The 57,671-nt window shown below is 65.9% G+C and carries 43 protein-coding genes (1 of these 43 running past the window's edge); 30 read left to right on the forward strand and 13 right to left on the reverse strand.

Features of this window, described 5'->3' with window-relative positions; translation table 11 throughout:
* Positions 1 to 243: 243 nt before the first annotated feature.
* From VGC77_RS15490 to VGC77_RS15505, 4 genes are all read right to left on the reverse strand, one after another.
* A complete protein-coding gene (locus tag VGC77_RS15490; RefSeq protein WP_331172457.1) occupies positions 244 to 1,023 on the reverse strand; it encodes an enoyl-CoA hydratase-related protein in 780 nt (259 codons plus the stop codon).
* Between the two features lie 251 nt (positions 1,024 to 1,274).
* Positions 1,275 to 2,855, reverse strand: a complete 1,581-nt coding sequence (locus tag VGC77_RS15495) for a fatty acid--CoA ligase (protein ID WP_331172458.1) — start codon at positions 2,853 to 2,855, stop codon at positions 1,275 to 1,277.
* A gap of 236 nt (positions 2,856 to 3,091) precedes the next feature.
* Positions 3,092 to 5,839, reverse strand: coding sequence for an ATP-binding protein (locus VGC77_RS15500; RefSeq protein WP_331172459.1), 2,748 nt, complete (start codon positions 5,837 to 5,839; stop codon positions 3,092 to 3,094).
* 320 nt (positions 5,840 to 6,159) lie between these two features.
* Positions 6,160 to 6,420: a hypothetical protein gene (locus VGC77_RS15505; protein ID WP_331172460.1), complete on the reverse strand. Its 261-nt coding sequence runs from the start codon at positions 6,418 to 6,420 to the stop codon at positions 6,160 to 6,162.
* A 269-nt stretch (positions 6,421 to 6,689) separates the two neighbouring features.
* Between VGC77_RS15505 and VGC77_RS15510 the strand changes: the two genes are divergently transcribed.
* The 3 genes from VGC77_RS15510 (at position 6,690) to VGC77_RS15520 (ending at position 11,719) form a co-directional block, all read left to right on the forward strand.
* Positions 6,690 to 6,893, forward strand: a complete 204-nt coding sequence (locus VGC77_RS15510; protein WP_331172461.1) for a hypothetical protein — start codon at positions 6,690 to 6,692, stop codon at positions 6,891 to 6,893.
* A gap of 256 nt (positions 6,894 to 7,149) precedes the next feature.
* Positions 7,150 to 9,936, forward strand: a complete 2,787-nt coding sequence (ppc, locus tag VGC77_RS15515; RefSeq protein ID WP_414709679.1) for a phosphoenolpyruvate carboxylase — start codon at positions 7,150 to 7,152, stop codon at positions 9,934 to 9,936.
* Between the two features lie 547 nt (positions 9,937 to 10,483).
* On the forward strand, positions 10,484 to 11,719 hold the full coding sequence (locus VGC77_RS15520; protein WP_331172462.1) for an OmpA family protein: 1,236 nt from the start codon (positions 10,484 to 10,486) through the stop codon (positions 11,717 to 11,719).
* Between the two features lie 374 nt (positions 11,720 to 12,093).
* Here VGC77_RS15520 and VGC77_RS15525 read toward each other — a convergent pair whose 3' ends face one another.
* Both VGC77_RS15525 and VGC77_RS15530 read right to left on the reverse strand, forming a co-directional pair.
* Positions 12,094 to 13,233 (reverse strand): thiolase C-terminal domain-containing protein, encoded by a 1,140-nt coding sequence (locus VGC77_RS15525; protein WP_331172463.1) that lies wholly within the window; start codon positions 13,231 to 13,233, stop codon positions 12,094 to 12,096.
* 4 nt (positions 13,234 to 13,237) lie between these two features.
* Positions 13,238 to 13,651, reverse strand: coding sequence for a Zn-ribbon domain-containing OB-fold protein (locus tag VGC77_RS15530; RefSeq protein WP_331172464.1), 414 nt, complete (start codon positions 13,649 to 13,651; stop codon positions 13,238 to 13,240).
* A gap of 395 nt (positions 13,652 to 14,046) precedes the next feature.
* Between VGC77_RS15530 and VGC77_RS15535 the strand changes: the two genes are divergently transcribed.
* Genes VGC77_RS15535 through alkB form a run of 3 tightly spaced genes read left to right on the forward strand, consistent with a single transcriptional unit; the run spans position 14,047 to position 16,728 of the window.
* The gene (locus VGC77_RS15535) at positions 14,047 to 15,396 is read left to right on the forward strand and encodes an amidase (protein WP_331172465.1); all 1,350 of its coding nucleotides are present in this window, start codon (positions 14,047 to 14,049) and stop codon (positions 15,394 to 15,396) included.
* A complete protein-coding gene (locus VGC77_RS15540; RefSeq protein WP_331172466.1) occupies positions 15,389 to 16,075 on the forward strand; it encodes a DUF2848 domain-containing protein in 687 nt (228 codons plus the stop codon). The genes VGC77_RS15535 and VGC77_RS15540 overlap by 8 nt, the downstream gene beginning before the upstream one ends.
* 2 nt (positions 16,076 to 16,077) lie before the next feature.
* Positions 16,078 to 16,728, forward strand: a complete 651-nt coding sequence (gene alkB, locus VGC77_RS15545; RefSeq protein WP_331172467.1) for a DNA oxidative demethylase AlkB — start codon at positions 16,078 to 16,080, stop codon at positions 16,726 to 16,728.
* Between the two features lie 103 nt (positions 16,729 to 16,831).
* Here the strand turns inward: alkB and VGC77_RS15550 are convergent, their stop codons facing one another.
* From VGC77_RS15550 to VGC77_RS15560, 3 genes are all read right to left on the reverse strand, one after another.
* Positions 16,832 to 17,050, reverse strand: coding sequence for a hypothetical protein (locus tag VGC77_RS15550; RefSeq protein WP_331172468.1), 219 nt, complete (start codon positions 17,048 to 17,050; stop codon positions 16,832 to 16,834).
* 63 nt (positions 17,051 to 17,113) lie between these two features.
* Positions 17,114 to 17,449: a hypothetical protein gene (locus VGC77_RS15555; RefSeq protein ID WP_331172469.1), complete on the reverse strand. Its 336-nt coding sequence runs from the start codon at positions 17,447 to 17,449 to the stop codon at positions 17,114 to 17,116.
* A gap of 541 nt (positions 17,450 to 17,990) precedes the next feature.
* Positions 17,991 to 18,389 carry a 5-carboxymethyl-2-hydroxymuconate isomerase gene (locus VGC77_RS15560; RefSeq protein ID WP_331172470.1) on the reverse strand — a complete coding sequence of 133 codons (399 nt, stop codon included), beginning with the start codon at positions 18,387 to 18,389 and terminating at the stop codon, positions 17,991 to 17,993.
* Positions 18,390 to 18,593: 204 nt separating this feature from the next.
* Here VGC77_RS15560 and VGC77_RS15565 point away from each other — a divergent pair, with 204 nt between their 5' ends.
* The 16 genes from VGC77_RS15565 (at position 18,594) to VGC77_RS15640 (ending at position 42,935) form a co-directional block, all read left to right on the forward strand.
* Entirely contained in the window at positions 18,594 to 19,739 is a 1,146-nt protein-coding gene (locus VGC77_RS15565) for an ABC transporter substrate-binding protein (protein ID WP_331172471.1), read from the forward strand.
* A 367-nt stretch (positions 19,740 to 20,106) separates the two neighbouring features.
* The gene (locus tag VGC77_RS15570) at positions 20,107 to 20,982 is read left to right on the forward strand and encodes a branched-chain amino acid ABC transporter permease (protein ID WP_331172472.1); all 876 of its coding nucleotides are present in this window, start codon (positions 20,107 to 20,109) and stop codon (positions 20,980 to 20,982) included.
* Positions 20,979 to 22,760 carry a branched-chain amino acid ABC transporter ATP-binding protein/permease gene (locus VGC77_RS15575; RefSeq protein WP_331172473.1) on the forward strand — a complete coding sequence of 594 codons (1,782 nt, stop codon included), beginning with the start codon at positions 20,979 to 20,981 and terminating at the stop codon, positions 22,758 to 22,760. The genes VGC77_RS15570 and VGC77_RS15575 overlap by 4 nt, the downstream gene beginning before the upstream one ends.
* Positions 22,760 to 23,488, forward strand: coding sequence for an ABC transporter ATP-binding protein (locus VGC77_RS15580; RefSeq protein WP_331172474.1), 729 nt, complete (start codon positions 22,760 to 22,762; stop codon positions 23,486 to 23,488). The genes VGC77_RS15575 and VGC77_RS15580 overlap by 1 nt, the downstream gene beginning before the upstream one ends.
* Positions 23,489 to 23,505: 17 nt before the next feature.
* On the forward strand, positions 23,506 to 24,591 hold the full coding sequence (locus tag VGC77_RS15585; protein WP_331172475.1) for a malate/lactate/ureidoglycolate dehydrogenase: 1,086 nt from the start codon (positions 23,506 to 23,508) through the stop codon (positions 24,589 to 24,591).
* 175 nt (positions 24,592 to 24,766) lie between these two features.
* Positions 24,767 to 25,543, forward strand: a complete 777-nt coding sequence (locus VGC77_RS15590) for an HpcH/HpaI aldolase family protein (protein WP_331172476.1) — start codon at positions 24,767 to 24,769, stop codon at positions 25,541 to 25,543.
* Between the two features lie 138 nt (positions 25,544 to 25,681).
* Positions 25,682 to 28,951: a transglutaminase family protein gene (locus VGC77_RS15595; protein ID WP_331172505.1), complete on the forward strand. Its 3,270-nt coding sequence runs from the start codon at positions 25,682 to 25,684 to the stop codon at positions 28,949 to 28,951.
* 145 nt (positions 28,952 to 29,096) lie between these two features.
* Complete coding sequence (locus tag VGC77_RS15600; protein WP_331172477.1) at positions 29,097 to 31,598, forward strand: circularly permuted type 2 ATP-grasp protein; 2,502 nt, start codon at positions 29,097 to 29,099, stop codon at positions 31,596 to 31,598.
* Positions 31,595 to 32,473 (forward strand): transglutaminase family protein, encoded by an 879-nt coding sequence (locus tag VGC77_RS15605; RefSeq protein ID WP_331172478.1) that lies wholly within the window; start codon positions 31,595 to 31,597, stop codon positions 32,471 to 32,473. Before VGC77_RS15600 ends, VGC77_RS15605 begins: the two co-directional genes overlap by 4 nt.
* Positions 32,470 to 33,666, forward strand: coding sequence for an NAD(P)/FAD-dependent oxidoreductase (locus VGC77_RS15610; RefSeq protein ID WP_331172479.1), 1,197 nt, complete (start codon positions 32,470 to 32,472; stop codon positions 33,664 to 33,666). The genes VGC77_RS15605 and VGC77_RS15610 overlap by 4 nt, the downstream gene beginning before the upstream one ends.
* Positions 33,667 to 34,063: 397 nt before the next feature.
* Complete coding sequence (locus VGC77_RS15615) at positions 34,064 to 34,522, forward strand: cache domain-containing protein (RefSeq protein WP_414709680.1); 459 nt, start codon at positions 34,064 to 34,066, stop codon at positions 34,520 to 34,522.
* A 49-nt stretch (positions 34,523 to 34,571) separates the two neighbouring features.
* Entirely contained in the window at positions 34,572 to 36,278 is a 1,707-nt protein-coding gene (locus VGC77_RS15620; RefSeq protein ID WP_331172480.1) for a methyl-accepting chemotaxis protein, read from the forward strand.
* 68 nt (positions 36,279 to 36,346) lie between these two features.
* Positions 36,347 to 37,729, forward strand: a complete 1,383-nt coding sequence (locus VGC77_RS15625; RefSeq protein ID WP_331172481.1) for an ethanolamine ammonia-lyase subunit EutB — start codon at positions 36,347 to 36,349, stop codon at positions 37,727 to 37,729.
* 262 nt (positions 37,730 to 37,991) lie between these two features.
* On the forward strand, positions 37,992 to 39,578 hold the full coding sequence (locus tag VGC77_RS15630) for a B12-binding domain-containing radical SAM protein (protein ID WP_331172482.1): 1,587 nt from the start codon (positions 37,992 to 37,994) through the stop codon (positions 39,576 to 39,578).
* A 10-nt stretch (positions 39,579 to 39,588) separates the two neighbouring features.
* Positions 39,589 to 40,377: an ethanolamine ammonia-lyase subunit EutC gene (gene eutC, locus VGC77_RS15635; protein ID WP_331172483.1), complete on the forward strand. Its 789-nt coding sequence runs from the start codon at positions 39,589 to 39,591 to the stop codon at positions 40,375 to 40,377.
* A 182-nt stretch (positions 40,378 to 40,559) separates the two neighbouring features.
* A complete protein-coding gene (locus tag VGC77_RS15640; protein ID WP_331172484.1) occupies positions 40,560 to 42,935 on the forward strand; it encodes an efflux RND transporter permease subunit in 2,376 nt (791 codons plus the stop codon).
* 119 nt (positions 42,936 to 43,054) lie between these two features.
* Here the strand turns inward: VGC77_RS15640 and VGC77_RS15645 are convergent, their stop codons facing one another.
* Complete coding sequence (locus VGC77_RS15645) at positions 43,055 to 43,558, reverse strand: hypothetical protein (RefSeq protein WP_331172485.1); 504 nt, start codon at positions 43,556 to 43,558, stop codon at positions 43,055 to 43,057.
* A 546-nt stretch (positions 43,559 to 44,104) separates the two neighbouring features.
* Here VGC77_RS15645 and VGC77_RS15650 point away from each other — a divergent pair.
* From VGC77_RS15650 to VGC77_RS15675, 6 genes are all read left to right on the forward strand, one after another.
* The gene (locus VGC77_RS15650; protein ID WP_331172486.1) at positions 44,105 to 44,338 is read left to right on the forward strand and encodes a hypothetical protein; all 234 of its coding nucleotides are present in this window, start codon (positions 44,105 to 44,107) and stop codon (positions 44,336 to 44,338) included.
* 193 nt (positions 44,339 to 44,531) lie between these two features.
* Positions 44,532 to 45,410 carry a squalene synthase HpnC gene (gene hpnC, locus VGC77_RS15655; RefSeq protein ID WP_331172487.1) on the forward strand — a complete coding sequence of 293 codons (879 nt, stop codon included), beginning with the start codon at positions 44,532 to 44,534 and terminating at the stop codon, positions 45,408 to 45,410.
* Positions 45,407 to 46,246 carry a presqualene diphosphate synthase HpnD gene (gene hpnD, locus VGC77_RS15660; protein ID WP_331172488.1) on the forward strand — a complete coding sequence of 280 codons (840 nt, stop codon included), beginning with the start codon at positions 45,407 to 45,409 and terminating at the stop codon, positions 46,244 to 46,246. Before hpnC ends, hpnD begins: the two co-directional genes overlap by 4 nt.
* An 11-nt stretch (positions 46,247 to 46,257) precedes the next feature.
* Positions 46,258 to 47,511, forward strand: a complete 1,254-nt coding sequence (gene hpnE, locus VGC77_RS15665; RefSeq protein ID WP_331172507.1) for a hydroxysqualene dehydroxylase HpnE — start codon at positions 46,258 to 46,260, stop codon at positions 47,509 to 47,511.
* Positions 47,512 to 47,599: 88 nt separating this feature from the next.
* Entirely contained in the window at positions 47,600 to 49,537 is a 1,938-nt protein-coding gene (gene shc, locus VGC77_RS15670) for a squalene--hopene cyclase (RefSeq protein WP_331172489.1), read from the forward strand.
* Positions 49,534 to 50,268, forward strand: coding sequence for a phosphorylase (locus VGC77_RS15675; RefSeq protein WP_331172490.1), 735 nt, complete (start codon positions 49,534 to 49,536; stop codon positions 50,266 to 50,268). The genes shc and VGC77_RS15675 overlap by 4 nt, the downstream gene beginning before the upstream one ends.
* Here VGC77_RS15675 and hpnH read toward each other — a convergent pair.
* Together hpnH and ispH are read right to left on the reverse strand one after the other, a co-directional pair.
* The gene (gene hpnH / locus VGC77_RS15680) at positions 50,209 to 51,357 is read right to left on the reverse strand and encodes an adenosyl-hopene transferase HpnH (RefSeq protein WP_331172491.1); all 1,149 of its coding nucleotides are present in this window, start codon (positions 51,355 to 51,357) and stop codon (positions 50,209 to 50,211) included. The two genes, VGC77_RS15675 and hpnH, sit on opposite strands and share 60 nt — an antisense overlap.
* A 43-nt stretch (positions 51,358 to 51,400) precedes the next feature.
* Positions 51,401 to 52,345: a 4-hydroxy-3-methylbut-2-enyl diphosphate reductase gene (gene ispH / locus VGC77_RS15685; RefSeq protein WP_331172492.1), complete on the reverse strand. Its 945-nt coding sequence runs from the start codon at positions 52,343 to 52,345 to the stop codon at positions 51,401 to 51,403.
* A gap of 281 nt (positions 52,346 to 52,626) precedes the next feature.
* Between ispH and VGC77_RS15690 the strand changes: the two genes are divergently transcribed.
* Together VGC77_RS15690 and hpnO are read left to right on the forward strand one after the other, a co-directional pair.
* On the forward strand, positions 52,627 to 55,224 hold the full coding sequence (locus tag VGC77_RS15690; protein ID WP_331172493.1) for an MMPL family transporter: 2,598 nt from the start codon (positions 52,627 to 52,629) through the stop codon (positions 55,222 to 55,224).
* Positions 55,225 to 55,621: 397 nt separating this feature from the next.
* On the forward strand, positions 55,622 to 57,013 hold the full coding sequence (gene hpnO, locus VGC77_RS15695; RefSeq protein ID WP_331172494.1) for an aminobacteriohopanetriol synthase HpnO: 1,392 nt from the start codon (positions 55,622 to 55,624) through the stop codon (positions 57,011 to 57,013).
* A 3-nt stretch (positions 57,014 to 57,016) separates the two neighbouring features.
* On the opposite strand, the gene VGC77_RS15700 is transcribed toward hpnO, so the two are convergent.
* Positions 57,017 to 57,671 carry the 3' portion of an anti-sigma factor gene (locus tag VGC77_RS15700; protein ID WP_331172495.1) on the reverse strand. 101 nt of this gene lie beyond the right edge of the window, so the window shows 655 of its 756 coding nt (coding positions 102-756); its start codon lies off the right edge, out of view; the stop codon is at positions 57,017 to 57,019.

A 57,671-nucleotide genomic window follows, 5' to 3' on the forward strand; every position in this document is an offset into this window, starting at 1 on the left:
CGAGCCGAGGACGGCGCGCAGCGCCGGCTTCGATGCGAAGCAATCCAGGGGCTTCACGCGTGGCCCTGGATTGCTTCGTCGCAAGAGCTCCTCGCAATGACGGGTTGAATGCCTGATTTCATTGATCGCTTTTTGAGTCAGACTCTCAGGATGACGTTAATCTTGGAGCTTGTATCGGTTAGCTTGTAGCTTGCAGCTTGTATGTTGTAGCTTGCCATGGATGGACCGCGGGTGCGCGGCCGTCTACTTCCCCATCCAGCGCGGGGGGCGTTTTTCGGCGAACGCTTTCGGCCCCTCGATATAATCCTGCGACGCCACCATCGCCCGCACCGCGGAATAATCCCGCTGGTCGGCGATTGCCTCCTGCAGCGACACCGTCGAACCGCGCTGGATCGCCTGCTTGGAGGCGCGGATCGACATCGGCGAATTCTTGCAGATCGTCTCGGCCCAGCGCTCCGCCGCGGCGAGCGCTTCGCCGGCGGCCACCACCTCGTTGACGAAGCCGAGTTCGAAGCCCTCGCGGGCGCTGACGTTGCGCCCGGTGAGGATCATGCCCATCGCCCGCTTCAGCCCGATCTGCCGCGGCAGCCGGTGCAATCCGCCGGCCAGCGCGGCCAGCCCGACGCGCGGCTCCGGCAGCGCGAACACCGCGTTCTCCGCGGCGATGATCAGGTCGCAGGCCAGCGCCGCCTCGAAGCCGCCGCCCATCGCCACGCCGTTGACCGCGGCGATGATCGGCTTGTCGCAGTCGAACCGCGCGGTGAGCCCGGCAAAGCCGCTGGAATCCCAGCCGCGGCGGCCGCCGGCGGCCTGCCACTTCAGATCGTTGCCGGCACAGAACGCCTTGTCGCCGGCGCCGGTGACGATCGCTACCCATTGCTCGGGATCGGCGGCGAATTCGTTGAACACCTGGTGCAGTTCGAAATGCGCGTCGCTATGCAGCGCGTTCATCACCTCGGGCCGCGACAGGGTCACAATGGTGATGCGCCCGCGGCGCGTCACCGTGGAGAACTGCAATGTCATTTCGTCCCCTAGAATCGGTTTTGAGCCCCAGAAAATTCCGGCGAGAACATGGCGGGACTGCAACCTAAAGTCACCATGAAATTGCGCGTAGCAGGCCCGCTCCACAACCCGTTCGCGGCCATGTGACAAGGCCCGCCGCGGCGCGTCGTCTGTCACAATGCGTCGTGCGGAATTGCCGCTCGTGAGGTCTCGACAGGGCGGGCGCCACCGTGGGCGCGCGGCGCCGGCGCGACGGCCTGCGCGGTCCTCGCTCAATTGACCTCGCGGTCCTTGCCGGCCCAATAGGGCGCGCGCAGCTCGCGGCGCAGGATCTTGCCGGCGCCGTTGCGCGGCAGCGCGGCGAGAAAATCCACCGTGCGCGGCAGTTTGAACTTGGCGATGCGCTGATGCGCGAAGCCGATGAGGTCGTGCGCGCTCACCTGCCTGCCGGGCTTCAGCACCACCATCGCCTTGACCGCTTCGCCCCAGATCTCGTCGGGCACGCCGATCACCGCGACCTCGGCGATGTCGGGATGTTCGCCGAGCGCGGCCTCGACCTCGGCGGGATAGATGTTCTCGCCGCCGGAGATGATCATGTCCTTGATGCGGTCGTGGATATAAAGATAGCCGTCCTCGTCGAGATAGCCGGCGTCGCCGGTGCGCAACCAGTTGTCGGCGTCGATGGTCTTCGCGGTGGCTTCCGGCAGCTTCCAGTAGCCGACCATGTTGCAGCCGGAGCGGGTGGCGATCTCGCCGATCGCGCGCGGCGGCAGCGCGTTCCCGTCGGGGTCGAGGATTGCCAGTTCGACGCCGGGCAGCGCCCGGCCGGCGGCGCGCAGCCGCTCCGATCCCTCGACGTGATCCTCCGGCGGCAGCGCCACGATGGTGCCGGTGGTTTCCGTCATGCCGTACATCTGCACGAAGCCGCATTTGAACAGCGCGAGGCACTCCCGCAACAGCGCCGCATGGATCGGCGAGGCGCCGTACAGCATGTAGCGCAGCCTGGAGAAATCGATCTCGCGGGCGCGCGGCTGCCGCACCACGAACTGCATCGCCGCCGGCACCAGGAATACCCGGGTGATGCCGAACGCCTCGAAGAAATCCAGAAATCGGTGCGGCTCGAAGTCGCGCGCGATCACGCCCTTGACGCCGTGATACACCCCCATCACGCCCCAGCCGGAGCCGCCGATATGAAACACCGGCATCGCCACCAGCGAGACGTCGTCGGCGCTCCATTGATTCCATTGCGGCTGCTCGGCGTCCTTGCCGGCGCGCACCAGCGCCAGGAAATTGCCGTGGCTCAGCATCGCGCCCTTGGGGTGGCCGGTGGTGCCGGAGGTGTAGAGCTGGATCGCGACGTCGCGCGGCGCGGGCGCGATGGCCGCGGCGTGGTCGGGTTGCGCGTCGCGCCAAGCCGCGTAGTCCGGCCAGCCGGCGGCGCCGCCCTCGGTGGCGATCAAGCTCTTGACGCCGGGCAGTTGCGCGGCGAGGCCGCGGATCTGCGCGATGAATTCCGGCCCGACGAACAGCGCCACGGCCTCGCAGTCGTTGACGATGTAGGCGATCTCCGGCGGCGCCAGCCGCCAGTTCACCGGCGCCATCACCACATCGGCCTTCATCGCGCCGAGCAGCAGTTCGAAATAGACGTCGCTGTTCTTGCCGAGATAGCTGATCCGCTGGCCGGGCGCGATGCCTTCGGCCGCCAGCGCATGGGCGACGCGGTTGCTGTGGCGGTCGAGCGCGGCAAAGCTGGTGCGGCGGCCCTCGAATTCGAATGCGATGGCGTCGCCACGCGCCGTGGCCTGGGCGCGCACCACGTCGGCCAGCGTCGCCGGCCCCGCGAAGTCGGACATTTCAGCTCCCTGAGGTAATCTTGTTATCGATTAGTCGTGAACGAGATTAGTGGCGTGGTTCGCCGGCAAATACAAGGGTACGGCGCGGCAGGCGAATTTGCATTCTCGGTCGGCGAGATTTCCGTGGAGCGGACGGACGTGTCCGCCTCCACCGCGCTGGCCGGGGTAAACTTGGTTGCTTAGCGCAGCTTGCAATCCGGCTCACCGCGAGCGATGCTGCGGCTGCGCGGCATCGGTCAGGACATCTGCCGCGTCTTGCCGGCGTCGTTGGCGACGTCGCAATTCAGCGCGGCGCGGATCAACCGCGCCAGTTCGGATTTCCGGTACGGCTTCGGCAACAGCAACACCCCGGGGTCGAGCCGGCCGTGATGCACGATGGCGTTCTCGGTATAGCCCGAGGTGTACAGCACCTTGGTGCCGGGACGCAGCGCCTGCACCGCGTCGGCAAGCTGCCGGCCGTTGAGGCCCGGCATGATGACGTCGGTGAACAACAGGTCGAAGGTCGCGCCGGCCTCGATCTGCGCCAGCGTGTCGGCGCCGGTCGCCGCCATCAGCGTCTTGTAGCCGAGGCTGCGCAGCTGGGTGACCACGAAATTGCGCACCATGGCGTCGTCCTCCACCACCAGCACGGTCTCGCTGCCGCCCTTGATCGGCGGGGCAGGGGCGAGTTCTTCGGCGTCGGCGCTGGCGCGCGGCAGATACAGCTTGATGGTGGTGCCGTAGCCTTCCTCGCTGTAGATCTTGATATGGCCGTTGGACTGCTTGACGAAGCCGTACACCATGCTGAGCCCGAGCCCGGTGCCCTTGCCGACGTCCTTGGTGGTGAAGAACGGCTCGAATACCTTGTCGCGGATCGCGGCGGGAATGCCGGTGCCGCTGTCGCTGACCGCGACCATCACATAGGGGCCGGGCGTCACCTCGGGGTTGGCGCGCGCGTAGGTCTCGTCGAGCACCACATTGCCGGTTTCCAGCGTCAGCTTGCCGCCATGCGGCATCGCATCGCGGGCATTGACCGCGAGGTTGAGCAGCGCGGTCGACAATTGCGAGGGATCGATATGCGCCGGCTCGGCGTCGTTGCCGAGCATCGATTCGATCTCGATATGCTCGCCGAGCGTCGGCCGCAGCAATTGCGCGGTGTTGAGCACCAAGGTGTTGACGTCGACGTTGCGCGGCTGCAGCGGCTGCCTGCGGGCGAACGCCAGCAGATGCTTGGTGAGTTCGGCGCCGCGGCCGGCGGCCTCGTCGATCATCTTGGCGATCTGCAGCAGGTTCGGCCGGTCGCTCAGGCTCTCGATCAGGATTTCCGCGGTGCCGGTGATCACCGTCAGCGTGTTGTTGAAGTCGTGGGCGACGCCGCCGGTCAATTGGCCGATGGCGTCGAGCTTCTGCGACTGCCGCAACTGGCGTTCGATCTCCTTGGCGGCGGTGACGTCGCGATACACTACCACCGCCCCGGCGAGCTTGCCGCCGGCGTCGCGGATCGGATGCGCGCTGCCCGTCACATGCACGGTCTTGCCGGTGTCGCGCCGGCGATACACCAGCTCATAACCGTCGACCTGTTCGCCGCGCAGGCAGCGCGCCGACGGCCATTGCTCCTTCGGCAGCAACGTTGTGCCGTCAGGTTGATAGATGTCGTAGCTCTCGCGCCATTGGGTGCTGTCGATCTCGATCGGGCCGAGCAACTCCTGGTTGGCGCGATTGGCATAGACCACGTTGCCGTCGGCATCGATCAGCAGCACCGCCTCGGCCATCGCCGCCATGATGCTTTCGAAAATGTCCTTGTCGCGCTGGATCGCGGCGTTCTTGACGCCGACCTCCTGCGCCATGTCGGTGAATGCCCGCGCCAGCACGCCGATCTCGCCGCTGGCATTGAGCGGCACCAGCAGCGGCTTGCCCTGGGCAAAGCCGGCGACCGCCGCGGTCATCTGGGTCAATTGCCGGGTCAGGGTGCGCGCCAGCACGAACGCCAGCACCATCGCGCCGAGCACCGCGATGGTGCCGCCGAGCAGGCTGGAGTCGCGTAGCGCCTGCAGCGCCGCGGCGACGATCTTGCTCGCCGGAGTCATCTCGACCACCGAGACCAGCGGCCCCCCGCCGAGCCGCATCGAGGCCCGCGCCAAGCCGTAGCGCTTGCCGTCGCGGTCATCGATCAGTTCCGGCTGCTGCCCGCCGGCCGCCTGCATCGCCTCCGGAAAATCGTTCTGGATGCGAAATGGCGTGCCGAATTCGAAACCGAATTCGCGGCGCGGATCCGGATGCACCAGGTAATCGCCGTGCTCGTTCACCACATAAATCGTGGTGTCCGCATTGGGGCGGGCCTTGATCGCGGCGAACGACGGCCGCAGATCGATGTTGACGATCAGCAGTCCGAACAATTGGCCGTCCGGCGCAAAAATCGGCGTGGACACGCGAACGACCGGCTGCGGCGGCAATTCAATCGCGCCGTTTTCCTGGTTGAGTTCGATCGGAGACACGATGATGCTGCGGTCCGGCGCGGCGATGGCCTGCTTGAAATAGCCGCGGTCGGCCTTTTGCTGCAGGTCGGCGTCGGCGACGATACGGACCTCGCCGTCAGCCGGGCGACGGTCGACCCGGATTACCTCGCGACCGCCATCGGCGATGCCGATGATGCGGAACTGGGCGTAGTGCGGCTTGGCCTCCAGTTCGGCGGCGAACCGCCGCGCGATGCGGGCGCGCCATTGCGCGAGCGTCATGCCATTGACCGGCCGGCTGTTCGGATCGCGGCTGAGCGCGATGATCTCCTCGAGCCCGATGACGTGGCGGAAGCCGGTGACATCGGCGCTAACGTCGTTGACGGTGTCAGCGAGTTCCACCGCGACCGAGCGGGCTTCGGCGTCGAGCCGTACCAGCGCCCGCGGCACCGCGACGCTGGCGATGTTGCGAAAGCTGAGATAGCCGACGGTGCCGGCCGTCGCGATGACCAGCGCGACGATGGCGATCGTCAGGCGGGTCGAAAGGCTCAATCCCTGCTTCAATCGGATCCCCGCCCTGCTGTCTCTTTCACTCGGCACGCGGACGCGGACTTGTGGTAATACCAGCAGCGGCGAACAGCCGCCGATCGCAAGCCGCCCGTGGCGTCGTTCCAAGTTCCCCAGCGATGGAACCGGCGCGCGAATCGACTTTACAGCGGGCCGGCGCGGAATGGGACAGGAATCGCGGCGCCCGGCGCCGACGATACGGGAAACTACCAGATCGGCCGACGGCCGCCGCCGCGGATCTTGGCCTGGCGCCGGCGCCGCCGCGGCGCCATGCAGCAACGATCGGTGGCCGGTGTCGACGGGGCTCAGGCGCGGGCCAGCACCTTCAGCGGATAGCCGATGAGCTTGGCCGCCGCATAGGCCAGCAGGATGCCGAGCAGCAGCGCCACGCCGCGGCTGCCGTAGAACCAGAGCGCCAGCTCGTCGTCGGGGAATGCGCGTTCGGCGAGCGCCAGGCACCAGTTGATGGCGACCAGCGCCACCACCATCACGATGAACAACTGGACGCGCTGCACCGCCAGCTCGATCCGGGCCATCCGGGCGTCAAGATGCTTGTCGACGATCATCGATACGTCCTTCGTTGATAGCGCCGGGATGTTGTTCGTCGGCTGGCTCCTTCGTGACAACCTACGTCCTGGTCGCGGCGTTCGATTTGACCCAAGACAAATACGCCGTGCCGGGCGACGAAAGGGGATGGCCGGGGCCACCCGGCGAATTCGTTCACCATATTGCTCAACGAAATCTTCAAATCCCTCTGGCCCGATGCAGTCGATAAGGACGTTGAGAGGAAGCCATGCATCCGCGCAGGTTCGCACGGGTCCGGCCGGCCGGTCGAATGGCGACCACGGCCAAGCTGATCGTCAGCCCGAAACTGCCGGCGATCGATTGCCGCGTGGTGGATTATTCCGCCGGCGGCGCCTGCGTCGAGATCTGCGGGCCGTTCAAGCTGCCCGGCCGGTTCGAGATATTCTATGCCGGCTCGAAGAAGCGCTGCCGGCTGGTGTGGAGCGCCGGCCGCCGGGTCGGGTTGGCGTTCTGACAACGTCGCCCGCCGGCGCTTAGCGTCGCCTCGGGTCGGTGGTGATTTTCGGCGCCACGGCCGCCGAGGCGCTGCGGCCGGGATTGCTCGCGGCCGGGCCGATCCGGGCGGCGGCCTGATTGGGCGACCAAGCGAGGCTTTCGATCTGCGGCCCAGGATCCGCCCGTTTGCTGCGCGGCGCCGCCGTTTTCTTGACCTTGCCTTGTTGCGAAAAACTTGCGAGGTGAGAGGGCCGGCAACATCCTGGAGCATTTCCATGTCGTCCAAGATCATGCCCATCGACCAGACCGCGCCGCGGGCTCCGCTCGCCGACGACACCGCGATCGACGAGGATGCCAGGCTGCGCGACGACATCCGGCTGCTCGGTCGCATCCTCGGCGACACAGTGCGCGACCAGGAGGGGGCGGCGGTGTTCGACGTGGTCGAGCGCATCCGGCAGACCTCGATCCGCTTTCACCGCGACAATGACAAGCCGGCGCGCCGCGAGCTGGAAGCCATCCTCAACGGGCTGTCGACGCCCGACACCGTGCGTATCGTCCGCGCCTTCAGCTACTTCTCGCATCTGGCCAACATCGCCGAGGACCAGAACAACATCCGGCAGTTGCGCGCGCAGAGCGGCAGTCCGCGGGCCGGCACCGTGGTCGGCACGTTGGCGCATGCCCATGCGGTCGGCATCAGCGCGCAGCAGCTCCGGCAGTTCTTCGCCCAGGCGCTGGTCAGCCCGGTATTGACCGCGCACCCGACCGAAGTCCGCCGCAAGAGCACGATGGACCGCGAGATGGAGGTCGCCGCCTTGCTCGACCGCCGCGAGCGGCTGCAGATGACCGCGGAAGAGATCGCGCAGCATGAGGAACAGTTGCGCCGCACCGTGCTGACGCTGTGGCAGACCAACATGCTGCGCCGGACCAAGCTCACCGTGCTCGACGAGGTCACCAACGGGCTGTCGTTCTACGGCTACAGCTTCCTGCGCGAGGTGCCGCGGCTGCACGGCGTGCTGGAGGATCGGCTCAATGACGACGACGGCAGCACCGAGGAACTGGCCTCGTTCCTGCGGATGGGAAGCTGGATCGGCGGCGACCGCGACGGCAACCCGTTCGTCACCGCCGAGGTGATGCGCGGCGCGTTGCGGCTGCAGAGCACCCAGGCGCTGCGCTTCTATCTCGAAGAGCTGCATGCGCTCGGCTCCGAACTGTCGATCGCGGCGCATCTGGCCGACGTTTCCGACGACCTGCGGATACTGGCCGAGCGCTCGCCGGACACCTCGCCGCATCGCAGCGGCGAGCCCTATCGGCTGGCGGTGTCCGGGATCTATGCGCGGCTCGCCGCCACCGCGCATCGATTGAAGTTCGACGACATCCGCACCCCGGTCGGCGCCGCAGATCCCTATAGCGATCCGCGGCAGTTCAAGGCCGACCTCGACGTGCTGCATCGCTCGCTGATCGCCAACCAGGCCGGCGTGATCGCGCGCGGCCGGCTGCGGCAATTGCGCCGCGCGGTGGATTGCTTCGGCTTCCACCTCGCCAGCCTCGACATGCGGCAGAATTCCGCGGTGCACGAGCGCACCATGACCGAGCTGATCGACGCCGCGCTGCCCGGCAAATCCTACATGGCGATGAACGAGGCGGCGCGCATCGCGCTGCTCGCCGGCGAGTTGCGCTCGCGGCGGCCGCTGGCCTCGCCATTCGTGAAGTACGGCGAGGAGACCGTCGGCGAACTGGCGGTGTTCCGCGCCGCCGCCGAAGCCCACGCCAATTTCGGCCCCAGCGCGATTTCCCAATGCATCATCTCGATGTGCAAGGGCGTCTCCGACATGTTGGAGGTGGTGCTGCTGTTGAAGGAAGTGGGGCTGGTCGATCACGCCGGGCGCAGCGCCATCAACGTGGTGCCGCTGTTCGAGACCATCGAGGATCTGCAGGCCGCCGCCAGCATCATGGATCAGCTGCTCGGGCTGCACGACTACCGCCGGCTGGTCGACAGCCGCGGCGGTGTCCAGGAAGTGATGCTCGGCTATTCCGACAGCAACAAGGACGGCGGCTTCGTCACCTCGGGCTGGGAGCTGTACAAGGCCGAGATCGAGCTGGTGAAGGTGTTCGAACATCACGGCGTGCGGCTGCGGCTGTTTCACGGCCGCGGCGGCTCGGTTGGCCGCGGCGGCGGCCCGAGCTACGACGCCATCCTGGCGCAGCCCGGCGGCGCGGTGAACGGCCAGATCCGCATCACCGAGCAGGGCGAGATCATCACCAGCAAATATTCCAACGCCGAGGTCGGCCGCAATAATCTGGAGATTCTCGCCGCGGCCACCTTGGAAGCCAGCCTGCTGATGCCGCGGCAGAGCGCGCCGCGCGCCGAATATCTCGACGCCATGGAGCAATTGTCGTCGTTCGCCTTCAAGGCCTATCGCGGCCTGGTTTACGAGACCGAAGGCTTCGAGGATTACTTCTGGTCCTCGACGGTGATCACCGAGATCGCCACGCTGAACATCGGCAGCCGCCCGGCGTCGCGCAAGAAGACCCACAAGATCGAGGATCTGCGCGCGATTCCCTGGGTGTTCTCATGGGCGCAATGCCGGCTGATGCTGCCGGGCTGGTACGGCTTCGGCAGCGCGGTCAAGGCCTTCGTCAAGGCGCATCCGCAGCACGGCATGAGCTTTCTGCAGGAGCTGTATCGCCAGTGGCCGTTCTTCCGCACGCTGTTGTCCAACATGGACATGGTGCTGGCGAAGAGTTCGATCGCGATCGCCTCGCGCTACGCCGAACTGGTGCCGGACGAACAGCTGCGCGACACCATCTTCGGCCGGATCCACGCCGAGTGGCACGACTCGATCCAGGCGCTGCTTGAGATCATGCAGCAGGACCGGCTGCTGCAGGGCAATCCGCGGCTGGAGCGCTCGATCCGCAACCGCTTTCCCTATCTCGACCCGCTCAACCACGTGCAGGTCGAGCTGTTGAAAGAACACCGCAGCCACGCCGTCGACGAGCAGGTGCTGCGCGGCATCCAGCTCACCATCAACGGCATCTCCGCCGGGCTGCGCAACAGCGGCTGAGCCGCGCTGGCGTCGGTTGATTTGTTAGGAGCGATGCGGCATCGCACCCTCGCCCGCTTGCGGGGAGAGGGTGGCGAGACAAGCGAAAGCTTGTCGCGCCGGGTGAGGGGGCGCCGCGTGATGCCGAGGCGCCCCCTCACCCGATCCGGCTACGCTAACGCTGCGCCGGATCGACCTCTCCCCGCAAGCGGGGAGAGGTGAGAGCCTGAACGAACAGTAGTTAGCGTCGCTGCGCAAACTTCTCTCAGCGCTGATCCGGTCTTACCTCACCCCGTTACAGTTAGCTAGCGTACTCCCGTAGGGCTTGCCGTGTTCTTCGGCGCGCTGCACATTTTTGGTGCAGCTGATATGTGGCGATCAAACTTTAGTCAGGATGGCTGCCGCCGGTCCAACGACGCTATGGATCAATTCCGAGGCCAAAGCCCGATCCCGATCGCCTGCAGCGCTTGCCCTGCAACTGTCGCTGCGAAGGGTTTGGATGTCGGGCCAGCCTCGCCATGCATCGTCGTTTGCAACCATCGATCTTTGTCGAGAAGGAACGCTGCTGATGATATTTCTGCTCACGCATTACTGGATGTGGCTGGCAGCCGCCCTTGTCGCCGGCGCGCTCACTCCGCTGTTGGCGAATCGGTTTGGCTGGGCCGCGGATTTGCCGGACTACTGGATCAAGCGGGTCGGCGTCGTGCTGGCGATTCCGCTGCTGCTGATCGCCGCGCAACTGATCAGCGGCAAGGCGGAAATCCTGCTTGAAGCCGGCTTTGCCGCGGTGGTCGCCTATATCATCGGCGGCCTGGCCGGCGCCACGGTGCAGTTGCTGCCGGGGCGCTACGAAGGCTGGTGGGTCGGGCTGTTCGCGACCGGCCTGATCTGGGCGGTGTTTGCGATCGTGGCCTTGCCAGGCCTCGACAAGGATTTGCGCGAGCGCGTCGCCGCGGCGGTGGAGACCGCGGGCGGCGATCCGCTCAACGTCGACCTCGCCGGCCGCGACGTGCTGCTGCCGGGCGATATCGACGCCGCCCAGCGCGGCGACCTTATCAAGCAGCTCCGCGCGGTGCCCGGCGTGCGGTTGGTGTCCGACGTCGACGATCTCTCAGGCCCGGCGCTGGCGGCCAAGACCGTCGCCAAATTGAACGCGGAGGCCAAGGCTGCGGAAGCCGCGGCGCAACAGGCCGCCGCCAAGGCCGCGGCTGAAGTCGCCGCCAAAGAAGCCGCCGCCAAGGAAGCGGCCGCGCATCAGGCGATGACCAAGGCGGCGCAGCGCGAAGCCGCCGCCAAGGAAGCCGCGGCCAAGGAGGCTGCTGCCAAGGAAGCGGCCGCCAAGGCCGAGGCCGAGGCGGCTGCCGCGAAGGCGGCGGAGCCCCCGGCGCATCAGCACCTCGCCAATGCCGACAGCGCAGCGACGCCGGCGAAACAGCCCGACGCCGCGGTCGGCGCCAAGACCGCCGCGTTGCTCGACGCCAAGGCCTGCCAGGAGAAAGTCGCAGCGGTGGCCGCCGAAGACAAGATCAGCTTCGAGCCGAAGAGCGCCGAATTGAGCAAGGCGTCGCTGCCGGCGCTGGCCAAGCTCGGCTCGGCGATCACGCTGTGCCAGCCGGTGCAGATCGAGGTCGCCGGTCCGTTCGAGGGCGGCGGCAAGAAGGCTTTGAGGCTGTCGCAGAAGCGCGCTGAAGCCGTGGTCGCGGGCCTGAGCAAGCTCGGCATCGGCGCCGCGAAGCTGACCGCGGTCGGCGCCGCCAAGCCGGCCGACGGCAAGAGCCGCTCGCTCGAGTTGGTGGTGAAGTAACGACGACGCCCGTCGGCGTTTGCGGACGGGCTTCGTTGTCATGTTCAAGGCGCGCGCCGAAACCGGCGCGCGCTTTCTCGTTTGCAAGGCATAGTTCAGAGTGGCGCGGCATCTTTCCCTCTCCCCGCAGGCGGCAGGGCAATCGCAGATGATGTCGGAGAGCGTTCAGAGTGTAGCTCTGGTCGTGAAGTAGCCTCTGCATGTCAACGGGTCGTGCTCGATCGCTGCCATGCGTTGCTAAGCTGACATCATTATATGCGATCGCCCTGCCGCTTGCGGGGAGGGGTTAAGTCAGTGCTCGCGACGGGCGTCCGGTCGATTTTTCCGGTTTCGTTGCTACTTCAGCGACACGTCGTACCGTATCAGCGCCGCACTCACGTCTCGTTGGTGAAGATCACCGTGCCGGAGGCCGCGAACATGCCGCCGACCCCGTGGCACACCGAGATCTTCGCCTCCGCCACCTGCGCCGGCGCGGTGCCGCGCATCTGCCGCACGCTCTCCTGCAGCGCGTACATGCCGTACATCCCGGAATGCATGTAGCTCAAGCCGCCGCCATTGGTGTTCAGCGGCAGCCGGCCGCCGGGGCGGGTGTGGCCCTCGGCGACGAACGGTCCGGTGTCTTCGTGCGGCATGAAGCCGAGATCGCCGAGCCCGTACAGCGGCAGATGCGCGAAGGCGTCGTAGATCATCAGGTGATCGACGTCGCTGTGGGTGATGCCGGCCTCGCGGAACGCCAGCGGCCCGGCGGTGCGGAACGCACGCGAACTGTCGAAGCTCTGCATCTGGCTAACCATCGGCGTCTCGACGCTCTCGCCGGTGCCGAGCACATAGACCGGCTTGTGCGGAAAATCGCGGGCTCGCTCCGCCGAAGTCAGGATCAGCGCGCCGCCGCCGTCGGTGACCAGGCAGCATTGCAACAGCCGCAGCGGATAGGCGATCATCCTGGAATTGAGCACGTCGTCGACGGTGATCGGCGCCTGCATCGTGGCGCGCGGATTGAGTGCCGCCCATTCGCGCTGCGCCACCGCGACCATTGCCAATTGCTCGTCGGTGATGCCGTGGGTCTTCATGTAGCGCAAAACCGGAATCGGAAACATGCTGGGCGGCCCGACCACGCCGAACGGCGCTTCGAACTGGCCGTTGAGGCTGTCCGGGGCAGTGAAGCGCGGCAATTTGCCGATCATCGACTTGCCGCTTTCAGCGTGGGTGATCAGCACGGTCGTGCACAGCCCGGCCTCGATCGCGGCCGCGGCGTGGCGGACATGCAGCATGAACGAACAGCCGCCGACCGAGGTGCCGTCGACCCAAGTCGGGGTGATGCCGAGATAATGCGCGATCTGCTGCGGCGTCTCCACCGCGGTGGCGATGCCGTCGATGTCGGATAGTTTCAATCCGCAATCCGCCAGCGCGTTGAGCGCGGCGTCGGCGTGCAACTGGATCTGCGACATCTCGGGGATGACGCCGAGCCTTGTGGTTTCCGCGGCGCCGACCACGGCGACTGCATTCTGGCGCATGTCGCTACCCCTTCGCCGGACGGAACTGGGGCAGCGTGATGGCGTCGTCGAGCGGCTCGAAGGCGAGTTCGAGCGTCATGTCGAGTTCGAGCGCCTCAGGGGTTTGCGGGCAATCGAGGATGTTGCTCATCATCCGCGGCCCTTCGGCGAGTTCAACCACGGCGATGGCGTAAGGCGCGGTGAAGCCGGGCGCTGCGGGGCGATGATTGATGACGTAACTATACAGCGTGGCGCGGCCCGACGCCTTGAACACGGTGACGTAGCGGCAGGCGCAGCGCGGACAGAACGGGCGCGGCGGGAAATATACATGCGCGCAGGCGTCGCAGCGTTGCAATCGCAATTCGCCGACCCGGGTGCCATCCCAGAAGTGCTGGGTTTCCGGCGTTGGTTTCGGCCGCGCGCGCGAAGGCTCTGCCATGGTTGTGCTCGCTCCCTTGATCGTCGGCGGGTTTGCTCCCGTCGTTGCCATCTTGATGCGACATCGATTGGTCAGCGTCAACGCCCTGCGCCGCATCGCGGGTTCCCACTGAGCGGGGGCGCCGCACGGCCGGTTGATATTCCGCCCCTGCGGGCATTGCGAAGACGACTTGGTCCTGGGCCGCGGCGTTCGACGCGGTCGATAAGCGCGGGCGTAATCGATCGATTAGAAATTTCGTTGCACGGCATGCACGCCTTCCGAAGTTGGCGCGCATAGCAGCGTCGCGCAGACAATTCGTGCAATTGCGCGCGGCTTGATCTGGAAATCGTCGCTCGCATCGGCGATACCAGCGAAAGCACACGTTCGATCGCGCTCTTTCATCAGCGGATAGGCCCATGTCCAAGCTTCCGACCCTCGCCGCGCTCGCGGCCGATCTCGACGCCGGCCGTAGCAGCGCCCGCAAGCTGGTCGACCAATGTCTTGCCGCGATTGCCGACCCGCAGGGCGAGGGCGCAAGAGCCTTCATTCATGTGGACGCTGAGGCGGCGATCGCCGCGGCGGAGGCGATGGACGGCTTGCGCAAAGCCAACGCCGCGCCGTCGCGCTTTGCCGGCATCCCGGTCTCGATCAAGGACCTGTTCGACATCAAGGGCGAGGTCACCCGCGCCGGGTCCCGCGCGCTCGACGACAATCCGCCGGCGGAGGCCGACGCGCCGGCGGTCGCCCGGCTGCGCCGCGCCGGCTTCGTGGTGATCGGCCGCAGCAACATGACCGAATTCGCCTATTCGGGAATCGGCATCAACCCGCATTACGGCACGCCGAAGAGCATTTGGCAGCGCGAGGTCGGTCACGTGCCGGGGGGCTCGTCGTCCGGCGCCGCGGTCTCGGTCGCCGACGGCATGGCGCATGGCGCGCTCGGCACCGACACCGGCGGCTCGTGCCGGATTCCGGCGGCGTTCAACGGCCTGGTCGGCTTCAAGCCGACGCAAGCCCGGGTGCCGCGCGACGGCGCGGTGCCGCTGTCGCCGACGCTGGACAGCATCGGCCCGTTGGCGCGCAGCGTTCAGTGCTGCGCCACGCTCGACGCCGTGCTGGCGGATCAGCCGGTGACCGAACTGCAGCCGCGGCCGCTGCGCGGCATGCGGCTGGCGGTGCCGACCACGGTGGCGCTCGACGAACTCGACGACGCGGTGGCGCAGGCGTTCGAGCGCGCGCTCGCAACCTTGTCGCGCGCCGGCGCCCTGATCGAGCGGATCGCGGTGCCGGAATTTCTCGACGTCGCGCCGATGAGTGCCAAGGGCGGCTTCTCCGCCGCCGAAAGCTATGCCTGGCACCGCTTTCTGATCGTCGCCCATGGCGACGTCTATGATCCGCGGGTGCGCGACCGCATCGTGCGCGGCGAGACGCAGAGCGCCGCCGATTATGTCGACCTGATCAACGCGCGCAAATCGCTGGTGGCGCGCGCCCGGCTGCGGCTGTCGCCGTTTGACGCGATCGTGCTGCCGACCACCGCCAATACGCCGCCGAAGATCGCCGATCTCGCCGACGACAAGGCGTTCACCAAGGCCAATCTGCTGGCGCTGCGCAACTGCACGCTGATCAACATGATCGACGGCTGTGCGATCTCGCTGCCGTGCCATCGCGACGGCGAGGTGCCGGTCGGGCTGATGCTGGCGGCCCCGGGCGGCGCCGATCGGCGGATCTTTGAACTCGCGGCAGGAATGGAAAGCATGATTCGTGATTGACATCGCATTCACTTTGACGACCAAGGACGGCGCGACAGCGCTGACATTGCCGATCCGGCAGACGGTGATCGCCGGATGGACCGGGCGCGATCCGGTGGCCCGCGACAAGCACATCGCCGAACTGGAAGCGATCGGCATCGCGCGGCCGGCCTCGACGCCGATCTATTACCGGGTGTCGGCGCGGCGGCTGACCACCGCGGACCGCATCGAATGCAGCGGCCGGCATTCCAGCGGGGAGGTGGAGTTCGTGCTGATCGGCGCGCAGGGCCGCACCCTGCTCGGGGTCGGCTCCGACCACACCGACCGCAAGGTCGAGACCTACAACATCACCGTCTCGAAGCAGATGTGCGACAAGCCGCTGGCGCCGCAATTGTGGGATTTCGCCGAGGTGGCGGATCACTGGGACGCCATCATCCTGCGTTCCTTCGCCACCATCGACGGCAAGCGCGTGCTGTATCAGGAGGGCACGGTCGACGCCATGCTGCCGGCGGCCGAACTGATTTCGCGGGGTTTCGGCGATGGCGGCCTGCCGGACGGCTGCGCGATGTTCGGCGGCACCTTCGCCGCCAAGGGCGGCATCCGGCCCGCGGCGCGGTTCGACTATGAGATCGAGGATCCGGTACTCAAGCGCGTGATCCGCCACGGCTACGACGTGGCGGTGCTGCCCGTGGTCGGCTGACGGTGAAGGGCGATCTGTTCGAGGCGCAGGAGCCGCCGCCGGCGCGGCAGCCGATCGGCGAGGGCGCGGTGCTGCTGCGCGGCTTTGCGCTCGGCGAGGAGAGCGAACTGATCGCGGCGTTGCGCGCGATCCTGGCCGCGGCGCCGTTCCGCCACATGATCACGCCGGGCGGCCACACCATGTCGGTGGCGATGAGCAATTGCGGCGCGGTCGGCTGGGTCACCGATCGCAAGGGCTATCGCTATGACGCGGTCGACCCCGCCAGCGGCAATCGGTGGCCGGCGATGCCGGCGCTATTTGCGGGCTTGGCGCGCCGCGCCGCCGGCGAGGCCGGGTTCGCGGATTTTCAACCCGACGCCTGTCTGATCAACCGCTACGTCCCCGGTGCCAAGATGTCGCTGCATCGGGACAAGGACGAAGCCGATTTCACCGCGCCGATCGTCTCGGTGTCGTTTGGATTGCCGGCGGTGTTCATGTTCGGCGGCATGAGCCGCAGCGACAAGCCGCAGCGCTTTGCGCTTCAGCATGGCGACGTGGTGGCCTGGGGCGGCGCGTCGCGGCTGGTCTTTCACGGCGTCGCGGCGCTGAAGGACGGCGAGCATCCGCTGCTCGGCCGTCAGCGCATCAATCTCACCTTCCGCAAGGCGCGATAGCGTTGTCGAGGGAAGTGGGGCCTCGCTCGCGGAAAGAAGCGCGTCAAAATAGCAATCGCGCGCTCCGGTTCTGATCTCTCAGAACCGGCATAGCTGCAGCCGGCTATTCGCGCGGCGAGAGCTGCAATTCCAAGAGCGCCATGCGTTCCAGCGCCTTGGCGTTGCGTTCGCCCTCCTTGGCGGTGCGCAGAATGCTTTCGGCGATCGATTGCACATGCGCCGAGCTCACCGGATGCGGCAGCGCCGCGACCGCGCCGTCCAGAGCCGATTGCATCAGCCGGATGGTGTCCGGCGGAAACGACGCGTGAGAGAAATCCTTCATCGCCTTCTCCTTCGGTGGTTGCAAAATGGCGCGGTGTTTGTGGGGCTGCGAACGGCGCAGGGTCTATCCGCGCGAGGCTTCCCAGCGACCGCTGCACGGCATTCCGGCCGCGGCGCTGTTCCATTTGCCGGAGCCGGCGCTGCCATTGAGTTGGCCGTTGGCATAGGCGCCGCGGATCGACACCCTGACATTGCCCTCGCGGCCGATGCTGCCGGTGATGTCCGGCGAGCCGGTGACGCGGCCGTCGGTGACCACCACCGGATAGCTCAGTTTCGGCTCGCAGCTGCCGGCCTTGGTCACCACGGTGACGTGCCAGACGCCGTCGAACGGGCTTTGCGCCACGGCGAGATCGGTGCTGAGCAGCATCGTTGCGCAAAGAACCGCGCGGGTGAGCAACATGGTTTTCCTTCCGCCAATCGGGCTGCGTCAACGACGCGTTGTATCCAAAGCAAGCCCCAACGCTCCGGCACACCGGAGCGACGAGACGCGGTAAGCGTGGAAGATTCAGCTGCGCCGAAACAGACAGGCGGGCGAATCTCGGCGATCCCGGGCGGGTCGCAATTGAAGCGGGCGACATTGCCCGTCCGACCTCCGATCCAACCCGCCATCGCTCCGCACCCGCGCTTGTGCCAGTGGGAACGATTTGAGCTATCCGGGACTGCCGGTCGTAACGAAAGCGAGTTCACTGCGCGGTGTCGTCTGGCAACCCGCAAAGTGGCGACAAGTTCCGGATAGCGTCTTCGATCCACAAAAACGTCACGAACCAGGCAATTCGCCAAGCCCGCGGCAAGCTCTACGCCACCGGCTTGGCTCGGGCGGGTTGACCGCGTGCGATCAGCCGCGGGCCAGCGCCTGTTCGATGCCGCGCGGAATTCGCCTGGCGACCACGACGCGCAGGCCGAGGTTCCGGCAAATTCGCCGATGGGCGTTGACGCGGCGCTCAGCCGTGCCGGGCCTCGTTGATCAACAGGTCATGGATGCTGTTGCGCTCCCAGCCCGCCTCCCGGTCGTGGACCTTGATGTCGAACGACAGCGAAAAGCTGTCGTCGGCGAACAACGGATCGAGATAGTGCGACAGCTTGCGGAAGATGTGGTCGCCGGCGTGCTTGCGCGCCACCGCCTCGCGGCCTTCGTTGAGCCGCAGCAGCATCGCCATGAAGCTCAGCCCGTCGCGGCCGTCGGCGATCGCGTAGTTGTCGCAGCGGATGGCGCGGACGCGGATGCCGTCGAGCGGAAACAGTCCGGTCTCGACGGCGGAGGCGCGGACCAGTTCGACCACTTTGGCGATGTCGACCAGGTCGTCGAGATTGGCGGAATATTCGATGGTGAAATGCGGCATGGCGGGCTCGCTTGGCAACGACTTCGGGAGCGCCGATGATTAACAGCAAACCGCTTTCCCGCAACAGGCTTCGCTGCGGTGCAAATGAAAGAATTCATGTCGCCCGCGCCAACACTTTGCAGCGAGGCGGTAGACAGTCCGGCGAATTTTAGGTCAACTGACCCTTGCAGGCCGGCAGCAAGTCCGGTCGCGAGGGAGGACTGGATGACGCTGACGAGACGCGAGGTCGCGGCCGGCTTAGCCGTTGGACTCATGGCGCCCTACCTGATCGGTCGCGCGAAGGCGCAAGGCGCCACCATCAAGATCGGCATGTGCGCGCCGGTCACCGGCCCCGCGGCGGAGTCCGGCGGTTACGCCATCAAGGGTGCCAAATTGGCGCTGGAGGCGGTCAACAAGGCCGGCGGCGTGCTCGGCAGACCGCTCGAACTGATCGTCGAGGACGACCAGACCACCAATCCCGGCATCGTGCTGGCGTTCTCCAAGCTCGCCGCGCAGCCCGACATCGTCGCCTTTCTCAGCTCGGTGCGCTCGACGCAGGTGCACGCGATGGCGCCCGACGCGCTGAAGCTCGGCAAGCCGGTGATGTTCGGCGGCACCGATCCCAACCTCACCAAGCTCGGCAATCCCTGGTTGTTTCGCTTCCGGCCGAACGACAGCTATTCCGGCCGGGTGATCGCCGATTACGGCGTCAACACCCTCGGCAAGAAGAAATGGGCGGTGCTGCATTCCACCGACGCGTTCGGCACCGCCGGCGGCAAGGCGCTGAGCGAGGCGCTGGGCAAACTCGGCGCGCCGCCGCTGCTCGACCAGGGCTACGCCAACCAGAGCCAGGACTTCACCCCGGTGGTGCTGGCGATCAAATCGTCCGGCGCCGACATCCTCGGCTCCTACTTCACCTTCGAGAACGATCTCGGCATCTTCGCTCGGCAGTTGCGCCAGCTCGGCGTCACCATTCCCTGGGTCGGCTCGCCCTCGATCACCAACGTCACCGCGCTGAAGCTCGCAGGCCCAGCGCTCTACGGCACCTATGGGGTCGCCGACTACGCCGAGGACTCCAGCGACGCCGCCAAGGCGTTCGGCAAGGCCTATCGCGACGCCGTCAAGGTGGCGCCCGACAACCAGAGTTCGTGGCCGTTCGATGCGGTCACGGTGCTGGCCGCGGCGATCAACAAGGCCGGATCGACCGAGCCCGGCAAGATCCGCGAGGCGATTCTAGCGACCAAGAAATTCCCCGGCGCCGAAGGCGAATATAATTTCGACGACAAGGGCGATGGGCTGCACGGCTACAACATCGTCAAGAACGACAAGGGCAGCATCGTGTTCGACAAGCACATCGAGTTCACCGATTGAGCGCGCACTTGCATTGGCGACTGGTTCGATGCGCGCCCAGATAGAAGGCCGTCATTCCGGGGCGCGAGCAGCTTTGCTGCGAGCGAACCCTCCAATCCTCACCGCCAAGGGTTTATGGAATGTGGACCTGCGCGGTTGAAAACACTCGGTGGAGAATCCCAGTGTTGAAGTTGATACGAGCGGTGCGGCAACTGCTCCGTCTCCCCGCTTGCGGGGAGAGGGTCGGGGTGAGGGGGCGCCGCCGCGAGGTCGACTTGGCTGAAACGCCCCCTCACCCGACCGCCGTCGCTGCGCGACGACGCTCGACCTCTCCCCGCACGCGGGGAGAGGTGAGGTCCGTGCTGGCAATGGAGGTTTGGAGCCTCTGATGGACCTCGCTCTGCAATTGCTGTTCACCGGGATCGGCATCGGCGCGGTCTATGCGCTGGTGGCGCTGGGCTTCGTGCTGATCTTCCGCGCCACCAACGTGGTGAATTTCGCGCAAGGCGAATTCTCGATGGTGGCGGCCTATCTGATGGTGGTGTTCGCGGTCGACCTCGGCTGGCCGTATTGGCTCTCCTTCCTGTGCGCGCTGGCCGGCATGGCGCTGCTCGGCGCGATCTTCAACCTCGGCGTGTACTACCCGCTGCGGCATCGCACGTTCCTGCCGGTGATCATCGCCACCATCGGCGCCTCGATCCTGATGGCGAATTCGGTGCTGGCGATCTACGGCCCGCAGCCGCAGGTGCTGCAAGGCTGGTTCGAAACCCCCGGCATCCAACTCGGCCCGGTCTATCTCGACAGCCAATATCTGCTGATCATCGTGGTGACGATCGCGCTGGTGGCGTTCAACTACTGGTTCTTCGAGCACACCATGCTCGGCAAGAAATTGCAGGCGACCTCGCAGGACAAGGAGATGGCCTCGCTGCTCGGCATTTCTGTCTCCGGCATGATCATGATCACCTTCATCTACTCCGCGGTGCTCGGCGGGCTCGCCGGAATCCTGGTGGCGCCGGTGTTGTTCGTCTCGATTCAGATGGGCTCGACGATTGCGCTGAAGGCGTTTGCCGCCACCATCATCGGCGGCTTCGGCGACGTCACCGGCGCGATCATCGGCGGGCTGTCGCTCGGCATCATCGAGACCTTTGGCGCGGCGTATATTTCGGTGCCCTACAAGGACGCCTTCGCCTTCCTGGTGCTGGTGCTGTTCCTGGTGTTCCGGCCGCAGGGCATCTTCGGCGAACGCGTCGCGGAGAAGGCATGAGCGCCGGCAGCGACAATATGCCGATCGCGATCGCAGCCTCGCGCGGCAAGCCGCTGTGGCTGCGGCATCTGCCGTATTTCATCGGCGCCGCGATCGTGGTGACGCTCGCCGCCAGCGTCAGCTTCGACGGCTACATCCTCAACATCCTGATGCAGGCGACCACCTTTGCGATCGCGGTGTTCGGATTGTCGGTGGTGCTCGGGCTGTGCGGCCAGATCAATCTGGCGCAGGCCGCGTTCTTCGGCTTCGGCGCCTATGCGGTGGGCATCGGCACCACGGATTTCCAGCTCAGCTATTGGCTCTGCCTCGCCGCCGGCTGCGCCGTGGCGCTAATCGCCGGCGCGGTGCTCGGGATGTCGACGCTGCGGCTCGGCGGGCATTACTTGGCGATGGTGACGATCTCGTTCCAGCAGATCGTCACGCTGGTGATGATCAACGCGATCTGGCTGACCCACGGTCCGGACGGCGTCGGCCGCATCGGCCGTCCGGCGCTGTTTCAATCCTCCCAGGCTTATCTGGCGTTCTGCGTGGCGATGCTGGCGCTGGTCGGCTATGGCGTCTGGCATCTGCCGGACACCCGGCTTGGCCGCGCGATGCGTGCGGTGCGCGACAACGAACTCGCCGCGGGCGTCGCCGGCATCGAAGTGTTTCGCACCAAGGTCTACGCCTTTGCGCTCAGCGCGGTGCTCGGCGGTCTGGCCGGCGGGCTGTTCGCCGGCGGCTTCTCCTACATCAGCCCGGATCAGTTTTCCTTCGCGGAATCCATCGTGTTCCTGACGATGTCGCTGCTCGGCGGCGTGGCGTCGCCGATCGGATCTGCGATCGGCACCGCGCTGCTGATCCTGATCCCGGAATGGCTGCGGTTTCTGAAAAGCGTGCCGGGGCTCTATCTCGCGATCTACGGCCTGTCGGTGATCCTGATCATCCGCTTCATGCCGGACGGCATCTGGGGCTTCGTCAACGTCGCGACGCAGCGCTGGCGCGCCAAGGCCAAGCTGCACGCCGCCGGCCCGCCGCTGCAATTATCCCCGGCCAATCTCGGCGGCGACGTCGTGCTGCAGGTCACCGGGCTGGCGAAATATTTCGGCGGGCTGAAAGCCGTCGACAAGGTCGACATCGCGGTGAAGCGCGGCGGCGTGCACGCGCTGATCGGGCCGAACGGCTCCGGCAAGACCACGACGCTGAACGTGCTGTCGGGCCTCTATCGCGCGACCGCGGGGCAGGTGCTGCTCGACGGCACCGACCTCACCAATATGCCGCCGCATCTGCGCGCTGCAGCCGGGCTCGGCCGCACCTTCCAGAACATCCGGCTGTTCCGCTCGATGACCGCTCTGGAGAACGTGGTGATCGGCGCCGAGCGGCCCGGCAACACGCTGATCGGCAAAGGCGGCGAAGCGGCGCTGCATCAGCGCGCGATGTCGGCGCTGGCTTTCGTTGGCTTGGGCGCGCGCGCCAACGAATTGATCTCCAGCTTTTCCTACGGCCACCAGCGATTGATCGAAATCGCCCGCGCGCTCGCCGCCAACCCGACGCTGCTTTTGCTCGACGAACCCGCCGCCGGACTCAACTCCAGCGAGAAGCTCGACCTGCACGAATTGCTGAAGCGCATCGCCGCCCAAGGTCTCACCATTCTGATCATCGACCACGACATGACGCTGGTGTCGGAGGCGGCGCAGCACATCACCGTGCTGAATTTCGGTCGCCGCATTGCCGACGGCGAATCGCTGGCGGTGCTGCGCCATCCCGACGTGGTCTCGGCCTATCTCGGGAGCGAATGATGGCGTTGTTGCAGATCCGCGACCTGGTGGTGCGCTACGGCGAGATCGAGGCGCTGCGCGGCATCTCGCTCAGCGTCGCGCAGGGCCAGGTGGTGACGCTGCTCGGCGCCAATGGCGCCGGCAAATCGACCACGCTGCGGGCGATTTCCGGGCTGACCAGGCCGGCGGCCGGCGAGATTCTGTTCGACGGCCGATCGATCGCGGGTCTTGGCCCCGAGGCGATCGTGCGGCTGGGGATCAGCCACGTGCCGGAGGGGCGGCGGGTGTTTCCCGGCCTCACCGTGAAAGAGAACATCATGCTCGGCGCCTCCAATCGCCGCGTGAAGAAGGCCGAACTCGCGCGCGAGGCCGACGCGATGTTCGATCTGTTTCCCGACCTCCGGCCATTCGCCGATTCGCTCGGCTGGACGTTGTCCGGCGGGCAGTTGCAGATGGTGGCGGTGGCGCGCGGGCTGATGGCGAAGCCGCGGCTGTTGTTGCTCGACGAGCCGTCGCTGGGGCTTGCGCCGGTGATCGTGCAGGCGGTGTTCCGAATCATCTCGCAGATTCGCCGCACCACCACGGTTCTCTTGGTCGAGCAGAACGCGCGCATGGGGCTGTCCGTTGCCGACACTGGCTATGTGCTGGAGACCGGGCGTATTGTGCTCGGCGGCAAACCCGACGAATTGTGGGGCAATGAAGCAATCGCAGCGGCCTATCTCGGCGGCCACGCCAAGGTCCGCGCTTAACAAGAAGAAACTTTGTGATGGTGACTATCCAGGTCGAGAAGTTGATCGATTTCGTAACTGAAGTATTCGTCCGCGCGGAGTCCTCGGAGGCCGAGGCAAAGCGCATCGCCAGCTATCTGACCACGTCGAATCTCACCGGACATGACAGCCATGGCGTGATCCGGGTGCCGGTCTATGTGCGCTGGAAGCAAGCCGGCGCGGTCGTTCCGAACCAGAGCATCGCCATGGTGGTCGACACCCCGGCGCTGGCGGTGGTCGACGGCCGGTTCGGCTACGGCCAGACCGTGGCGCCGCAAGCGGTGCAGATCGGCATCGACAAATGCAAGGCGTCGGGGCTGGCGGCGGTGGCGCTGCGCAATTCCGGCCACATCGGCCGGGTCGGCGACTGGGCCGAGATGGCGGCGGCCGCCGGTCTGGTGTCGATCCATTTCGTCAATGCCGCGGGCTCGATCCTGGTGGCGCCGTTCGGCGGCGTCGAACGCCGATTGTCCACCGCGCCGTTCTGCGTCGGCATCCCGCGCGAGGCGCAGCGGCCGATCGTGCTGGATTTCGCCACCTCGATCGTCGCCGAGGGCAAGGTGCTGGTGGCGAGCCGCGGCGGCAAGAAGCTGCCGACCGGCGCCTTGATCGACAGCGACGGCACGCTCAGCGAAGACCCGGCACTGCTCTATGGCCCCTATACGCCGGACAGTCCGCGGATTCACGACAACGGCACCGGCGCGATCCGCGCCTTCGGCGAGCACAAGGGCTCGGGCCTGGCGCTGATCTGCGAATTGCTCGGCGGCGCGCTCACCGGCACCGGCGCCACCGGCCCGGACCGCCGCTTCGCCAACGGCATGTTCGCGATCTATGTCGACCCGCAGCGCATCGACCCGGAACATTTCTTCGACGCCGACGTGGCGCGCTACGTCAAATATTTCAAGGACACCAAACCGGCCGCCGGCGCAACCGAGGTGCTGATCCCCGGCGATCCGGAAGCCCGCACCCGCGCCGAGCGCAGCAAGAATGGCGTGCCGCTGCCCGACGACACCTGGGCGGCGATCGTCAGCATCGCGCGTGAACTCGGCGTTTCCGAGCGCGCGGTGCAGACGGCGGTGGCGTGAGTCACGCCGAATCGTCATTGCGAGCCGAGCGAGAAGCGAAGCAATCCAGGGGCGCCAAGCACGGAGCCCTGGATTGCTTCGTCGCAAGCGCTCCTCGCAATGACGCGTTGAACCGCCTGATTTCGTCAGGCGTATTTTCGGCGCGGTGCGCGCCAGCAACAGAGAGCGGGAACCGATGGTCAACAAGGTCAAAGAAATCTGGGCGGCCGGCAAGGTTGTGGTCAACGGCTGGTTGGCGATTCCGTCGGGCTTCTCCGCCGAGGTGATGGCGCAATGCGGCTTCGACAGCGTCACCGTCGATCTGCAGCACGGCGTGCAGGACTATCAGACGATGGTCGGCTGTTTTCAGGCGATGCAGGCGCATCCGGTGACGCCAATGGTGCGGGTGCCGTGGAACGAACCCGGCATTATCGGCAAGGTGCTGGACGGCGGCGCCTATGGCGTGATCTGCCCGATGGTCAACAGCAAGGACGAGGCCGAGGCCTTCGTGCAGGCTTGCAAATATCCGCCGCGCGGCACCCGCAGCAACGGCCCGATCCGCGCCGGGCTGTATGGCTCGGCGGGCAACTACCAGAGCACGGCCAATGCCGAGACGCTGTGTCTTCCGATGATCGAGACCAGGACCGCGGTCGACAACATGGAAGCCATCCTCGACGTCGAGGGCATCGCCGGGGTCTATGTCGGGCCAAGCGATCTCGGCTTCTCCTATGGCCTGGTGCCGAAGCTCGACCGCGACGAGCCGGAAATTCTGGCGATCTACGACAGGCTGTTGAAGCAATGCGACAAGCGCGGGATCTATCCCGGCATCCATTGTTCGGGTCCGGCCGGCGCCGCCCGCGCCATCGGCCTCGGGTTCAAGCTGGTGACGCTGCTCAACGACAGCGGCATCATGGCCACCGCGGCGAAGCAGTGGATCGGTGAAACCCGCAAGAATTCCGGCGGCAAGGCGTAGCGCTTGCGGCTGCGCGGCGCGCCTTTACGCGATCGGTGAGCAAAATCGCACGCCGCCTGGGCAGCGCTGCCCGTTGTTAAAGCTTGATCCGCGCAGGCTCCGGTGTTCTGCTCAAAAAAGCTGCTGGAGTTGCCCGCTTTGTCGATCTTCGTCGCCCTACACCACGTCACGCATTACAAATACGACCGTCCCATCGATCTCGGCCCGCAAACCGTGCGGTTGCGCCCGGCGCCGCACACCAGGACGCCGATCCTGAGCTATTCGCTCAAGGTCACGCCTTCGAATCACTTCGTCAATTGGCAGCAGGACCCGCAGGGCAACTGGCTGGCGCGCTTCGTGTTTCCGGAGAAGGCCACTGAGCTGAAGATCGAGGTGGATTTCTCCGCCGAGATGACGGTGATCAACCCGTTCGATTTCTTCGTCGAGCCTTATGCGGAATCCTTCCCGTTCGCTTACACTAACGATTTGCAGATCGAACTCGCGCCCTATCTGGCGACCGAGCCGAGCGGCCCGCTGTTCGAGGCTTACCTCGCCGAGATCGCGCGCGAGGCGCCGAGCACGGTCAATTTCCTGGTCGACCTCAATGCCCGGCTGCGCGATCGCATCAATTACATCATCCGCATGGAGCCGGGCATCCAGACCCCGGAACATACGCTTGAAACCGGCGCCGGCTCGTGCCGCGACTCGGCCTGGCTGTTGATCCAGACGCTGCGCCGACTCGGCCTCGCGGCGCGGTTCGTCTCCGGCTATCTGATCCAGTTGCGCCCCGACATCGCTCCGATCGACGGCAAGGTCGAGGTCGAGAACGACTTCACCGATCTGCACGCCTGGGCCGAGGTCTATATCCCCGGCGCCGGCTGGATCGGCTTCGACGCCACCTCGGGGATGCTGGCCGGCGAGGGCCACATCCCGGTCGCCGCCACGCCGCATTATCGCTCGGCGGCGCCGATCTCCGGCATGGCCGGCTTCGCCAATGTCGATTTCAGTTTCGAAATGAACGTCAAGCGGATCCGCGAGGTGCCGCGGATCACCAAGCCGTTCTCCGACGAAGCCTGGGCGCGGCTCGACCAGGTTGGCGAGAAGGTCGACGCCGATCTGAAAGCGCACGACGTGCGGCTGACGATGGGCGGCGAGCCGACCTTCGTGTCGATCGACGATCTGGAATCGCCGGAATGGAATATCGCCGCGGTCGGCCCGACCAAGCGGGTGCTTGGTGACGATCTGCTGCGCCGGCTGCGCGAGCGCTTCGCGCCGGGCGGCTTGCTGCATTTTGGCCAGGGCAAATGGTATCCCGGCGAAAGCCTGCCGCGCTGGGCGTTCGGCCTGTATTGGCGCAAGGACGGCGTGCCGATCTGGAAAAATCCGGCGCTGATCGCGCCGGTCGACGGCAAGCGCCCGGTCAGGATCGCGGAGGCCCAACGCTTCGCCGTGGACACCGCCAAGCGGCTCGGCATCCATTCCGACTACATCCTGCCGGCGTTCGAAGATCCGGCGCATTGGCTGCAGAAAGAGGCGGGGCTGCCGCCGAACGTCGATCCCAGCGATTCCAAGCTCGCCGATCCGGAAGAGCGCGCGCGGATGGCGCGGGTGTTCGACGAAGGGCTCAACGTGCCGAAAGGCTATGTGCTGCCGATCCAGCGCTGGAACGCGGAGGCCGATCGCTGGCGCAGCGAGCGCTGGAAATTCCGCCGCGGCAATCTGTTTCTGACGCCGGGCGATTCGCCGCTCGGGCTGCGGCTGCCGATCTCGTCATTGCCGCACATTCCCGAGGACGAATTCCCCTACACCGTGGAGCAGGACCCGCTGGAGCCGCGCGATCCGTTAGCGGAGGGTGACGCCGCAGCCGCGGCCGCGGTGCGTTCGGCGAAGGAAAAGCCGAAGAAGAAGCCGGTCCCGGTGCGCACCGCGATGTCGGTCGAGATTCGCGACGGCGTGCTGTGCGCCTTCATGCCGCCGGTGGAAAAGCTGGAAGACTATCTCGAGCTGATCCGGGCGGTGGAGGCCAGCGCCGAAGACATGCAGATGCAGGTCCATGTCGAGGGCTATCCGCCGCCGTTCGATCCCCGCGTCGAGGTGATCAAGGTGACGCCCGATCCAGGGGTGATCGAGGTCAACATTCATCCTGCGGCAAACTGGCGGCAGGCGGTGGAGACCACCTTCGGGCTCTATGAGGAGGCCGCCAAGGTCCGGCTCGGCGCCAACCGCTTCCTGATCGACGGCCGCCACACCGGCACCGGCGGCGGCAACCACGTCGTGGTCGGCGGCGGCTCGCCTTCCGATTCGCCGTTCCTGCGCCGCCCCGATTTGCTGAAGAGCTTCGTGCTGTATTGGCAGCGGCATCCGTCACTGTCCTACCTGTTCTCCGGGATGTTCATCGGCCCGACCAGCCAGGCGCCGCGGATCGACGAGGCGAGGCACGACGGGCTCTACGAACTCGAGATCGCGATCGCGCATGTGCCGCTGCCCGGCGTCGAGGCGCCGCTATGGCTGGTCGACCGGCTGTTCCGCAACATCCTGGTCGACATCACCGGCAATACGCACCGCGCCGAGATCTGCATCGACAAGCTGTATTCGCCGGACAGTGCCACCGGCCGGCTCGGCCTGGTGGAATTCCGCGCGCTGGAGATGCCGCCGGACCCGCGGATGAGTCTGGCGCAGCAATTGCTGATCCGCGCGCTGGTCGCCAAACTGTGGCGCGAGCCCTTGGACGGCAAATTCGTGCGCTGGGGCACCACGCTGCACGACCGCTTCATGCTGCCTTACTATCTGTGGGAGGATTTCAAGGGCGTGCTCGCCGAGCTCGGTGAATCCGGCTACGCTTTCTCGCCGGAATGGTTCGAGGCGCAGCTTGAATTCCGCTTTCCGGTGTTCGGCAGCGTCAGCCATGGCGGCGTCTCGCTGGAGGTGCGCCAGGCGCTGGAGCCGTGGCACGTGATGGGCGAGGAAGGCTCGGCCGGCGGCACCGTGCGTTACGTCGATTCCTCGGTCGAGCGGTTGCAACTGAAGACCGAAGGTTTTGTCGAGGGCCGCCATGTCGTCACCTGCAACGGCCGCAGGCTGCCGATGACGCCGACCGGGCGCTCCGGCGAGGCGGTGGCGGCGGTGCGGTTCAAGGCCTGGCAGCCGGCGTCGGGGCTGCATCCGACGATTCCGGTGCATACGCCTTTGGTGTTCGACATCGTCGACAGCTGGAACGGCCGTTCGCTCGGCGGCTGCGTCTACCACGTCGCCCATCCGGGCGGGCGCTCCTACGAGACCAAGCCGGTCAACTCCTATGAAGCCGAGGCGCGGCGGTTGGCGCGGTTTCAGGACCACGGCCACACCCCGGGCAAGATCGACCCGCCGCGCGAGGAGCGCAGCCTGGAGTTTCCGCTCACCCTCGATCTGCGGACGCCGCTGCCGCATTAGCGCATGATCCGAAAGCCGAAGCAGGATGACGGTTTGAAGAAACCTCGTACAGCTCTGGCCTAGTTCAATTGTTCTCTTGACCGGCCGCTGCGCAAACGAGAACGTCTCTCGCAACTTCAGCGCGCACGAGTCAGGAGACCAGGTCATGGCGGAATCCGCCGCCCACGGCAGCAAGGCGCGCCCGCGCGACCGCAAGGTCGCGCAGTGGACCCGCGATTACGTGCGGCTGCCCGGCATTCCTGACGAGTTCATCACCCCGGACGGTGCGCCGCGCGAGGTCTGGAGCCGGTTCTTCGATTATTTCGCGAGTCTGACGCCGCCGGAGATCGCGCGGCGGTTCGGCGCCGCCGACCGGCATCTGCGCGAAGCCGGGGTGTCGTATCGCGCGCCCGGCGAAACCAGCGAGCGCGCCTGGCCGCTCAGCCACGTGCCGTTGTTGATCGACGAGGTCGAGTGGCAGCAGATCGCCGCCGGCATCGCCCAGCGCGCCACGCTGCTGGAAAGCGTGCTGACCGATTTGTACGGCGACGGCCGGCTGGTGGCCGACGGCGCGGTGCCGGCGGCGGCGATCGCCGGCAGCGCCGAATATCTGCGCTCGGTGTGCGGCATCAAGCCGCCCGGCGGGCGCTATCTCAATCTTTATGCCGCCGATATCGGCCGCGGCCCGGATGGCCGCTGGTGGGTGCTCGGCGATCGCACCCAGGCGCCGTCCGGCATGGGCTATGCGCTGGAAAACCGCCTGGTGCTGTCGCGCGCCTTCGCCGATCTGTACAAATCGATGAATGCCGAGCGGGTGGCGCCGTTCTTCGAGGCGTTCCGCGACCATCTGCGCGCCAGCGCCGACCGCGACGAGCCGCGGATCGGCGTATTGACGCCGGGCCGCTTCAGCGAAACCTATTTCGAACACGCCACCTTGGCGCGCTATCTCGGCTTCCTGCTGGTGGAAGGCGACGATCTCGCGGTGTCCGGCGACCGCATTCATATCCGCACCGTCGCCGGGCTGAAGCGGCTCGACGTGCTGCTGCGGCGGGTGGATTCCAACTCGCTCGATCCGCTCGAACTCGACGCCGCCTCGCAGCTCGGCGTGCCAGGACTGATCGACGTGATCCGCAAGGGCGGCGTGGTGGTCGCCAACATGCCGGGCTCCGGCGTGATCGAATCCCGCGCGCTATTGGGATTTTTGCCGAGCCTGTCGCGCCGGCTGCTCGGCGAAGAGCTGAAAATGCCGCATATCGCCACCTGGTGGTGCGGCCAGAAGAACGCCCGCGAGGAAGTGTTGGCGCGGCTCGACGATTTCGCCATCGAAGGCGCCTATGGCGGCGCGGTGCCGGGCTTCCCCGGTCCCGGGCCGGTGCTCGCCGGCAATCTGTCCGCGGCCGAGCGCGACCGGCTGCGCAGCGCGATCGGCAACCGCGGCATCGATTATGTCGGCCAGGAGCTGGTCAGCCTGTCGACCACCCCGGTGTGGGACAATGGCAAGCTGGCGCCGCGGCCGTTCGTGCTGCGGGTGTTCGCCGCCGCCACCGCCGACGGCTGGACGGTGATGCCCGGCGGGTTCTGCCGGATCGCCGAGCGGCTGGATTCCCGCGCGGTGTCGATGGGGCAGGGCGCACGCGCCGCCGACGTCTGGGTGGTGTCGGAGAAGGCGGTCACCGCCTCGACGCTGCTGCCGACCGTCGACATGGTGCGGATCAAGCGGATCACCGGCTGGGTGCCGAGCCGCGCCGCCGACAATCTGTTCTGGCTCGGCCGTTACCTGGAGCGCGCCGAGGGCACGCTGCGACTGGTGCGCGCACTCAGCGTGCCGCAGCGCGATCCCGGCAAGGGTCCGCAGCATCATTCGCTGGAGCGGATCCAGCGGCTGCTGGTGACTTGGGGTGCGACCGCCTTGGGTGCCCGCGCCAATCCCTCGAAGATCGCCGCCGAGGCATTGCAGAACGACAAGGAATTCGGCTCGGCGTTGTCTTTGGTACGCGCCGCGCAGCGCAATGCCGCGTCCTTGCGCGAGCGGCTGTCGCCGGACGCCTGGCAGGTCATCACCCAGATGGCGGAGCGGCTGGCGCAGCCGGTGGAGGACGACGACGGCGTGGTCAGCGCCGCCGACCTGACGCTGCAGGAGCTGGCGAGCTTCGCCGGCCTCGCCCAGGAGAACATGAACCGCGCCGCCGGCTGGCGCTTCCTGAAGATGGGCCGCCGTATCGAGCGCGCCATCAATACCACGCGGTTTGCGCGACAATTCGCCTATGACGAGGCCAGCGCCGAAGATCTCGATATCCTGCTGACGCTGGTGGACTGCCAGATCACCTATCGGTCGCGCTATCTGGTCGGCGCGCTGCTGCCGCCGGTGCGCGATCTGGTGGTGCTCGATCCCTACAATCCGCGCTCGGTCGCGTTCCAGGTGCAGGAGCTCAACGACCACATCGCCAGCCTGCCGCCGCTGCGCGCTGGCGGGTTGATCGAGCGGCCGCAGCGGCTTGCGGTGGCGCTTCAGGCGGACATGATCACCGCGGAGGCGGCGACGCTCGACGGCAAAGCGCTGTTTGCGTTGGAGCAGGATCTGCTACAACTGGCCGACGCGATCGGCTCGCGCTACTTCCCGCATGGCGCCAGCGCGATGCGGCCGGAGAAGCTGATGGGGCTGGCGTGATCTACGATATCCGGCACCTCACCACCTATAGTTACGGCAGCGCGGTGACCTACGCGCGTTGTTCGCTGCGGCTGAAGCCGGTCAATGGCGACGGCCAGCAACTGATCTCGCACAGCGTGGAGATCAGGCCGCGGCCGATCAATCGCGCAAGCCGGCTGGATTTCTTCGGCACCGATACCGAAAGCGTGCTGATCGAAACCGCGCATCGCGTGCTGCGCATCGACTCCCGGTCGCGGGTCGAGGTCAACCGCGAGGCGCGTAGTCGCTCTGCCGACAGTCCGGCATGGGAAGACGTGCGCGAAGCCGCCTTTGCCTCGCCGAGCCTCGTCGCCGGCTCGCCGATCGGCTACGTGTTCGCCAGTCCGCTGGCGCCGATTGAACAGCCGGTCACCGACTACGCGGCGGCGAGTTTTTCCCGCGGCGAAGGGATTTTGCGCGGCGCGGTCGATCTGATGCATCGGATCCGCACCGGCTTCAAATATGATCCGAAGGCCACCGAGATTTCCACCCCACTGAAGGAAGTGTTCGAGAAGCGCCACGGCGTCTGCCAGGATTTTGCCCATGTGATGATCGCTGGGCTGCGCGGGCTCGGGCTGCCGGCCGCCTATGTCAGCGGCTATCTGCGCACCTATCCGCCGGCCGGCCAGCCGCGGCTGCAAGGCGCCGACGCCACCCACGCCTGGGTCGCGGTGTGGTGCGGCGAGCCGATCGGTTGGGTCGGCTTCGATCCGACCAACGACATTCTGGTCGAGAACGATCACATCGTGCTGGCGCAGGGCCGCGATTTTTCCGACGTCTCGCCGGTCGACGGGGTGATCGTCGGATCGCGGCGGCAGAAGCTCGGGGTCGCCGTCGACGTCGTGCCGGTCGAATGAGCAAAGCGGGCGGCGCGGCGGCGTACGACGTGATCATCCTCGGCGCCGGCGCCGCGGGGCTGATGTGCGCTGGCATCGCCGCCAAGCGCGGCCGCTCGGTGCTGGTGATCGAGCAGGGCCAGCATCCGGGCGAAAAGATCCGGATTTCCGGCGGCGGCCGCTGCAACTTCACCAATCTGCACACCACGCCGGCGAATTTCCAATCGCAGAATCCGCGGTTCTGCCGATCGGCGTTGAGCAGCTACACCCAGCACGATTTCATCGCGCTGGTTGAAAAACACGGCATCGCCTATCACGAGAAGACCCGCGGTCAATTGTTCTGCGACGGCTCGGCCAAGCAGATCATCGACCTGCTGCTGGCCGAAATGCGTGCCGGCGGGGCGCAAATCCGCTGCGGAATTCGCAGCCCACAGATTGCGAAGACCGCGGATGGTTTCACGCTCACGACCGATCACGGCCGGGTTTGTAGCCGCGCGCTGGCGATTGCCACTGGGGGGCCGTCGATCCCGAAGATCGGCGCCTCCGGCTTCGGCTACAAGGTGGCCGAACAATTCGGGCTTAGCATCGTGCCGCCGCGCGCCGCCTTGGTGCCGCTGACTTTCGCCCCGGCCGAACTCGCTCAATTCACCGAGCTCTCCGGCATCGCGGTCGACGCGGTGGTGAGTTGCGGCAAGACCAGATTCGACGAGGCGCTGCTGTTCACCCATCGCGGCCTGAGCGGGCCGGCGATCTTGCAAATCTCGTCCTATTGGCGCGACGGCGAGGAGATCGCGATCGACCTGGCGCCCGGCATCGACGTGCTTGCGGCCCTGAAAGCGGCGCGCCGCGTGCACCCGCGGCAGGAATTGGCGGCGGCGCTGGGCTCCCTGTTGCCGAAGCGGCTGGCGCAGGCGATCGCCGAGCGGCAGCAGCCGCCGGCGCGGATCGCCGACTGTTCCGACAAGGCGCTGGCGGCCGCCGCGGCCGACGTCAAGCAATGGCGGGTCAAGCCGAACGGCACCGAAGGCTACCGCACCGCCGAGGTGACGCTGGGCGGCGTCGATACCAGCGCGCTGTCGTCGAAGACGTTCGAAGCCCGCGCGGTGCCTGGCTTGTACTTCATCGGCGAAGTTGTCGACGTCACCGGCCAGCTCGGCGGCTTCAACCTCCAATGGGCCTGGTCGTCGGGCGCCGCCGCCGGCCGCGCGGTGTAGTTGGCGCGGTCGCGGTAATTGCGATCCGTCTGACCCTCGTTCCGTTCTCTGCACCTCACAAAGACCCTCGGTCATTCCGGGGCGCGAGCAGCTTTGGTTGCGAGTGAACCCGGAATCTCGCAACAGGCAGCCGCAGCGCGTCGTCGCGTCGCAAGATTCCGGGTTCGCTTGCGGCTATCGCCTCTCGCGCCCCGGAATGACGACCTTTGTTTGTATCGGGCGCATCGAATGATCCGGCCTGGAGTCACCGCAAGAAAGCGCAAACTGATCGATCAGTTGCTATTACCTAGGGTTTATACCAGTCCTGCTTTAACGCCTGATTGGTGTTCTTGTGAAAGTCTATGGCCGAGCGTGGCGGTGCGAACCGCCGCTGCATGAGTCATGGAGAATGAATGTGATGATGCGTCCCTCGCTGTTGCTGCGCTCCGCGCTTTTTGCCGCTGCCGTCCCGTTCGCGGCTTACGCCGCCGAAGGCGCCGGCAAGGACGACGCCGTGGCGATGGTGAAGAGCGCGGTCAACTTCATCAAGGCGCAGGGGCCGGACCAGGCCTATACGGCGATCAGCGACAAGACCGGCAAATTCGTCGCCGGCGACCTCTACGTCGTGGTCTATCAGCTCGACGGCAAGGTGCTGGCGCACGGCTCCAACCAGAAATTCGTCGGCAAGGACATGATCGACGCCCAGGACGTCGACGGCAAGCTGTATGTGAAGGAACGGGTCGAACTCGCCGCCAAGCAGCCGTCGTTCTGGCAGGATTATAAATTCGTCAATCCGGTCAGCAAGAAGGTCGAGCCGAAGCAGATGTATTGCGAGAAGTTGGACAACACCGCGGTCTGTGCCGGGATCTACAAGTAACCATGGCACCGTAAGTCCGCCGCAACGACCAGACCGAGCGAAGAGTGCCATGCTGAAGTTGATCAGGAACCTCGGTTTGCCGTGGAAGGTGCAGCTCGCCCCGGCTGTGCTGATCGTCGCGCTGGTGGCGGTCGGCCTCTACACCTTGCAGACGCTGAAGCTCAACCGGGCAAACGCCGACGCGCTGATCGCCGGACCCGTGCGGCAGTCCGAACTCGCCGGCGAACTGGATTCCACCTTGTGGGAAGCCCACGCCAAGCTGTATCGGCTGGCCGCGATGGCTTCCAACGAAACCGACGCCAGCAAGATTGCCGCCGCCTCCAAGGAGGCCACCGCGGCCGCCGCCAAGGTGCCGGGCGCGCTGCAGGCGATCGAAGGCGTGTTCGACCCCGCCACGGTCAAGCCCGAGGTGCTGACCAAGCTGAAGAGCGCGGTGGCGGGCTATCTCAAGCAATCCGGCGGCGCCATCGACATGGCCGACGGCGATCCCGGCTCGGCGATGATGTTCATCAAAGGCGCGGAGCGGCATTTCGGCGAGATCGATTCGTTGACCGACCAATTGACGCTGGCCAGCAACGAAAGCCGCGATCTCGAAGTGGCGCGTTCCGGCCTCCGGCTGGAGCAGCAGCAGTCCGTGCTGCTGGCGATCCTGGTGGCGGTGGCGCTCATCGGCGTGCTGGTCTCGTTCCTGATCGGCCGCGATATTTCCCGCCCGGTGGTGGTGATGGCGCGGGCGATGCGCGAACTCGCCAGTGGCAATTTCGCCGTGCAATTGCCCGGCCTCGATCGTCACGACGAGGTCGGCCAGATGGCCCGCGCCGTCGAGGAGTTCAAGATTCAGGCTTCCGCCAAGGCCGCGCGCGAGGTCGCCGAGCGCGAGGACAAGACCCGCGAATTGGCTGCCGCGCGTCGCGTCGAGCTGCACGATCTCGCCGAGCGTTTCGAAGCCGCGGTCGGCGAGATCATCGAAAACGTCGGCACCGCGTCGGGCGAATTGGAAAGCTCGGCGGTGGTTCTGGCGAAAAGCAGCGCCGCGACGCAGCAGCTCAGCACCGTGGTCACCGCGGCCTCGGAAGAAACCTCGAGCAATGTGCAATCGGTGGCCGACGCCACCGAGCAGATGGCGGCCTCGATCAGCGCGATCGGCAGCCAGGTGCAATTGTCCGGCAAGATCACCGACGAGGCGGTGCAACAGGCGCAACAGACCGACGCCCGTATCGCCAAGCTGGCGCTGGCCGCCGGCCGGATCGGCGACGTCACCGAGATGATCGCCAAGATCGCAGCGCAAACCAATCTGCTGGCGCTCAACGCCACGATCGAATCCGCCCGCGCCGGCGAGGCCGGTCGCGGCTTTGCCGTGGTGGCGCAGGAGGTCAAGGAGCTGGCGCAGCAGACCGCGCAGGCCACCGGCGAGATCAGCGCGCAGATCGCCGAGATGCAGGCCGCGACGGAGGAATCGGTGCTGGCGATCAAGGAAATCGGCGGCACCATCGCCCGGGTCTCGGGCATCGCCGCGACCATCGCGGCGTCGATCGAGGCGCAGGGCGCCGCCACCCGCGACATCGCCCGCAACGTGCAGCAGGCGGCGATCGGCACCACCCAGGTCGCCAACAATATCGGCGACGTCAGCCGCGGCGCCACCGACATCGGCTCGGCCTCCTCGCAGGTGCTGTCGTCGGCGCAGCTGTTGTCGAGCGAGAACAAGCGGCTGAAGGCCGAGGTGCACAAGTTCCTGGCGACCGTCAGGGTCGCCTAACGCGCGCTCCGATGATAGTTTGCGGCCAAGCCGTCGCGCGCGGGCGCGGCGGCCGGTTCGGAGCCGCCATGGTCTATCGCCACACCATCGATCATCACAGCTTTGTCTTCGCCGATCTGCGCGATCTGCTGGCCAAGGCGACGCCGGCGCGCTCCGGTGATCGTCTCGCCGGGCTCGCCGCCGACAGCGCCGAACAGATGATCGCCGCACGGATGGCGCTGGCCGAGCTGCCGTTGCGGCAGTTTCTCACCGAGGCGGTGGTGCCTTACGAGACCGACGAGGTGACGCGGCTGATCATCGATAGCCATGATGCCGCGGCGTTCGCGCCGATCGCGGCGCTGACCGTCGGCGGCTTTCGCGACTGGCTGCTGTCGGAGGCCACAACGCCCGCGGCGCTGGCCGGCATTGCGGCCGGGGTGACGCCGGAAATGGCCGCGGCGGCCGCCAAGCTGATGCGCAACCAGGATCTGATTCTGGTGGCGAAGAAATGCGCGGTGATCACCCGGTTTCGCAATACCATCGGACTGCCCGGCCGCATGAGCGTGCGGCTGCAACCGAATCATCCGTTCGACGACGAACGCGCGATCACCGCCTCGATCGTCGACGGGCTGCTGCTCGGATCGGGCGACGCCTGCATCGGCATCAATCCGGCCTGCGACGATCCGGCGGTGCTCGGCCGGCTGGTGCAACTGCTCGACGACGTGATCGGCCGGCTGCAGATCCCGACGCAGAGCTGCGTCTTGACCCACGTCACCACTACGCTGGCGCTGATCGAACAGGGCCTGCCGGTCGATCTGGTATTTCAGTCGATCGCCGGCACCGAGGCCGCCAACCGCAGCTTCGGCATCGACCTGGCGCTCTTGAAACAGGCGCATGATGCCGGGCTGTCGCTGGCGCGCGGCAGCGTCGGCAACAATGTGATGTATTTCGAGACCGGGCAGGGCTCGGCGCTGTCCGCCAACGCCCATCACGGCGTCGACCAGCAGACCTGCGAGGCTCGCGCCTATGCGGTGGCGCGCGCCTTCGATCCGCTGTTGGTCAACAGCGTGGTCGGTTTCATCGGGCCGGAGTACCTCGCCGACGGCAAACAGATCATCCGCGCCGGGCTGGAGGATCATTTCTGCGGCAAGCTGCTCGGCCTGCCGCTCGGCGTCGACATCTGCTACACCAACCACGCCGAGGCCGACCAGGACGACATGGATACTTTGCTGACCTGCCTCGCCGCCGCCGGCGTCACTTTCATCATGGGGATACCGGGCGCCGACGACGTGATGCTGAACTACCAGTCGACATCGTTCCACGATGCGCTCTATGTCCGCGAGCTGTTCGGGCTCAAGCGCGCGCCGGAATTCGACGCCTGGCTGCAGCGCAGCGGGCTCGCCGGCGCGGATTTCCGGCTCACCGAGCCCGAACTGCTGCTGCCGGAATTCGCCGCGCGGCTGATCGCCTGACGGCAGCCGGCGCATTGAACCGCAGCCGTCGCAGTCGCGACTGACGCAACGATGCCGCCATAATCTTGAGGAATTTCTGGCCCAGTCTGGGCAGCCATGCTTAATTACGGTGGCTCAGCGGTTCTCGATGCGTGGAACGGTTCGGCACACTGCGGATTGCCTTGGCGTCAAGCATTTGCCACCTCTCCCAAGACTCGCGAGAATCGCGCTGGACGAACCGGGAGTTGCCGCGGGTCGATGAGTTTGTTGCAGGGGGAGTCCGATGAGAGCTGAAGGTGGCCAGACGGCCCGACGCATCCTGTGCGTGTTTCCGCGTTACACCTCCTCATTCGGCACCTTCGAACACGCCTATCCGCTGACCGACGGGGTGCAGGCGTTCATGCCGCCGCAGGGCATTCTGGTGATCGCGGCCTATCTGCCGGAGAACTGGGAGGTCCGCTTCGTCGACGAAAACATCCGCGTCGCCTCGGCGGAGGATTTCCAATGGGCCGAGGCGGTGTTCGTCTCCGGCATGCACATCCAGCGCAACCAGATGAACGACATCTGCCGGCGCGCCCACGCCTATGATCTCGCGGTGGCGATCGGCGGCCCCTCGGTCAGCGCCTGTCCGGATCATTATCCGAGCTTCGATTATCTGCACATCGGCGAGCTCGGCGACGCCACCGATCAATTGATCGCGCGGCTGGCGCGCGATCCGTCGCGGCCGGATCAGCAGGTGGTGCTGCAGACCGAAGACCGCCTCGACATGACGCTGTTTCCGATCCCGGCCTATGAGCTCGCCGAATGCGGCAAGTATTTCCTCGGCAGCGTGCAATATTCCAGCGGTTGCCCGTATCAATGCGAGTTTTGCGACATTCCAGGACTCTACGGCCGCAATCCGCGGCTGAAGACCCCGGAGCAGATCGTCACCGAACTCGACCGCATGCTGGAATGCGGCATCCAGGGCTCGGTGTATTTCGTCGACGACAATTTCATCGGCAACCGCAAGGCCGCGCTCGACTTGCTGCCGCATCTTGTCGAATGGCAGAAGCGGACCGGGTTTTCGATCCGGCTGGCCTGCGAGGCCACGCTGAATATCGCCAAGCGGCCGGAAATCCTGCAATTGATGCGCGAGGCCTATTTCGTCACGGTGTTCTGCGGCATCGAGACCCCGGAGCCCGAGGCGCTGCGGGCGATGCACAAGGACCACAACATGATGGTCCCGATCATGGAGGCGATCGAGACGCTGAACGGTTACGGGCTCGAGGTGGTATCGGGAATCATTCTCGGGCTCGACACCGACAAGCCGGAGACCGGCGCCAATCTGCTGCACTTCATCGCGCAGTCGCAGATCCCGCTGCTCACCATCAATCTGTTGCAGGCGCTGCCGAAGACGCCGCTGTGGGACCGGCTGGAGCGCGAGCATCGCCTGGTCGTCGACGAGGATCGCGATTCCAACGTCGATTTCCTGCTGCCCTATGACGACGTGGTGGCGACCTGGAAGGACTGCATGGCGGAGGCCTATCAGCCGGACAAGCTGCTGGCGCGCTTCGAATATCAAATCCAGCACACCTACGGCAACCGGCGCCCGCTGCCGGCGTCGCCGCAGCGCGCGTCATGGGCCAACATCAAGCGCGGCCTGATCATGCTGCGCAACGTGCTCTGGCAGGTCGGCGTCAAGGGCGATTATCGGCGGGCGTTCTGGAAGTTTGCCTGGCAGCGGCTGCGCCGCGGCGAGATCGAGCATTTTCTCAGCGTCATCTTGGTGGCGCATCATCTGATCGTGTACGCCCGCAAAGCCTGCATCGGGCAGGCCGCCGCATCGAATTATTCACTGCGGCTCAGCCAGGCCTCGGTGCCTGCCGAATGAAACGCCTGCGATGACCACGCAACCGCCGCCCTCTCCGCTGCCATCGCTGCGCGACCTGCGCCGGCTGACGCCCGCGCGGGTCGGGCTCGGCCGCGCCGGCGGCAGCCTGCCGACCCAGGCGTTGCTGGACTTCACCCTGGATCATGCCCGCGCCCGCGACGCGGTGCATTCGGCGTTCGACAGCGAACGGCTCGCCGCCGAGCTTTCGGCGTTGGGGCTTGCGAGCTGCGAGGTGTCGAGCCGCGTCCGCGGCCGCCACGATTATCTGGTGCGGCCCGACCTTGGCCGGCAACTCGACCCGGCGTCGCGCGATGTGCTTGCGGCGTTTGGCGGCGCTTGCGACCTGGCGCTGATGGTCGGCGACGGATTGTCGCCCACCGCGGTCAACGCCCGCGCCGTCGAGGTGGTGCGCGCGTTGCTGCCGCGGCTGGCTGCGGCGCAAATCCGACTCGGCGCGGTGGCGGTGGCGACCGGTGCGCGGGTGGCGCTCGGCGACGAGATCGGCGTGCTGCTCGGGGCGCGGATGGTGCTGGTGCTGATCGGCGAACGGCCGGGAATGTCGGCGCCGGCCAGCATGGGTGCCTATCTGACCTTCGGGCCGCGGCCGGGGCTCACCGATGCCGAACGCAACTGCGTCTCCAATATTCACGCCGCCGGCATCAGCAATGACGAGGCGGCGTTCAAGATCGGCTGGCTGGTGCGTGAGAGTTTTGCGCGGCAGATCTCCGGCGTCGCGCTGAAGGACGACAGCGCCTTGCAGGGACCTGACGCCGCCACGCCCCTGGTCGAGCGCAGGTGACAAACCTCGCTGCCCCATGCGGCCGGCGCCGCGCCGCCTGCTTGCCGGACCTGATCGACACCTGCTAGACCGTGTCGTGGCGTTTTATCGCTTGTTTTCAAGGACTAACGCGGGTTCGGCGGCGTCGCATTGATGCCCCGAAAAGCTGCTAGGTCGCAGACGCCGACAGGACGGGATAGTGTATGCTTGATAAGAACGCCAACGGATCCGACGTTGAGGAATTGAAGCGCCGGTCGGTCAGCATCGCCTTCGGCATCGAGCGGCTGGGGCTGATCGCGGTGAAGACCCCGATCCTGTCCTGCATCATTCTGCTGGCCCTGGTGGTCGCCGCGATCTTCGGCATCGAGCGGATCAAGATCGACGATTCGCTGAGCCAGTTGTTTCGCTCCAATTCCAAGGAATATCGCCAGTACGAGGAAGTCACCAAGCGCTTTCCCTCCACCGAATTCGACGTGCTGGTGGTGGTCGAAGGCAAGACGCTGCTGGAACGCGACAACCTGGAAAAAGTCCGCGACCTCGTCACCGACCTGCAACTCGTGGAGGGCACGCGAGGCCTGATCTCGCTGTTTTCGGCGCGGCAGGCGCCGGCGCCCGGCAAGCTGCCGGCGGCGCTGTTTCCTAACGAATTGCCCGAGGGCGCCGACTACGCCAAATTCATCGAGACCGTGAAGAGCAACGAAATCATCCGCGGCAAGCTGTTGTCGGAAGATGGCACGCTGGCGCTGATCGTGCTGTCGCTCGATCCCGAGGTGGTCGGCAACAACCGGCTCAACAAAACCGTCGGCGAAATCCGCAAGATCATGACCGACGATCTCGCCGACACCGGACTGTCCAAGCAATTGTCCGGCGTGCCGGTGATGCAGCTCGAAATCCGCAACGCGGTCGAGCGCGACGGGCTTATCTACAACGTCGCGGGCATTTTGGCCGGCTGCCTGATCGCGATCATCTTCTTCCGCAAGGTGTCGTTCATGATCGTGGCGGCGTTTCCGCCGCTGTTGGCGATCCTGCTGGCGCTCGGCGTATTGGGCTGGGCCGGTTTCAGCCTCAACATGTTTCTCAACGTGATGACGCCGCTGATCATGGTGATCAGCTTCTCGGATTCGATGCAGCTGACCTTTGCCGCGCGCGATCGATTGCTGGCCGGCGAGGATCGCTTCACGGCGTTTCGCAACGCCGTGCTGGTGGTCGGGCCGGCCTGCGTCTTGACCCATGCCACCGCCGGAATTTCGTTTCTGGCGTTGCAGTTCTCGGATTCCGACCTGATCCGCGCGTTCGGCGAGGCTGGGCTCGCCGCCACCGTCATCGCGCTGATCGCGGTGTTGTCGCTGGTGCCGGTGTTCGGCGTGCTGTTGGTGCGCAACGAGCAGGTGTTCGCCGCGAAATTCCAGGCTGCCGACGCCGGCGTCAACGCGCTGCGGCGGTTCTGCTACTGGATCGCGGTGCGGATGGTCGGCCGCCCCGGGCTGTTCAGCCTGATCGCGGTGATCGTGGTCGGCGGCCTGGCGGTGATCTATGCCAATCTGGAGCCGCGCTATCGGCTGGCCGATCAGGTGCCGGACAAGCAGCAGGCGGTCGAGGCCTCCGGTCGGCTCGACGCCAAGCTCACCGGCGCCAACCCGATCGACATCCTGGTCGAATTCCCCAAGGGCGAGACGCTGTATTCGCCGGAAACCCTGCAGACCATCGCCGACGTCCACGCCATGGTGGAAAAGCAGGCCGGCGTCGGCAACGTCTGGTCGCTGGAAACCCTGCGGCGCTGGCTCGCCGAGAAGGCCGGCAGCTCCGACGTCGCGACGCTGCAGCAATACGTCAACGTGATCCCGGAGCATCTGGTGCGCCGCTTCATCTCCGCCGACCAGACCGCGGTGGTGGTGTCCGGGCGGGTGCCGGACCTCGACTCCAGCGAAATCCTGCCGGTGGTGGAGAAGCTCGACACATCGCTCGACGCGGTGCGCAGCAAACACCCCGGCTATGAGGTGGCGGTCACCGGGCTGTCGGCGATCGCGGCGCGCAACTCGGCCAACATGATCCAGAAGCTCAATCGCGGCCTGACCATCGAATTCGCGCTGGTCGCGGTGTTCATCGGGCTGGCGTTCCGCTCCTTCGTGGTGATGTTCGCCTGCATCCTGCCCGGCATCTTCCCGGTGGTGCTGTCCGGCACCGTGCTGTGGGCACTCGGCGAGGGGCTGCAATTTGCCAGCGTGGTGGCGCTGACGGTGTCGTTCGGGCTGGGCCTTTCCGCCACCATCCACTTCCTCAACCGCTTGCGGCTGGAGGACCGCCCCGGCGTCGGCTCGGCGCAGGCGGTGGAGCGCGCCACGGTGCTGGTCGGTCCGGCTTTGATCCTGACCACGGTGGTCTTGGCCTGCGGCCTGGTGGTGACGGTGTTTTCCGATCTGCCGTCGCTGCGGCTGTTCGGCTGGCTGAGCGCCTTTGCGATGGTCGCAGCATTGGTCGCGGATCTGTTCATCCTGCGGCCGACCGCGATGTTCCTGATCACGCTGTCGCAGCGGCTCAGCGCCGCGATGCATCGCAGCCCGAAGCCCGGCCAGCTGTAAACGTCGCGCCGCAAGGCAAAACAAAAGCGCGGCCGAGAAAGACGACCACGCCAATCTCGACCGCGCTTTCAGATCGTCGGAGCACGGCGCCGGGAGATTCCCCGCGCGGCGCGGCCGGCTTAGCTGCGCACCATGCTGATGTTGACGCCGCGGATCTCGCCCTTCGAGCTGATCGAGACCTGCTGCTTGTTGCCGCGCGAGGTCAGCGTCAGGTTGGCGGCGAAGCCCGCGGCTTCGACGAACACCTCGATCTGGCCGCCGCCGGCGCGGCCCTGCAGATTGCCGTTGATGTTGCGGCTGGCCTCGGTCCAGGTGCCGGACACGTTGCCGCCCTGGCTGATCACCCGGCTGCTGAGATCGAATTTGTAGCTGTCGGAGGCGCAGCGCAGGGTCTGGTTCAAGCCCTGACCGCCGCCGCCGACACTATAGGTCGCCCGGCAACGAATCCGCTCGTTGGTGCCGTCCGACAGCGAGACCGTTCCGGTGCCGGACCAGACCCCGTCAAATCCCGCGAAAGGGCCGCCCGATTGCGCCTGGCTCGCTGAAGCCGACAGCACGAGCGCCACGGCGACGCCGGCGGCCTTCAGCGCGGGCATGGAGAATCCGGAGCGAAGCAGTCTCATATTTCGTTACCTCTGAAAATTGCCGTTCCCGCGAGGGAGGTTCGCCGTACCCGTGAGCGTTAGTCGGGACGAAGATGGTTTGGTTCAAGCCCATATAAGTAGGGTCGCGTCCCGCGCAACGCCAGATGCGCGGGGATGCGCCGCATCGCGCAGGCCGCGCGATCAGATTCGCGGATGCAGTTTGACGCAAAACCAGCCGTCAGGTTCCGTTGCGCCGCAAACTCATTCAAATTTGCAAGGCCGCAACGCTCGGCCGCCTTGTCACTGGCGAAAGCTGTCTGATTTTGACGGCGCCGCAAATTTGGCCGCATTTGCAGGCGCATCTGCTTGCGAACCGTCCCCAAGACGGGTTTACCGCAAGGGCAGATCCGCGTAAGCGTCCTCGGCCCGTGAACGACGTCCGGCCTTGATGCGACCAGCGCTGGCTCAGCGCGCGTGTCATCGGTGGACGAACGTCGTCTGCGCGGCAGGCCGCGCATTTTGGGTCTGCACTGCGATGATCCGCTGGTTATGGAATTCCTCTCTGCCCCACCGTGAAGGACACCAATGCCGAAATTTATTCTTGCACTGACCTTGCTGCTCGTTGCCATTTCCAGCGCCGATGCCCAGCAACAACGCAGCGGCACCAAAGAGGAGCAGGAAGCCTGCTCGCGCGACGTCACCCGGTTCTGCCGGCCGCTGATGGATCAGGGTGACTTCGTCATTCTGGCGTGCCTGCAGCAGAACCGGCCGAAGCTGACCAAGGCCTGCAACCAGGTGTTGCTCAACCACGGCCAATAAGCCCGGCGTTTCACCCGGCTGCCGCGTCGCGCGGCAGTCCGGGAAATCCCCGGAACCGGCACCAAGCCTTAGATATCGTTGGTGAAGCCGGCGATTTTCCCTTATATGGCGTCGCGATCGTCCCGCTCCCGGGCTTGGCCAGGGAGCGATGGCGCGCGGCGTCACCCCTGTTTTGAGCGAGTTACCCGTCCCGATGACCACCGCGAGCGAGCTGCGATCCGGCAAGACCCACAAGGACGAGAATTTTCCGGTGGCCTCGTGGATCATCCATCCGCGGCACCGCGCGCTGATCCTTTCGTTCTATAATTTTGTCCGCACCGCGGACGACATCGCCGACCACGCCGAGCTCAGCGATCAGGCCAAGCTCGGCTATCTCGATCTGATGGAAGCCGAGCTGCTCGGGCAGGGCGACAGCCAGAAGGAAGCGGTCGATCTGCGCCGCGCGCTGGCGGCGCGGGCGATGCCGCCGCGCCACGCGCTCGACGTGCTGACCGCGTTCCGCATGGACGTCACCAAATCGCGCTACGAGACCTGGGACGAGGTGATCCATTATTGCCGCTATTCCGCCATGCCGGTCGGCCGCTTCATGCTCGACGTCCATGGCGAGAGCCGCGCGACCTGGGCGGCGTCGGACGCTTTGTGCGCCGGCTTGCAGATCAACAACCACCTGCAGGACTGCGGCAAGGACTACAGGGCCCTCAACCGGGTCTATCTGCCGCGCGACGCGCTGGCGGAGGCCGGCGCTACGGTGGAACAGTTGGCGCAGCCGCACGCCTCGGCGGCGTTGCTAAAATGCCTGCACGCGCTGGCGCTGCGCACCGAGACCCTGCTCGACGAGGCCAGATCGCTCAGCGCCGAGATCAAAGATGTCCGGCTCGGGCTCGAGGTCGCGGTGATCCAGGCGTTCGCCGACAAGATCGTCGGGATGCTCAAGGTCCGCGATCCGCTCTGCGACAATGTCCACCTCAAGCCGCTTGATCTGGCACTGTCCAGCGCCGGCGGGATTTCCGCGGAACTGATCCGCCGCACCCTCGGTCGCCGCGCGGCCGCCAAACCGGCGCCGCGGGCATGAACCAGCAAGCCACAGCCACCCCCGCGAAGCATCAGGGCGTCGCGATGAGCAGCTCGTTCTATGCCGCGATGCGCATCCTGCCGCGTGAACAGCGCGAGGCGATGTTTCAGGTCTACAGTTTCTGCCGCTATGTCGACGACATCGCGGATTCCGACGGCCCGCGGCCGCAGCGGCTCGCCGATCTGCAGCAATGGCGCGACGACATCGACGCGCTGTATCGCGGCACTCCGCCGGCGCGGCTGCGCGACTATCTGGCTTCGCTGCAGCGCTTCGGGCTGAAGCGGCAGGATTTCCTCGACATCATCGACGGCATGGAAATGGACGTGCCGGCCGACATCCGTGCGCCGGACGAGGCGACGCTCGACCTGTATTGCGACCGCGTCGCCAGCGCGGTCGGCCGGCTGTCGGTGCGGATCTTCGGCCTGCCGGAGAATGACGGCATTTCGCTCGCGCATCATCTCGGCCGCGCGCTGCAACTGACCAACATTCTGCGCGACATCGACGAGGACGCCGGGATCGGCCGGCTGTATCTGCCGCGCGAAGGCCTGCTCGCCGCCGGCATCACCAGCACCGATCCGCAGGTGGTGATCGCCGAGCCGGCGCTGCCCAAGGTCTGCGTGCCGCTGGTGGCGCGGGCGCAGGCTCATTTCAAGCGCGCCGACGAGGTGATGAACCGCAATCCGCGCCGCGTGGTCCGGGCGCCGCGGATCATGTCGAAATACTATCACTCGATCCTGCAACTGTTGATCGCGCGCGGATTCGACCTGCCGCGCGCGCCGGTGAAACTCGGCAAGGCCTCGCGGATCGCGATCCTGCTGCAATACGCGATCATCTGATGCCCAAGACCTTGCATAAGACCGTGCATATCATCGGAGCGGGAATCTCGGGCCTGTCGGCCGCGATCCGCCTCGCCAAGGCTGACTACCAGGTTCACGTCCACGAGGCGATGCAGCAGGCCGGCGGCCGCTGCCGCTCGTATTTCGACGCCGCGACCGGGCTCACCATCGACAACGGCAATCACCTGCTATTGTCCGGCAACAGCGCCGCGGTCGGCTATGCGCGTTCGATCGGCACTGAGGCCGGGCTGGTCGGCCCCGCCACCGCGCAGTTTCCCTTCGTCGATCTCGCCAATGACCGGCGCTGGACGTTGCAGCTCGGCGACGGCCGGCTGCCGCTGTGGGTGCTCGACGAAGCGCGCCGGGTGCCGGGCACCAAGCTGCGCGACTATCTGGCGCTGATGCCCTTGATCTGGGCGCCGACCAGCCGGCTGGTCGGCGATGCGATCCGCTGCGACGGCCCTCTGTATCGCAACCTGGTGCAGCCTTTGCTGTTGGCCGCGCTCAACGTCGATCCGCCGGAAGGCTCGGCGGGTCTCGCCGGCGCCGTGGTGCGCGAAACGCTTTTGGCCGGCGGCAAGGCCTGCCGGCCGCTGATCGCGCGCGACGGCTTGAGCGCGGTCTTGGTCGAGCCCGCGGTGGATCAGTTGCGCAGCGCCGGCGCCGGCGTGCAATTCGGCCACGAATTGCGCAAACTCAGCTTTGTCGACGGCAAGGTCAGCGGCTTGGATTTCGGCGACGACAGCATCGCGCTTGGCCCCGATGACGCCGTGGTGCTGGCGGTGCCGCCGCGGCCGGCGGCGTCGCTGCTGCCGGGCCTGAAAACGCCGGGCAAATATCGCGCGATCGTCAACGCGCATTTCAACTATGCGCCGCCGCCCGGCCAGCCGGCGCTGGTCGGCGTGGTCGGCGGCCTCGTGGAATGGCTATTCGCATTTCCGAACCGGCTCTCGGTCACCATCAGCAATGGCGACCGGCTGGTCGAACTGCCGCGCGAGCAACTCGCCCAGGACATCTGGCGGGAGATCTGTACGCTGACCGGGATCGCGGCCGAGCTGCCGCCGTGGCAGATCGTGCGCGAGCGCCGCGCCACCTTCGAGGCGACGCCTGCGCAGAACGCGTTGCGCCCGGGGCCGGTCACGGCGTGGAAGAATCTGATTCTTGCCGGCGACTGGACCGATACCGGGCTGCCGGCGACGATCGAGGGATCGGTGCGCTCGGGCAACCGTGCGGCTGACCTCGTGCAGGCGGCCGGCCGAAGCTGAGCGCCCGAAACGGCGCCGCCCTGGCAACAATGAGTCGAGTAGTTACGGAGACCACGAGCCAATGCAGTCCGGGATTCACAAGCAGCCGATGAGGGACGGCGACACGCTCGATGCCAGCATCGCGGCTGCGACCAACGCCTTGCTGAGCTATCGGCAGGCCGACGGCCACTGGGTGTTCGAACTCGAGGCCGACTGCACGATTCCGGCAGAATACGTGCTGCTGCGGCACTATCTCGGCGAGCCGGTCGATGTCGCGCTGGAAGCCAAGATCGCCAACTATCTGCGGCGGGTGCAGGGCGCCCATGGCGGCTGGCCGCTGGTGCATGACGGCGAATTCGACATGAGCGCCAGCGTCAAGGGCTACTTCGCGCTGAAGATGATCGGCGACGATATCGACGCGCCGCATATGGCGAGGGCCCGCGAGGCGATCCGCTCGCGCGGCGGCGCGATCCACAGCAACGTGTTCACCCGCTTTTTGCTGTCGATGTTCGGCATCACCACCTGGCGTAGCGTGCCGGTGCTGCCGGTCGAGATCATGCTGCTGCCTATGTGGTTTCCGTTCCATCTCAACAAGATTTCCTACTGGGCGCGCACCACCATCGTGCCGCTGATGGTGCTGGCGGCGCTGAAGCCGTGCGCGGTCAACCGGCTCGAGATCGGGCTGGACGAACTGTTCCTGCAGGATCCGAAGTCGATCAAGATGCCGGCCAAGGCGCCGCATCAGGGCTGGGCGCTGTTCAAGCTGTTCGCCGGCATCGACGCGGTGTTGCGGACCATCGAGCCGTGGTTCCCGAAGCGGCTGCGCCAGCATGCGATCAAACAGGCGGTGGCGTTCGTCGAAGAGCGGCTGAACGGCGAGGACGGGCTCGGCGCGATCTATCCGCCGATGGCCAACACCGTGATGATGTACAAGGTGCTGGGCTTTCCCGAGGATCACCCGCCGCGCGCGATCACAAGGCGCGGCATCGACAAGCTGTTGGTGATCGGCGACGACGAAGCCTATTGCCAGCCTTGCGTCTCGCCGGTGTGGGACACCGCGCTGACTTGCCACGCGCTGCTGGAATCCGGCGACGAACAGGCCCGCGTGCCGGCGCGCAACGGTTTGGACTGGCTGCTGCCCAAGCAGGTGCTCGACCTCAAGGGCGACTGGGCGGTGAAGCGGCCGCAGCTGCGCCCCGGCGGCTGGGCGTTCCAGTACAACAACGCGCATTATCCGGATCTCGACGACACCGCGGTGGTGGTGATGGCGATGGACCGCTGGCGCCGCGCCGCCGGCAGCCGCGACTATGACGAGGCGATCGCGCGGGCCCGCGAATGGATCGAGGGCATGCAGTCGGACGACGGCGGCTGGGCCGCCTTCGACGTCAACAATCTGGAATATTATCTCAACAACATCCCGTTCTCCGACCATGGCGCGATGCTCGACCCGCCGACCGAGGACGTCACCGCGCGCTGCGTCTCGATGCTGGCGCAGCTCGGCGAGACCGTGGCGAGCAGCAAGGCGGTCGCCGACGGCGTCGCCTATCTGCGCCGCACCCAATTGCCGGACGGCTCCTGGTATGGCCGCTGGGGGCTGAATTACATCTATGGAACCTGGTCGGTGCTGTGCGCGCTGAACGCCGCCGGGCTCGACCATCAGGATCCGGTGATTCGCCGAGCGGTGGCGTGGCTGACGTCGATCCAGAACCCGGATGGCGGCTGGGGCGAGGGCGCCGAGAGCTACCGGCTGGATTACAAGGGATATGTGCAGGCCCCGACCACCGCCTCGCAGAGTTCATGGGCGCTGCTGGCGCTGATGGCGGCCGGCGAGGTCGACTCCGCCGCCGTGGCCCGCGGGGTGCAGTACCTAAAAAGCACACAGACCGGAAAAGGACTGTGGGATGAGCAACGATATACCGCTACGGGCTTTCCGCGGGTGTTTTATTTGCGTTATCATGGCTATGCGAAGTTCTTTCCGCTGTGGGCGCTGGCGCGGTATCGAAACCTGAGGAGCACCAACAGTAAGGTGGTAGGGGTCGGGATGTGATTTTGGGGGCGGGGGACCGTTCGTCCGCGGGCAATTCGTTTGATCCGCGGCCGGTGTTGATCGTGACTGGTTTGGTGCAGGAAGCCCGGATCGCAGCGGGCCCGGGACTGACCGTCATCTGCAGCAGTAGCGATCCCAAGCAATTGCGGGTGCTGCTGGCGGGCTTCGACCCGACCACGATCCGCGGCGTGGTCAGCTTCGGCGTCGCCGGCGGCCTCGACCCGAAACTCAAATCCGGCGACATCGTGGTGGCGACCGAAGTCATGGCGGGCGACCGCCGTTGGCTCACCGCGCTGGAGTTCAGCGAGGAATTGCTGGCCGGCATCGGCATCGGCGGCCGCCGGGTGATTCGCGGCGGCCTCGCCGGGGCCGAAAAGGTGATCGGCGCGCGCGCCGCCAAGGCCGCGCTGCATTCCGAGACCGGAGCCGCGGCGGTCGACATGGAAAGCCATATCGCCGCCGCCTATGCCGACAAATCCGGACTGCCGTTCGCCGCGCTGCGGGTGATCAGCGACCCCGCCAGCCGGGCGCTGCCGACGCTGGTGTCGACCGCGATCAAGCCAAATGGCGATATCGACGTCGCCAAGGTTCTGCGCGGCATTGCGCGGAACCCGGCGACCATCAAGGCCCTGGTGTCGACCGGGATCGACTTCAATCGCGCCCTGCGCAGCCTACGCGGCTGTCGAGGACTGATGCTTGACGTCGGCGGCCTCGTCACGGCGGATCTCTGACAGCCGCTTCTGCACTTCTTCCGAGAAGATGTACTGCGCCGGACGCTGCTGCGACAGATCGATCTCCGGCGCCATCGGCCCCTCGGTGCGAATGCCGCGGATCGACACCCACAGCGCCTTCAACGGATTGACCAGCGAGGCATTCGCCGCGGTCGGCTCGTAGCCGCAATGCGCCATGCAGTCGGCGCACTTCTCATACTTGCCGGTGCCGTAGCTGTCCCAGTCGGTGGTCTCCATCAGTTCCTTGAAGGTCGCGGTGTAACCCTCGCCGAGCAGATAGCAGGGCTTCTGCCAGCCGAAGATGTTGCGCGCCGGCATGCCCCAGGGGGTGCATTCGTAGGACTGGTTGCCGGCCAGGAAGTCCAGGAACAGCCCGGAATGCATGAAGTTCCACTTCTTGCCCTTGCCCAGCGCGAACACGTCGCGGAACAGGTTCTTGGTCTTGGTGCGGTTCAGGAAGTGCTCCTGATCCGGCGCCCGCTCATAGGCGTAGCCCGGCGACATCGAGACGCCGACGCCGAGTTCGGTGGTGAAGTCCATGAACTTGGCGATGTCCGCGGCGGAATGGCCGTCGAACACGGTGGCGTTGACGTTGACCGTGAAGCCCTTGGCCTTCGCCGCCTTGATCGCCGACACCGCGCGGTCGAACACGCCGTCCTGCGACACCGCCTTGTCGTGATGCTCCTTCAGGCCGTCGAGATGCACGGAGAAGAACAGATAGGGCGAGGGCTCGAACAGGTGCAGCTTCTTCTCGAGCAGCAGCGCGTTGGTGCACAGCGAGACGAATTTCTTGCGCGCCACCAGGCCGCGGACGATCTCGCCGATCTCCTTGTGGATCAGCGGCTCGCCGCCCGGGATCGCCACCATCGGCGCGCCGCATTCCTCGGCGGCATCCCAGCATTCCTGCGCGGTCATGCGGCGATTGAGAATGGCGTCGGGATAGTCGATCTTGCCGCAGCCGACGCAGGCCAGATTGCAGCGGAACAACGGCTCCAGCATCAGCACCAGCGGGTAGCGCTTGCGGCCGAGCATCTTCTGCTTGATCAGGTAGCCGCCGATCCGCAGCTCTTTGAAAAACGGGATTGCCATTACTAGTCTTTTCTTTCCTGGAATTGATTTTCAGGGGAGTGCTTCAGGCCGGGGCCAACTCGGCCGGCAGGAGAAACTCGATGTTTTCTTCACGCCCGGGCAACACCGACACCACGACGGGTCCGATCCGCCGCAGCGCTTCGATTACGTCATCGACCAGAACCTCGGGGGCCGATGCGCCGGCGGTGATCCCCACCGCCTTGACGCCGTTCAGCCAGTCCGGATTGAGCTCGCTGCCGTCGGCAATCAGGTAGCTTGGAATTCCGACCTCGGTGCCGATCTCGCGAAGCCGGTTGGAATTGGAACTGTTGGTGGCGCCCACCACCAGGATGAGATCAACCAGTTTGGAGAGATCTCTTACCGCGGATTGGCGATTTTGTGTCGCATAGCAGATATCCCGGATGTCGGGTCCCTGGATGTCGGAGAACCGCTGAGCCAGCGCGGCGATGATGTCCTTGGTGTCGTCGACGCTGAGTGTGGTCTGGGTGATGTAGGCGACCGGGGTGTCGGCCGGCAGCGTCAGCGCGGCAACATCCTCGACGTTCTGCACCAACAGCACCGGCCCGGACACCTGGCCCATGGTTCCCACCACCTCGGGATGGCCGGCATGGCCGATCAGGATCAGCGCGCGGCCCTTCGACATATAGCGCTTGCCCTGATTGTGGACCTTGGTGACCAAGGGGCAGGTGGCGTTGAGCACCGGCAACCCGCGCGCTGCGGCCTCTTCCTCGACGCTGCGCGCCACGCCATGGGCGCTGAACACCGTCACCGCCTTCGGCGGAACCTCGGAGAGGTCTTCGACGAAGATCGCGCCCTTGGCCTTCAGGCTTTCGACGACGTATTTGTTGTGCACAATTTCGTGTCGCACATAGACCGGGGGGCCATATTTCTCCAGCGCGCGTTCCACGATCTCGATCGCGCGCACCACGCCGGCACAGAATCCGCGCGGCTGCGCCAGAAAAACCTCAAGGGGGCGAACATTATACAAGGGCACCGTCCTGATTTGTGCGTGCGGTGAAAACTAAACCACCAACCTTACCACGGTACGGCTGGTGTGGTGTGCCGTCGACATATACGGTCCCCGCCGCGATTCAACGCGGTTGGCAACCGAGCCTCAAGCGATTAATTCGGCAGCAGCGATCCGTCCGATCGTCTTAAGCCATTTTGTCGCGTCATTGAAGGCAAGACTTCGCGGAGCCGGAGCGGCTTTTGGAACTGCGATAGATCAGGCGCATTTTAGGCGAGCCGAGAGCAATAGAAAGAGAAAAAGTGCTGACAAGTCTTGTCGTATCCATTGTCAAAGCTTGCACCCGCTTCGCCGCTTTTACTGTCCTGATCGCAATAATCCTTGCGATCGCCGCGGGGGTCTACACCGCGCGGAATTTCGGCATCAACACCGACATCAACCGGCTGATTTCCCCGGACCTCGACTGGCGCAAGCGCGATATCTCCTTCGACAAGGCTTTCGACCAGGAGCGCCTGATTCTGGCCGTGGTGGATGCGCCGACGCCGGAATTCGCGAACGCCGCGGGGAACGCTCTTACCGAGAAATTATCTCAAAATAACAAAGACTTCGACTCGGTGCAGCGGCTCGGCGGCGGAGAGTTTTTCGACAAAAACGGACTGTTGTTTCTGCCGACCAAGGAGGTCGCCGAATTGACCGGCCAGTTCCAGCAGGCGGCCCCGCTGTTGGAAATCATGGCCGGCGACCCCAGCCTACGCGGCCTGACCGGCGCGCTGGAAACCGGCCTGGCCGGCGTCAAGCGCGGCGAAATCACGCTCGATGGCACCGCCAAGCCGTTCACAACCATCGCCGAGACCATCGAGACCGTGCTGAAGACCGGCTCGGGCTACTTTTCCTGGCGCGGGCTGGCCAGCCCGAACCCGCTGACCGACAGCGACCGCCGGGCCTTCATCGAGGTCAAGCCGGTGCTCGACTTCCAGGCGCTGCAGCCCGGCAAGACCGCGACCGATGCGATTCGCAAGGCGGCCGAGGATCTCAACCTCGCCGGGGAGTACGGCGCGCGGGTCCGGCTCACCGGCCCGGTTCCGATCGCCAACGAGGAATTCGCCACGGTGCAGGAGGGTGCGCTGGTCAACGGCGTCGGCACCGTGTTGGTGGTGTTGCTGATCCTGTTCCTGGCGCTGCATTCGCCGAAGATCATCTTCGCGGTGTTCGTCAACCTGTTCGTCGGGCTGTCGATCACCACCGCGGTGGGGCTGATGATGGTCGGATCGCTCAACCTGCTGTCGATCGCCTTCGCGGTGCTGTTCGTCGGGCTCGGCGTCGACTTCGGCATCCAGTTCAGCGTCCGCTATCGCTCGGAACGCTACAAGAGCGGCGATCTGCGGCTGGCCTTGGTGAAAGCCGCGCAATACTCCGCGATTCCGCTGTCGCTGGCGGCGATGGCGACCACCGCGGGATTCCTCTCCTTCCTGCCGACCGACTACAAGGGCGTCTCCGAACTCGGCGAGATCGCCGGCGCCGGCATGGTGATCGCGTTCTTGTCGAGCATCACCGTGCTGCCGGCGCTGCTCGATCTGCTCAACCCGGCCGGCGAGAAGGAGCCGCTGGGCTACGCCTTCCTCGCCCCGGTCGATAACTTCCTGGAGACCCATCGCGTCGGTATCGTCGGCGGTACGCTGGCGATCGCAGTGCTCGGCCTGCCGCTCTTGTACTTCCTGCATTTCGACTTCAACCCGATCAACCTGCGCAATCCCAAGGTGGAATCGATCGCCACCTTCCTCGATCTGCGCAAGGATCCGAACGCCGGCGCCAATGCCGTGAACGTCATGGCGCCCTCGGTCGAGGCGGCGAAACAGGCCGAGGCCAAGCTGCAGAAGCTGCCGCAGGTGCTGCGCACGATGTCGCTCGACAGTTTCGTGCCGGACGACCAACCCGAGAAGATCAAGCTGATCCACGACGGCGCCAAGATTCTCAATCCGGCGCTTAATCCGGACTCGGTCGACCCGGCGCCGTCCGACCAGGAGAATGTCGCGGCGCTGCAGAGTACCGCGGACAATCTGCGCAAGACCGCCGGCGAGCAGGCCGGCCCCGGCGCGCAGGCGTCGCGACGGCTTGCGGACGCGCTGAGCAAGCTGGTGGCGGCAGATCAGCCGACCCGCGACAAGGTGCAGGCGGTATTCGTTACGCCGCTGCAATTGGCGCTGGAGCAGTTGCGCAACATGCTGCAGGCGTCGCCGGTGACGGTGCAGAACTTGCCGGCCAGTCTGGTATCGGCCTGGAGAACCAAGGACGGCCAGGTCCGCATCCAGGTGCTGCCGCAGGGCGATCCCAACGACAACGACACGCTGCGTGCCTTTGCCGGCGCGGTGCTGTCGGCGGCGCCGGAGGCGGTCGGCGGCCCGGTATCGATTCTGAAGTCCGGCGATACCATCGTCTCGGCGTTCATCCAGGCCGGGCTGTGGGCGCTGTTGGTGATCGGGCTGTTGTTGTGGCTGTGCCTGCGCCGGATCGGCGACGTGCTGCTGACGCTGGTGCCGTTGTTGGTCGCCGGGGCGGTGACGCTGGAGATCTGCGTGCTGATCGGGCTGCCGCTGAACTTCGCCAACATCGTCGCCCTGCCGCTGATGCTCGGCATCGGCGTGGCGTTCAAGATCTATTACGTGACCGCGTGGCGCGCCGGCCACACCAACCTTTTGCAGTCGGCGCTGACCCGGGCGATCTTCTTCAGCGCGCTGACCACCGCGACCGCGTTCGGCAGCCTGTGGCTGTCGAGCCATCCGGGAACCGCGAGCATGGGCAAGCTGTTGGCGCTGTCGCTGATTACCACGCTGGCGGCGGTACTGCTGTTCCAGCCGGCGCTGATGGGCAAGCCGCGCAGTCTCGAAAATATCGAGGAGTAGAAGCCACGATGCAGTTTTCGATCTGCGGCGTGCGGGTTCGCTTCATCTCGAATAAAATCGTCGCGCCGGCGCCGGCTGCCCTTGTTTTGCCGGATCGGCATTGTTCTTATCCCTTCCGCCCGGTATCCTGCCAGACGACAGCACCGCCCCATGCTCGCATCGAGCATCCCGGTGGCGACGCCGTCTGCAACTTTCCAGTCACAGTGGGATCGGGGCGAGCGCGGGGACCAAGCTGCCAGTCAAAAAAACTCCGCAACAGGCCAAACTCCGCATGTTATTCCGTGGGTTGTGCAACATTGTGCAGATCCGCGATCTTTAAACTGTGGTAGATCAGTCAAAACGCCGCAATGCCGCGTTTTCAGTTGACGACCTGCCCATCAACCGAAGTATGTAGCTGATGCTGTATCCGAACTTAGACCTATCCGAGATGTTCGCGGACCGGCAGTCGCAGCGCAGTTCCATGCACGCGCGCCATCTCAACGAACAACTCGTGAGAGTCCTGAAGACCATCGGCTATGATGTCGGCTTCCAGCGCGGATCCGGACAGTATCTGTTCGACCGCGACGGTGCACGGTATCTGGATTTGCTGAGCGGTTTCGGCGTATTCGCGATCGGCCGCAACCATCCCGTGCTGCGTCAGGCGCTGAAAACCGTGCTCGACGCCGAGATGCCCAATTTGGTGCAACTCGATGTCTCGACGCTGGCCGGCATCCTGGCCGAGCGGCTGCTCGAGCACATGCCGTATCTGGACAAGGTGTTCTTCGCCAATTCCGGCGCCGAGAGCGTCGAGGCGGCGATCAAATTCGCCCGCGTCGCCACCGGCCGCACCGGCATCGTCAATTGCGAACACAGCTATCACGGCCTGACCTACGGCGCGTTGTCGCTGACCGACGACCAGAATTTCCAGGGCGGCTTCGGCCCGCTGTTGCCGGGCGTCACCACGATCCCGTTCAACGACCTCGAAGCGCTGGAAAAGGTGCTGTCGACGAAGCAAGTCGCGGCGTTCATCGTCGAGCCGATCCAGGGCAAGGGCGTCAACATGCCCACCGACGAGTTTCTGCCGGGCGCTGCGGCGCTGTGCAAACGCTACGGCACGCTGTTCGTCGCCGATGAAGTCCAGACCGGGATCGGCCGCACCGGGCGTTTCCTTGCGGTCGAGCATTGGAACGTCGAGCCCGACATGGTGCTGTTGTCGAAGGCGTTGAGCGGCGGTCACGTCCCGGTCGGCGCGGTGCTGACGCGCAAATCGATCTTCGACAAGATCTTCAACCGCATGGATCGCGCGGTGGTGCACGGCTCGACCTTCGCCAAGAACGATCTGGCGATGGCCGCGGGCATCGCCACGCTGGAAGTGCTGAAGCACGAGAAGCTGGTCGAGGCCGCGGCCAAGCGCGGCGCCGAACTGCGGCTGGCGCTGACCCGCATGGTGCCGGGCTATGAACTGCTCAAGGAAGTGCGCGGCAAGGGGCTGATGATCGGCGTCGAATTCGGCCCGCCGCAATCGCTGCGGCTGAAGGCCTCGTGGTCGATGCTGGAAACCGCCAACAAGGGGCTGTTCTGCCAGCTGATCACCGTGCCGTTGTTCAAGGATCACAAGATCCTGACCCAGGTGTCGGGCCACGGCAGCCACACCATCAAGCTGTTGCCGTCGCTGACCATCACCGAAGACGACTGCAAGTGGATCGAGACCTCGTTCGATGCGGTGATCGCCGACAGCCACAAGGTGCCCGGCGCGATCTGGTCGCTCGGCAAGACGCTGGTCGACAACGCGGTGCGCAAATCGGCGTGAGGCTCAGCCGGGAGCGCGCAGCGCGCTCTCGATCCTGTCGGCGAAATCATTGAGCTCCTCGACGCCGAGGTCGCTGACCGCGCAATAGGCCAGGCCGCCCTCGCGCCAGCGCCGGACGTTGAACCCATGGATCGTCTCGGTCTTCGCGGCGTGCTGCGCGACGTCGGGGGCCTGCGTCACGAACAGGTTGATAACGTGGATGCGCCGGCGATAGACGATGGCGCCGAACGCGCGGCCGTCTACGTAATCGAGCCGCCCGCCGATCAGCGTAAAGCCCTGCGCGGTCAGATCGACCACCGGCGGCGCGACGTCGAGCCTGCCGTTGAACCAGGGTTTGACGGTGTGCTGTTCGCTCGACAACACGTCGGTGAGGTGGCCGGGCTGCAGCGAGCGGACATGCGCCGAGACGATTTCGGCGACGATGCGCTGCTCGTCGTCGCCGCGCAGCGCCACCACCACCACGCTCGCGGCCGCCGCGGCCGATAGCACCGATCCCATCGCAAACCCTTTCAACACCGCGCGCCGGCTGGTCGCCCGCGGCTGCGGCATGGCAACCTCGATGCGCTGCCGCAGGCCGGCCGGCGCGGTTTCGCGCAGCTCGGTTGCCGCGATGATTGCCTGCATCTGACGATAGCCGCGCAGCTGCGCCGCGCAGCGC

It is taken from the genome of Rhodopseudomonas sp., assembly GCF_036404135.1.
In the GTDB taxonomy this organism is placed as follows: domain Bacteria; phylum Pseudomonadota; class Alphaproteobacteria; order Rhizobiales; family Xanthobacteraceae; genus Rhodopseudomonas_A.

What these genes read in the sequence shown, in the direction of transcription:
- VGC77_RS15490 (WP_331172457.1), bottom strand. Translation starts at nt 1,023, where the DNA reads ATGACATTGCAGTTCTCCACGGTGACGCGCCGCGGGCGCATCACCATT.
- VGC77_RS15495 (WP_331172458.1), bottom strand. Translation starts at nt 2,855, where the DNA reads ATGTCCGACTTCGCGGGGCCGGCGACGCTGGCCGACGTGGTGCGCGCC.
- VGC77_RS15505 (WP_331172460.1), bottom strand. Translation starts at nt 6,420, where the DNA reads ATGATCGTCGACAAGCATCTTGACGCCCGGATGGCCCGGATCGAGCTG.
- VGC77_RS15510 (WP_331172461.1), top strand. Translation starts at nt 6,690, where the DNA reads ATGGCGACCACGGCCAAGCTGATCGTCAGCCCGAAACTGCCGGCGATC.
- ppc (WP_414709679.1), top strand. Translation starts at nt 7,150, where the DNA reads ATGTCGTCCAAGATCATGCCCATCGACCAGACCGCGCCGCGGGCTCCG.
- VGC77_RS15520 (WP_331172462.1), top strand. Translation starts at nt 10,484, where the DNA reads ATGATATTTCTGCTCACGCATTACTGGATGTGGCTGGCAGCCGCCCTT.
- VGC77_RS15525 (WP_331172463.1), bottom strand. Translation starts at nt 13,233, where the DNA reads ATGCGCCAGAATGCAGTCGCCGTGGTCGGCGCCGCGGAAACCACAAGG.
- VGC77_RS15530 (WP_331172464.1), bottom strand. Translation starts at nt 13,651, where the DNA reads ATGGCAGAGCCTTCGCGCGCGCGGCCGAAACCAACGCCGGAAACCCAG.
- VGC77_RS15535 (WP_331172465.1), top strand. Translation starts at nt 14,047, where the DNA reads ATGTCCAAGCTTCCGACCCTCGCCGCGCTCGCGGCCGATCTCGACGCC.
- VGC77_RS15550 (WP_331172468.1), bottom strand. Translation starts at nt 17,050, where the DNA reads ATGAAGGATTTCTCTCACGCGTCGTTTCCGCCGGACACCATCCGGCTG.
- VGC77_RS15555 (WP_331172469.1), bottom strand. Translation starts at nt 17,449, where the DNA reads ATGTTGCTCACCCGCGCGGTTCTTTGCGCAACGATGCTGCTCAGCACC.
- VGC77_RS15560 (WP_331172470.1), bottom strand. Translation starts at nt 18,389, where the DNA reads ATGCCGCATTTCACCATCGAATATTCCGCCAATCTCGACGACCTGGTC.
- VGC77_RS15565 (WP_331172471.1), top strand. Translation starts at nt 18,594, where the DNA reads ATGACGCTGACGAGACGCGAGGTCGCGGCCGGCTTAGCCGTTGGACTC.
- VGC77_RS15570 (WP_331172472.1), top strand. Translation starts at nt 20,107, where the DNA reads ATGGACCTCGCTCTGCAATTGCTGTTCACCGGGATCGGCATCGGCGCG.
- VGC77_RS15575 (WP_331172473.1), top strand. Translation starts at nt 20,979, where the DNA reads ATGAGCGCCGGCAGCGACAATATGCCGATCGCGATCGCAGCCTCGCGC.
- VGC77_RS15580 (WP_331172474.1), top strand. Translation starts at nt 22,760, where the DNA reads ATGGCGTTGTTGCAGATCCGCGACCTGGTGGTGCGCTACGGCGAGATC.
- VGC77_RS15585 (WP_331172475.1), top strand. Translation starts at nt 23,506, where the DNA reads ATGGTGACTATCCAGGTCGAGAAGTTGATCGATTTCGTAACTGAAGTA.
- VGC77_RS15590 (WP_331172476.1), top strand. Translation starts at nt 24,767, where the DNA reads ATGGTCAACAAGGTCAAAGAAATCTGGGCGGCCGGCAAGGTTGTGGTC.
- VGC77_RS15600 (WP_331172477.1), top strand. Translation starts at nt 29,097, where the DNA reads ATGGCGGAATCCGCCGCCCACGGCAGCAAGGCGCGCCCGCGCGACCGC.
- VGC77_RS15610 (WP_331172479.1), top strand. Translation starts at nt 32,470, where the DNA reads ATGAGCAAAGCGGGCGGCGCGGCGGCGTACGACGTGATCATCCTCGGC.
- VGC77_RS15615 (WP_414709680.1), top strand. Translation starts at nt 34,064, where the DNA reads ATGATGCGTCCCTCGCTGTTGCTGCGCTCCGCGCTTTTTGCCGCTGCC.
- VGC77_RS15620 (WP_331172480.1), top strand. Translation starts at nt 34,572, where the DNA reads ATGCTGAAGTTGATCAGGAACCTCGGTTTGCCGTGGAAGGTGCAGCTC.
- VGC77_RS15625 (WP_331172481.1), top strand. Translation starts at nt 36,347, where the DNA reads ATGGTCTATCGCCACACCATCGATCATCACAGCTTTGTCTTCGCCGAT.
- VGC77_RS15630 (WP_331172482.1), top strand. Translation starts at nt 37,992, where the DNA reads ATGAGAGCTGAAGGTGGCCAGACGGCCCGACGCATCCTGTGCGTGTTT.
- eutC (WP_331172483.1), top strand. Translation starts at nt 39,589, where the DNA reads ATGACCACGCAACCGCCGCCCTCTCCGCTGCCATCGCTGCGCGACCTG.
- VGC77_RS15640 (WP_331172484.1), top strand. Translation starts at nt 40,560, where the DNA reads ATGCTTGATAAGAACGCCAACGGATCCGACGTTGAGGAATTGAAGCGC.
- VGC77_RS15645 (WP_331172485.1), bottom strand. Translation starts at nt 43,558, where the DNA reads ATGAGACTGCTTCGCTCCGGATTCTCCATGCCCGCGCTGAAGGCCGCC.
- VGC77_RS15650 (WP_331172486.1), top strand. Translation starts at nt 44,105, where the DNA reads ATGCCGAAATTTATTCTTGCACTGACCTTGCTGCTCGTTGCCATTTCC.
- hpnC (WP_331172487.1), top strand. Translation starts at nt 44,532, where the DNA reads ATGACCACCGCGAGCGAGCTGCGATCCGGCAAGACCCACAAGGACGAG.
- hpnD (WP_331172488.1), top strand. Translation starts at nt 45,407, where the DNA reads ATGAACCAGCAAGCCACAGCCACCCCCGCGAAGCATCAGGGCGTCGCG.
- shc (WP_331172489.1), top strand. Translation starts at nt 47,600, where the DNA reads ATGAGGGACGGCGACACGCTCGATGCCAGCATCGCGGCTGCGACCAAC.
- hpnH (WP_331172491.1), bottom strand. Translation starts at nt 51,357, where the DNA reads ATGGCAATCCCGTTTTTCAAAGAGCTGCGGATCGGCGGCTACCTGATC.
- hpnO (WP_331172494.1), top strand. Translation starts at nt 55,622, where the DNA reads ATGCTGTATCCGAACTTAGACCTATCCGAGATGTTCGCGGACCGGCAG.